This is a genomic window from Streptomyces sp. AK010 (genome assembly GCF_014207295.1).
Classification (GTDB): domain Bacteria; phylum Actinomycetota; class Actinomycetes; order Streptomycetales; family Streptomycetaceae; genus Streptomyces; species Streptomyces massasporeus.
This window is the reverse complement of record NZ_JACHCX010000023.1, coordinates 1-49,939: the sequence shown is the minus strand read 5'-3', so window position 1 is coordinate 49,939 and position 49,939 is coordinate 1. Positions and strand designations below refer to the sequence as shown.

Annotated in this window: 43 protein-coding genes; 13 read left to right on the top strand and 30 right to left on the bottom strand. The window is 71.5% G+C overall.

Annotated elements, in window-relative coordinates; all coding sequences use genetic code 11:
- Window positions 1-386: 386 nt before the first annotated feature.
- The 7 genes from HDC93_RS32235 to clpS form a co-directional block, all read right to left on the bottom strand.
- A complete protein-coding gene (locus HDC93_RS32235; protein WP_185014372.1) occupies window positions 387-1,337 on the bottom strand; it encodes a PLP-dependent cysteine synthase family protein in 951 nt (316 codons plus the stop codon).
- 6 nt (window positions 1,338-1,343) lie between these two features.
- Complete coding sequence (locus HDC93_RS32230) at window positions 1,344-1,622, bottom strand: MoaD/ThiS family protein (protein ID WP_185014371.1); 279 nt, start codon at window positions 1,620-1,622, stop codon at window positions 1,344-1,346.
- Window positions 1,623-1,737: 115 nt separating this feature from the next.
- The gene (locus HDC93_RS39455; protein WP_311688247.1) at window positions 1,738-1,833 is read right to left on the bottom strand and encodes a putative leader peptide; all 96 of its coding nucleotides are present in this window, start codon (window positions 1,831-1,833) and stop codon (window positions 1,738-1,740) included.
- Between the two features lie 98 nt (window positions 1,834-1,931).
- Entirely contained in the window at window positions 1,932-2,354 is a 423-nt protein-coding gene (locus HDC93_RS32225; protein WP_185014370.1) for a Mov34/MPN/PAD-1 family protein, read from the bottom strand.
- 133 nt (window positions 2,355-2,487) lie between these two features.
- Window positions 2,488-3,915: an amino acid permease gene (locus HDC93_RS32220; protein WP_185014369.1), complete on the bottom strand. Its 1,428-nt coding sequence runs from the start codon at window positions 3,913-3,915 to the stop codon at window positions 2,488-2,490.
- Between the two features lie 365 nt (window positions 3,916-4,280).
- Window positions 4,281-4,889, bottom strand: coding sequence for a DUF2017 domain-containing protein (locus tag HDC93_RS32215; RefSeq protein WP_185014368.1), 609 nt, complete (start codon window positions 4,887-4,889; stop codon window positions 4,281-4,283).
- A gap of 32 nt (window positions 4,890-4,921) precedes the next feature.
- The gene (clpS, locus tag HDC93_RS32210) at window positions 4,922-5,239 is read right to left on the bottom strand and encodes an ATP-dependent Clp protease adapter ClpS (protein ID WP_030837810.1); all 318 of its coding nucleotides are present in this window, start codon (window positions 5,237-5,239) and stop codon (window positions 4,922-4,924) included.
- Between the two features lie 184 nt (window positions 5,240-5,423).
- Between clpS and HDC93_RS32205 the strand changes: the two genes are divergently transcribed.
- Both HDC93_RS32205 and HDC93_RS32200 read left to right on the top strand, forming a co-directional pair.
- Window positions 5,424-6,770: a nicotinate phosphoribosyltransferase gene (locus tag HDC93_RS32205; RefSeq protein WP_185014367.1), complete on the top strand. Its 1,347-nt coding sequence runs from the start codon at window positions 5,424-5,426 to the stop codon at window positions 6,768-6,770.
- Window positions 6,771-7,068: 298 nt separating this feature from the next.
- Window positions 7,069-7,659: a nicotinamidase gene (locus HDC93_RS32200; RefSeq protein ID WP_185014366.1), complete on the top strand. Its 591-nt coding sequence runs from the start codon at window positions 7,069-7,071 to the stop codon at window positions 7,657-7,659.
- Between the two features lie 30 nt (window positions 7,660-7,689).
- Here the strand turns inward: HDC93_RS32200 and HDC93_RS32195 are convergent, their stop codons facing one another.
- The gene (locus HDC93_RS32195; RefSeq protein WP_185014365.1) at window positions 7,690-8,034 is read right to left on the bottom strand and encodes a hypothetical protein; all 345 of its coding nucleotides are present in this window, start codon (window positions 8,032-8,034) and stop codon (window positions 7,690-7,692) included.
- Between the two features lie 122 nt (window positions 8,035-8,156).
- Window positions 8,157-10,502 (bottom strand): immune inhibitor A domain-containing protein, encoded by a 2,346-nt coding sequence (locus HDC93_RS32190; RefSeq protein ID WP_185014364.1) that lies wholly within the window; start codon window positions 10,500-10,502, stop codon window positions 8,157-8,159.
- A 422-nt stretch (window positions 10,503-10,924) separates the two neighbouring features.
- Between HDC93_RS32190 and HDC93_RS32185 the strand changes: the two genes are divergently transcribed.
- Complete coding sequence (locus tag HDC93_RS32185; RefSeq protein WP_185014363.1) at window positions 10,925-11,197, top strand: hypothetical protein; 273 nt, start codon at window positions 10,925-10,927, stop codon at window positions 11,195-11,197.
- Window positions 11,198-11,231: 34 nt separating this feature from the next.
- Here the strand turns inward: HDC93_RS32185 and HDC93_RS32180 are convergent, their stop codons facing one another.
- A complete protein-coding gene (locus tag HDC93_RS32180) occupies window positions 11,232-11,927 on the bottom strand; it encodes an RDD family protein (RefSeq protein ID WP_185014362.1) in 696 nt (231 codons plus the stop codon).
- 137 nt (window positions 11,928-12,064) lie between these two features.
- Complete coding sequence (locus HDC93_RS32175) at window positions 12,065-14,035, bottom strand: RDD family protein (protein ID WP_185014361.1); 1,971 nt, start codon at window positions 14,033-14,035, stop codon at window positions 12,065-12,067.
- Between the two features lie 245 nt (window positions 14,036-14,280).
- Between HDC93_RS32175 and HDC93_RS32170 the strand changes: the two genes are divergently transcribed.
- Window positions 14,281-14,691, top strand: coding sequence for an SsgA family sporulation/cell division regulator (locus HDC93_RS32170; RefSeq protein ID WP_185014360.1), 411 nt, complete (start codon window positions 14,281-14,283; stop codon window positions 14,689-14,691).
- Window positions 14,692-14,702: 11 nt separating this feature from the next.
- On the opposite strand, the gene HDC93_RS32165 is transcribed toward HDC93_RS32170, so the two are convergent.
- Entirely contained in the window at window positions 14,703-16,118 is a 1,416-nt protein-coding gene (locus HDC93_RS32165) for an FAD-binding oxidoreductase (RefSeq protein ID WP_185014359.1), read from the bottom strand.
- Between the two features lie 92 nt (window positions 16,119-16,210).
- Here HDC93_RS32165 and HDC93_RS39450 point away from each other — a divergent pair, with 92 nt between their 5' ends.
- The gene (locus HDC93_RS39450; RefSeq protein ID WP_185014358.1) at window positions 16,211-17,647 is read left to right on the top strand and encodes a tetratricopeptide repeat protein; all 1,437 of its coding nucleotides are present in this window, start codon (window positions 16,211-16,213) and stop codon (window positions 17,645-17,647) included.
- A gap of 448 nt (window positions 17,648-18,095) precedes the next feature.
- On the opposite strand, the gene hppD is transcribed toward HDC93_RS39450, so the two are convergent.
- The gene (gene hppD, locus HDC93_RS32155) at window positions 18,096-19,241 is read right to left on the bottom strand and encodes a 4-hydroxyphenylpyruvate dioxygenase (RefSeq protein WP_185014357.1); all 1,146 of its coding nucleotides are present in this window, start codon (window positions 19,239-19,241) and stop codon (window positions 18,096-18,098) included.
- 123 nt (window positions 19,242-19,364) lie between these two features.
- On the opposite strand from hppD, the gene HDC93_RS32150 reads away from it, so the two are divergent.
- From HDC93_RS32150 to HDC93_RS32120, 7 genes are read left to right on the top strand one after another with little or no spacing between them, the layout of a single operon-like run.
- Window positions 19,365-19,835 (top strand): Lrp/AsnC family transcriptional regulator, encoded by a 471-nt coding sequence (locus HDC93_RS32150; protein WP_185014356.1) that lies wholly within the window; start codon window positions 19,365-19,367, stop codon window positions 19,833-19,835.
- Window positions 19,836-19,854: 19 nt separating this feature from the next.
- Complete coding sequence (locus HDC93_RS32145) at window positions 19,855-20,502, top strand: ABC transporter permease (protein WP_185014355.1); 648 nt, start codon at window positions 19,855-19,857, stop codon at window positions 20,500-20,502.
- Window positions 20,495-21,754, top strand: coding sequence for a betaine/proline/choline family ABC transporter ATP-binding protein (locus HDC93_RS32140; RefSeq protein WP_185014354.1), 1,260 nt, complete (start codon window positions 20,495-20,497; stop codon window positions 21,752-21,754). Before HDC93_RS32145 ends, HDC93_RS32140 begins: the two co-directional genes overlap by 8 nt.
- Complete coding sequence (locus tag HDC93_RS32135; RefSeq protein WP_185014353.1) at window positions 21,751-22,557, top strand: ABC transporter permease; 807 nt, start codon at window positions 21,751-21,753, stop codon at window positions 22,555-22,557. The genes HDC93_RS32140 and HDC93_RS32135 overlap by 4 nt, the downstream gene beginning before the upstream one ends.
- Entirely contained in the window at window positions 22,554-23,516 is a 963-nt protein-coding gene (locus tag HDC93_RS32130) for a glycine betaine ABC transporter substrate-binding protein (protein WP_185014352.1), read from the top strand. The genes HDC93_RS32135 and HDC93_RS32130 overlap by 4 nt, the downstream gene beginning before the upstream one ends.
- 51 nt (window positions 23,517-23,567) lie before the next feature.
- Window positions 23,568-24,143, top strand: a complete 576-nt coding sequence (locus HDC93_RS32125; protein ID WP_185014351.1) for a transcriptional regulator — start codon at window positions 23,568-23,570, stop codon at window positions 24,141-24,143.
- 13 nt (window positions 24,144-24,156) lie between these two features.
- Entirely contained in the window at window positions 24,157-24,327 is a 171-nt protein-coding gene (locus tag HDC93_RS32120) for a hypothetical protein (RefSeq protein ID WP_185014350.1), read from the top strand.
- Here the strand turns inward: HDC93_RS32120 and HDC93_RS32115 are convergent.
- From HDC93_RS32115 to HDC93_RS32050, 14 genes are all read right to left on the bottom strand, one after another.
- Window positions 24,324-25,115 carry a S16 family serine protease gene (locus HDC93_RS32115; RefSeq protein ID WP_185014349.1) on the bottom strand — a complete coding sequence of 264 codons (792 nt, stop codon included), beginning with the start codon at window positions 25,113-25,115 and terminating at the stop codon, window positions 24,324-24,326. The two genes, HDC93_RS32120 and HDC93_RS32115, sit on opposite strands and share 4 nt — an antisense overlap.
- A 76-nt stretch (window positions 25,116-25,191) precedes the next feature.
- Complete coding sequence (locus tag HDC93_RS32110; protein WP_185014348.1) at window positions 25,192-25,833, bottom strand: IclR family transcriptional regulator; 642 nt, start codon at window positions 25,831-25,833, stop codon at window positions 25,192-25,194.
- Window positions 25,834-26,191: 358 nt separating this feature from the next.
- Window positions 26,192-27,991 carry a DEAD/DEAH box helicase gene (locus HDC93_RS32105; RefSeq protein ID WP_185014347.1) on the bottom strand — a complete coding sequence of 600 codons (1,800 nt, stop codon included), beginning with the start codon at window positions 27,989-27,991 and terminating at the stop codon, window positions 26,192-26,194.
- 178 nt (window positions 27,992-28,169) lie between these two features.
- Window positions 28,170-29,771, bottom strand: coding sequence for an MFS transporter (locus HDC93_RS32100; RefSeq protein ID WP_185014346.1), 1,602 nt, complete (start codon window positions 29,769-29,771; stop codon window positions 28,170-28,172).
- A 282-nt stretch (window positions 29,772-30,053) separates the two neighbouring features.
- A complete protein-coding gene (locus HDC93_RS32095; protein WP_185014345.1) occupies window positions 30,054-31,220 on the bottom strand; it encodes an SUKH-4 family immunity protein in 1,167 nt (388 codons plus the stop codon).
- A gap of 292 nt (window positions 31,221-31,512) precedes the next feature.
- On the bottom strand, window positions 31,513-33,831 hold the full coding sequence (locus HDC93_RS32090; RefSeq protein ID WP_185014344.1) for a molybdopterin cofactor-binding domain-containing protein: 2,319 nt from the start codon (window positions 33,829-33,831) through the stop codon (window positions 31,513-31,515).
- Window positions 33,828-36,200 carry a 2Fe-2S iron-sulfur cluster-binding protein gene (locus HDC93_RS32085; RefSeq protein ID WP_185014343.1) on the bottom strand — a complete coding sequence of 791 codons (2,373 nt, stop codon included), beginning with the start codon at window positions 36,198-36,200 and terminating at the stop codon, window positions 33,828-33,830. Before HDC93_RS32085 ends, HDC93_RS32090 begins: the two co-directional genes overlap by 4 nt.
- Window positions 36,197-37,090 (bottom strand): xanthine dehydrogenase family protein subunit M, encoded by an 894-nt coding sequence (locus HDC93_RS32080; protein WP_097216932.1) that lies wholly within the window; start codon window positions 37,088-37,090, stop codon window positions 36,197-36,199. Before HDC93_RS32080 ends, HDC93_RS32085 begins: the two co-directional genes overlap by 4 nt.
- A 259-nt stretch (window positions 37,091-37,349) precedes the next feature.
- A complete protein-coding gene (locus HDC93_RS32075; RefSeq protein WP_185014342.1) occupies window positions 37,350-38,972 on the bottom strand; it encodes a beta-N-acetylhexosaminidase in 1,623 nt (540 codons plus the stop codon).
- A 1-nt stretch (window position 38,973) separates the two neighbouring features.
- Window positions 38,974-39,819 carry a carbohydrate ABC transporter permease gene (locus HDC93_RS32070; protein ID WP_185014341.1) on the bottom strand — a complete coding sequence of 282 codons (846 nt, stop codon included), beginning with the start codon at window positions 39,817-39,819 and terminating at the stop codon, window positions 38,974-38,976.
- Window positions 39,816-40,811 (bottom strand): carbohydrate ABC transporter permease, encoded by a 996-nt coding sequence (locus HDC93_RS32065; protein WP_260419881.1) that lies wholly within the window; start codon window positions 40,809-40,811, stop codon window positions 39,816-39,818. Before HDC93_RS32065 ends, HDC93_RS32070 begins: the two co-directional genes overlap by 4 nt.
- A 5-nt stretch (window positions 40,812-40,816) precedes the next feature.
- Window positions 40,817-42,115: an extracellular solute-binding protein gene (locus HDC93_RS32060; RefSeq protein WP_185014340.1), complete on the bottom strand. Its 1,299-nt coding sequence runs from the start codon at window positions 42,113-42,115 to the stop codon at window positions 40,817-40,819.
- A gap of 210 nt (window positions 42,116-42,325) precedes the next feature.
- Window positions 42,326-42,607 carry a DUF3039 domain-containing protein gene (locus HDC93_RS32055; protein ID WP_003990595.1) on the bottom strand — a complete coding sequence of 94 codons (282 nt, stop codon included), beginning with the start codon at window positions 42,605-42,607 and terminating at the stop codon, window positions 42,326-42,328.
- A gap of 29 nt (window positions 42,608-42,636) precedes the next feature.
- Window positions 42,637-43,209, bottom strand: coding sequence for a YqgE/AlgH family protein (locus HDC93_RS32050; RefSeq protein WP_185014436.1), 573 nt, complete (start codon window positions 43,207-43,209; stop codon window positions 42,637-42,639).
- A gap of 252 nt (window positions 43,210-43,461) precedes the next feature.
- Here HDC93_RS32050 and murA point away from each other — a divergent pair, with 252 nt between their 5' ends.
- A complete protein-coding gene (gene murA, locus HDC93_RS32045; RefSeq protein WP_142163576.1) occupies window positions 43,462-44,802 on the top strand; it encodes a UDP-N-acetylglucosamine 1-carboxyvinyltransferase in 1,341 nt (446 codons plus the stop codon).
- Between the two features lie 231 nt (window positions 44,803-45,033).
- On the opposite strand, the gene HDC93_RS32040 is transcribed toward murA, so the two are convergent.
- The 3 genes from HDC93_RS32040 to HDC93_RS32030 all read right to left on the bottom strand — a co-directional run bounded on the left by HDC93_RS32040 (window position 45,034) and on the right by HDC93_RS32030 (window position 49,719).
- Window positions 45,034-45,315: an HU family DNA-binding protein gene (locus HDC93_RS32040; protein WP_003990598.1), complete on the bottom strand. Its 282-nt coding sequence runs from the start codon at window positions 45,313-45,315 to the stop codon at window positions 45,034-45,036.
- A 341-nt stretch (window positions 45,316-45,656) separates the two neighbouring features.
- Window positions 45,657-47,090, bottom strand: coding sequence for an NAD-dependent malic enzyme (locus HDC93_RS32035; protein ID WP_185014339.1), 1,434 nt, complete (start codon window positions 47,088-47,090; stop codon window positions 45,657-45,659).
- A gap of 331 nt (window positions 47,091-47,421) precedes the next feature.
- A complete protein-coding gene (locus tag HDC93_RS32030) occupies window positions 47,422-49,719 on the bottom strand; it encodes a UvrD-helicase domain-containing protein (RefSeq protein ID WP_185014338.1) in 2,298 nt (765 codons plus the stop codon).
- Window positions 49,720-49,939: the final 220 nt, after the last annotated feature.

Here is a 49,939-nt window from a genome sequence, read left to right as displayed (position 1 = left end):
GAGCAAGCGCGAAGATCCGGAGCCGTCCGACCAGCTGAACACGCACGAAGACCGAGGTGCGTCCCGACGGGCCGAGCACGCACGAAGCGACGGCTGCATCCCGACGGCGGGAGCAAGCGCGAAGATCCGGAGCCGCCCGACCAGCTGAACACGCACGAAGACCGAGGTGCGTCCCGACGGGCCGAGCACGCACGAAGCGACGGCTGCGTCCCCGGCGGGCCGAGAACGGCAAGGCACCGAAGTCGTGACTCCGCACGAAGAACGACGTCGTCACTCCGCACCAAGGGCGACGTCGTGACTGCGACGAAGAACGACGTCGTGACTGCGCACGAAGGGCCGGAGTCGTCGTGACTCCGGCCCTTCGTCGTGTCGGTGTTCGGCGTCGGCTACGCCCAGAGCTGACCCTGGAGCGTGTCGATGGCCTCCTCCGTGGTGGCCGCCGTGTAGACGCCCGTCGAGAGGTACTTCCAGCCGCCGTCGGCGACGACGAAGACGATGTCGGCGGACTCCCCCGCGTTGACGGCCTTCTTGCCGACGCCGATCGCGGCGTGCAGCGCGGCGCCCGTGGAGACCCCGGCGAAGATGCCCTCCTGCTGGAGCAGCTCACGGGTGCGGGTGACCGCGTCCGCCGAGCCGACCGAGAAGCGCGTGGTGAGGACGGACGCGTCGTACAGCTCGGGGACGAAGCCCTCGTCGAGGTTGCGCAGGCCGTAGACCAGGTCGTCGTAGCGCGGCTCGGCCGCGACGATCTGGACGTCCGGCTTGTGCTCGCGCAGGAAGCGGCCCACGCCCATGAGGGTGCCGGTGGTGCCGAGGCCGGCCACGAAGTGCGTGACCGACGGCAGGTCGGCGAGGATCTCGGGGCCGGTGGTGGCGTAGTGGGCGCCCGCGTTGTCCGGGTTGCCGTACTGGTAGAGCATCACCCAGTCGGGGTGCTCGGCCGAGAGCTCCTTGGCGACGCGCACGGCGGTGTTGGAGCCGCCCGCCGCCGGGGAGGAGATGATCTCCGCACCCCACATGCCCAGCAGGTCCCGGCGTTCCTGCGAGGTGTTCTCGGGCATCACGCAGACGATGCGGTAGCCCTTGAGCTTGGCCGCCATCGCCAGGGAGATGCCGGTGTTGCCCGACGTCGGCTCGAGGATGGTGCAGCCCGGGGTCAGACGGCCGTCCTTCTCCGCCTGCTCGATCATGTGCAGGGCCGGGCGGTCCTTGACCGATCCCGTCGGGTTGCGGTCCTCCAGCTTCGCCCAGATGCGGACGTCGGCGGACGGCGACAGCCGCGGCAGGCGCACCAGTGGGGTGTTGCCGACCGCGGCCAGGGGGGAGTCGTAGCGCATGGTTGATCAGACCATGCCGCCGGCCACGGCCGGCAGGATCGTGACGTTGTCGCCGTCCGACAGCTTGGTGTTGATGCCGTCGAGGAAGCGGACGTCCTCGTCGTTCAGGTAGACGTTGACGAAGCGGCGCAGGCTGTCGCCGTCGACGATGCGGGCCTGGATGCCGGGGTGCCGGGTCTCGAGGTCGGTGAAGAGCTCGGCGAGGGTGTCTCCCTTGCCCTCCACTGCCTTCTGGCCGTCGGTGTAGGTGCGGAGGATGGTCGGGATGCGGACCTCGATGGCCATGGCTTCAGGGCTCCTGTCGGGAGTGGTCGGTCAGGGCGCGCGGCGGCGCAGGAACAGCAGGTGGTGCGTGTGTGCAGCGCCGCGGCTCACGGCCGTACGGCGGCAGGGACCGGCGTCAACAGATGGCGCTGGCGAGCCTGCACAGGTCGACGTGCAGCCGCGCCACGAGCAGATCGCCCGGCGTCTTTTCGCTCACGTCATGGAAAACCATGGGCTCATCGTATCGATTCCCGGTCCGGGTTCTGGAATGTGATCCCACATGGCGGACGTTTTCGGGCCGGGGAGTGAGACTGCCCTGTTCAGGCGTCCTCAGTAGGCCTCGACCACCTGGACTTCCTCCTCCGTGACCTCGCCCTCGACGATACGGAAGGAGCGGAACTGGAACTCGCCGGCGCCGTCGGTGTCGGCGGTGGAGACGAGGACGTAGTGGGCGCCGGGCTCGTTGGCGTAGGAGATGTCGGTGCGCGAGGGGTAGGCCTCGGTCGCGGTGTGGGAGTGGTAGATGACCACCGGCTCCTCGTCGCGGTCGTCCAACTCGCGGTAGAGCTTGAGCAGGTCGCCGGAGTCGAACTCGTAGAACGTGGGCGACATGGCCGCGTTGAGCATGGGGATGAAGCGCTCGGGGCGGTCCGAGCCCGCCGGACCGGCGACGACGCCGCACGCCTCGTCGGGGTGGTCCTTGCGCGCGTGGGCGACGATCTGGTCGACGAGGGCCTGGGTGATGGTCAGCATGCTCGCCAGGATAAGCAGAAGGGCCGTTCCGTACCGAGGAATGGTACGGAACGGCCCATATGCCGGACGCCCTGAGCGGCAGCCGCAGGGGGTGCCACGAGTACTCCCTGCGGCTGGGCGTCCCGCGGGTTGGTCAGCCCACCTTCTCGAACTCCGCGTCGCCGCGGCGCTCGGTGATCTGCGGGTTGCGGCTCTTGAGGACCCGCCAGCCGATGCCGAGGGCGACAGCCCAGCCGGCCGCGACGTACAGGCAGACCCGCGCGTCCTTGTCGTACGCGATCATGCAGGTCACGCCGATGAGGAAGAGGAGCGCGACCCAGCTGAAGAGCGCGCCGCCCGGGGCGGGGAAGGACGACGCGCGCAGCCGGCCCGCGTCGACCGCGGCGCGGTAGCGGATGTGGCTGACGAGGATCATCATCCAGGTCCAGATGCCGGCCGCGGTGGCGACGGAGGTGACGTAGAGGAACGCCTTCTCCGGGACGACGTAGTTCAGGACGACGCCGATACCCATGAGCGCGACGGAGACCGTGATGCCGACGGCGGGCGTCTTGCGGGCGTTGAGCTTGCCGAACGCCTGCGGGGCCTCGCTGTTGGCGGCCAGGTCGCGCAGCATGCGGCCGGTGGAGTACATGCCCGAGTTGCAGGACGACAGGGCCGCGGTGAGCACCACGAAGTTGACGATGCCCGCGGCGAGCGGGATGCCGATCTTGCCGAAGGCGTGGACGAAGGGGCTCTCGCCCGCGGAGAACTCGGTCCACTTCACGACGGAGAGGATCACCAGCAGGGCGCCGACGTAGAAGACGATGATGCGCCAGGGCAGGGTGTTGATGGCCTTGGGCAGGGTCTTCTCGGGGTTCTCGGACTCGCCCGCGGTGACGCCGACGAGCTCGACGGCGAGGTAGGCGAACATGACGCCCTGGAGCGTCATCAGGCTGGAGCCGATGCCGTTGGGGAAGAAGCCGTCGTGCGACCAGAGGTTGGAGACGGCGGCGGTGTCACCGGCGTCGGAGAAGCCGAGGGTGAGCACGCCGAGACCGATGACGATCATGCCGATGATGGCCGTGACCTTGATCATCGAGAACCAGAACTCGACCTCGCCGAAGATCTTGACGGAGATCAGGTTGACGCCGAAGAGCACCACCAGGAAGACCAGGGCGCTGACCCATTGCGGGATTTCCGGGAACCAGAAGTGGATGTAGATCGCGGCGGCGGTGAGCTCGGCCATGCCGGTCACCACCCACATGAGCCAGTACGTCCAGCCCGTGACGAACCCGAAGAACGGGCCGAGGAACTCGCGGGCGTACTCGGCGAAGGAGCCGGAGACGGGCCGGTAGAGGAGCAGCTCGCCCAGGGCCCGCATGATGAAGAAGATCACGACGCCGGCGAGGGCGTACATGAGGATGATGCTGGGGCCGGCCTTGGCGATGTTCGCACCGGCGCCCATGAACAGGCCGACGCCGATGGCGCCACCGATCGCGATCATCTGGACCTGGCGGCTGCCGAGTCCGCGCTCGTACCCCTCTTCGGAGACGTTTTCCGATTCGACCTGCGCAGAGGTCATGTGTGGTGCGCCTTTCTCCATGCCGACCCGGGCCTCGCGTCGGCCTCGGATCGGGTTTCGATCCCCCCGGAATGATGGAGCTGAGCGGGCCCGCGAACCCGCTCGTGCCTGGCCGGCGGTTGCCGGCTCGGTGGCGCACCCGGCCGAACATTCGGGTGGTGTTCTGCCGGGCGGTCGTGAAGATCTATCACGGCCGCACCACTGATCACAGGGGTGGGATGTGGCACACGGCACAGAAAGAAGCGGACAAAACGCTTTCGAGGGGGCCATAGAAGACGGGTGCGGTGACGCGATCGTTATCCGGATTTGAGTGTCCTCTGAGCGAACACCGATCGGTCACCCGCCGGTCACAAAACCTGCACCGATCAGGCCATAAGGGTTCCGACCAGCGTCTCCTGGAGTCCACCCAGCCAGAGGTAGGCCATCACCATCGGCTTACGGGGGTCGTCGTCCGGGAGGCGGTAGAGGAGGTCGGTGTCCTCGTCCTCGGTGATCTCCAGCCGCGATCCGATCGCGAGCCGCAGGTCGTTCAGCGCGCCGAGCCACTGCTGTGACTCCGCCGGCGACAGCTTCAGCACCGCTCCGCCCTTGCCGGCAGCGGACGAGGAGAGCGCGTCGAGGGAGCGGATCACCGCGAGGGCGCTGTCCCGCTTGCCGGCCCGCAGGTCGTTCTCGGTGTACCGCCGGAACTCCGCGGAGTGCGCCCGCTGCTCCTCGGCGTCCCGGGGCGAGGCGGGCTGCTCGGGGTCGCTGTAGGCGTCCGGGAAGAGGCGCCGCAGCACCGGATCGGTGGGCGGCTCGCTCGGGCCCTGAGCGAACAGCTCGGCGAGCGGGTCGCCGGGGGCGTCCTCGGCGGGGCCGGGGCCGATGAGCTCCAGGAGCTGGACGGCCAGCGACCGGATGATGGAGATCTCGACGTCGTCGAGGGCGACGGCCGCGCCGCCGCCGGGGAGCGGTTCGAAGGTTCCGGGCATGAACGCCTTTTCGCTGCTGGGCGGGGTGCTGGCTACTTGCGGTCCTGCTGGAGGGTGGCCCACAGGCCGTAGCCGTGCATGGCCTGCACGTCGCGCTCCATCTCCTCGCGGCTGCCGCTGGAGACGACCGCCCGGCCCTTGTGGTGGACGTCGAGCATGAGCTTGGTGGCCTTGTCCTTGGAGTAGCCGAAGTACGACTGGAAGACGTACGTCACATAGCTCATGAGGTTGACCGGGTCGTTGTGGACGATGGTGACCCACGGGAGGTCCGGCTCGGGTACGGCGAAGACCTCCTCCGCCGACTCGGTGCGTTCGATCTCCAGGGGCGCGGGTGACGTCACACTGCCCATGCTGCCACCCGAGGGGGGTGGACGCACAAACGGGCCTGGCCGCAAGGCGATCGCGTCACCCGGGACTGCAATCGTCAGGTTGACGAAATGGGGGTACGCTCCTCCTCATACTGCGGACACCGGGGGACACCCGCATGACCCCGGCCGACAGGCAACCCGGCGAGAAATGGCGAGGAGAGCTGAAGTGGACGTAGCGGACCTTGGGCTGCCGGTGGACGTTCCCTCGACGGCGCTCTTCACGGACCAGTACGAGCTGACGATGCTGCGGGCCGCCCTCGCGGCGGGCACGGCCGAGCGGCGGAGCGTGTTCGAGGTCTTCACCCGGCGGCTGCCGAACGGGCGCCGCTACGGCGTCGTGGGCGGCACCGGACGGGTGCTGGACGCGGTGGAGAACTTCCGCTTCGACACGGCCGTGCTGACCTTCCTGCGCGAGCGGGAGATCGTCGACGAGGAGACCCTGGACTGGCTGGCGGGCTACCGGTTCCGCGGCGACATCTGGGGCTATCCCGAGGGCGAGGTGTACTTCCCGGGCTCGCCGATCATGCGGGTCGAGGGCACCTTCGCCGAGTGCGTGCTGCTGGAGACCGTGATCCTTTCGATCCTCAACCACGACTCGGCGATCGCCGCGGCCGCCTCGCGCATGTCGGCGGCCGCCGGTGACCGGCCGCTGATCGAGATGGGCGCCCGGCGCACGCACGAGCTGGCGGCGGTGGCGGCCTCCCGGGCCGCGTACGTCGGCGGTTTCGCGACCACCTCGGACCTCGCGGCGGGCTTCCGCTACGGCATCCCGACCGTCGGCACCTCCGCGCACGCCTTCACCCTGCTGCACGACAGCGAGCGGGACGCCTTCCAGGCGCAGGTGAACACGCTGGGCCGGGGCACCACCCTGCTGGTGGACACCTACGACGTCGCCGAGGCGGTCCGCACGGCCGTCGAGGTCGCCGGGACCGAGCTGGGCGCGGTGCGGATCGACTCCGGCGACCTGCTGCTGGTGGCGCACCGGGTACGCCAGCAGCTCGACGAGCTGGGCGCGAGGGACACGAAGATCGTCGTGACCTCGGACCTGGACGAGTACGCGATCGCCTCGCTGGCGGCGGCGCCGGTGGACGCGTACGGCGTGGGTACGCAGCTGGTGACCGGCTCCGGCCACCCGACCTCCTCGATGGTCTACAAGCTGGTCGCGCGGGCCGAGTCCACCGACCCGAAGGCACCGCTGGTGCCGGTGGCGAAGAAGTCCACCGGCGGCAAGACGTCGGTGGGGGGACGCAAGTGGGCCGCGCGGCGGCTGGACTCCCACGGCGTCGCCGAGGCCGAGGTGCTCGGCACCGGGCCGGTGCCGGCCGCGCTCGCGGACCGGCAGCTGCTGGTGGAGCTGGTCAAGGAGGGCGAGGTGGTGGCGCGTGAGCCCCTGGACGCGGCGCGCGAGCGGCACACGAGGGCGCGCGCGGGTCTCCCGATGTCGGCCACGCAGCTCTCACGCGGGGAGCCCGTCCTTCCCACGGAGTACCTGCACGAGAGCTCGGGTAGCTAGGGGGTGTTCGGAACGTGCAGTGCGGTGCCCGCGGTGTTCGGTGCGTGCCCTCGGTGTTCGGTGCGTGCCCTCGGCGTGCCGGACGAAGGCCCTCGCAGCGGAGCTACTTGGGTGTTCGGCCGGTGCGGCGAGGGGGCGTGCCGGGCGCCGTGGGGGCTGTGCTGCACGTTCCGAACACCCTGGTTGCGGTATGCCGAGATGCGCCGACCCGTGCCCTCTCCCGTCCGCTCCCCTTTGTCATTAGGCTCGGTGGTTCACCGGCCGGGCTTGCCGACCTCATAGCCGAAGGACACCGACCATGCGCCGCGCCTTGATCGTCGTCGATGTGCAGAACGACTTCTGTGAGGGGGGCAGCCTCGCGGTGTCCGGCGGTGCCGATGTGGCCGCCGCCGTCACCGAGCTGATCGGGCAGGCGGCCGGGTCCGGCTATCAGCACGTCGTGGCCACCCGCGACCACCACATCGCCCCCGGCGGCCACTTCTCCACGAACCCGGACTACGCCCGCTCCTGGCCCGCGCACTGCGTGGCCGGCACCGAGGGCGTCGGCTTCCACCCGAACTTCGCCCCGGCCGTCGCCTCCGGCTCGGTCGACGCCGTCTTCGACAAGGGGGCGTACTCGGCGGCGTACAGCGGCTTCGAGGGCGCGGACGAGAACGGCACGCCGCTGGCCGACTGGCTGCGCTCCCGCGACGTCACCGAGGTCGACGTGGTGGGCATCGCCACGGACCACTGCGTACGCGCCACGGCGCTGGACGCCGCCCGGGAGGGTTTCCGTACGCACGTCCTGCTGGACCTGACGGCCGGGGTCGCCCAGGAGAGCACCGAGCGGGCCCTGGAGGAGCTGCGTGCGGCGGGCGTGGAGCTGTCGGGCAAGCCGGTCGTGCAGTAGCCGCGCGGCGCTCCCGGCGGGCCCCGCCGGTCAGGTCTGTGCCGTCGGGCGCCTGAGGAGGGCCCGGATCGGGCGCCACAGCTCCTGGACCAGCTCCGGGCTGGACGCGACACCGTTGTCGGGGGCCGTGCGCCATATCAGCCCGTCGGGGTGGTGCAGGACCGCGGTGATCTCGTCCGGGGTCGGCGGGGCGGCGTTGCCGCGCAGGTAGACCGACCGCAGACCGAGGTTGCGGAGCCTGGTCAGGGCCCGCGCGCGGTTCACGGAGTGGACGAGGACGCGGACGGCGCCGGGGCCGTCGGCGGCGGGGCTGGGCAGGTTCAGTGCCACCACCACCGTGCCGTTCGGCAGCTTGCAGAAGCCTCCTGCGGCCATGCGCTCATCCCCCCGTGTCGGTCGGTGTCAATAAGAGAGCCACAGGACGCACCTAAACACGGATCGGCGGTGACCCGCCAGTGGGTCACCGCCGAACACGCTCTGACCTGCAAGGATGCGGATTACCTGCCCGCGGCGCCGACCTCCAGCTCGATCGTCGAGCCGTCCTTGGCCTCCTTGAGGATCTTGATCTTCGTGTTGGTGTCAGTGATCTTGACACCCGCGGTCGGGTTCGACTCGTCGTAGTAGTCGTTCTTCCGGTCGTTGAAGACCGAGACGCCCTTCGAGCCCGGGATGTACTTCGCCACGTCCGCCTTGTGCAGCGTCATGCCGTCGGTGCGGTAGAGGCTGAACGGTGAGTCGTAGGCCTGGATGCGGTTGCGCATCAGCGTGCCGTCGGCCCACTTCAGCTGGTCCGGGTGCGAGTCGATCGGCAGGACCAGACCTGTGCCCTTGTGCTGGCTGGTGTTGTTGTCCGCCTGGGAGGTGTCCCACTTCCAGATCAGCAGGCCGTTCTGGTACGCGTAGTGCTCCACCCAGTCCGGGCGCGCCGTGAAGCCGAAGTTGTACGGGCCGGTCTTCAGCGTCTTGTCGTACGACACGTACTGGCGGTTCTCCGCGATGTAGTACTGCGCGTAGTCCTTGGTGAAGGACGCGCCCATGCGGGAGAAGCCGTTCGCCTTCCAGGCGGCGTCCGCGGACTCGGCGTCGTCGGAGAAGACGGTGGTGCCGTCGGCGGTCACAGCGATCCGGTCGGCCGCGAAGCCCTTCATAGCCAGGCCGCCGTCGGTCTGGTAGCGGAAGCGCAGGTCGAACTTCTCGCCCGCGTAGGCGTCCAGCGAGTACGCCAGCTTCTTGTAGCCGTCGACCGTGCCGCTCAGGGCCGGCTTGTCGCTGCCGTCACGCGCGATCGGCTTGCCGTCCACGGTGCCGTCCAGAGCGGTCCAGTTGGCGCCGCCGTCGGTCGAGGCCTCAGCGTAGAGGAAGTCGTAGTTGGCCTCAATGTCGTACCAGCCATCGAGGGTCAGCGACGCCGACTTCTTCCCGGTCAGGTCGACGGAACGGGTCAGCGTGTTCTTCAGGTCGTTGCCGCTGCCGCTCCACCACTGGGTGTCGCCCTGGGCCGGGGTCACGAGCTCGGTGGTGACGGCCTTCTTCGGCAACTCCACCACGAGCGCCTGCTTGTGCTTGGTGTTGTACGCGGCGAGGCCCAGCTTGTGCCAGGAGTTCACGCCGGCCTTGGCCTTGTCGTAGTTCAGCCAGCCGAGCTGCATCTTGTCCCAGGCGGTCATGTCGCCGGGCAGGTCGCCGATCTCGTTCTTGCCCTTGCCGAGCCAGGAGCCGGAGGACATCAGGGTCCAGAATCCGGTGGAGTTCTCGCCGCCGGAGGTGTCGTAATGGTCCGGCAGGCCGAGGTCGTGGCCGTACTCGTGGGCGTAGACGCCGAGTCCGCCGTTCTCCGGCTGGACGGTGTAGTCGCCGACCCAGATGCCGGTGTCGCCGATCTTCGCGCCGCCGAGCCTGTTGTTCTCGGGGCCGGTGGCGCCGGCGTCGGTGCCGAAGGCGTACCAGCGGTGGGCCCAGATCGCGTCCTCGCCCTGGGCGCCGCCGCCCGCCGACTCGTCCTCACCGGCGTGCACGACCTGGAAGTGGTCGATGTAGCCGTCGGACTCGTTGAAGTCGCCGTCGCCGTCGAAGTCGTAGCGGTCCCACTGGTCGTACTGCTTGACGTCGGCCTTGATCTGGGCGTCGGTCTTCCCGGCCTTCTTCTGCTCGGCGACCCAGGCGTCGAGACCGTCCTTGACGACGTTCCACACGCTCGGGCAGTTCTTGTCACCGCAGGCGTTGTTGCCGTAGCGCGCCTCGTTGTAGGGGACCTTGACCCAGTCCGAGACCTTGCCCTCGACCGAGTACCGGCCGGAGGACTGCTTCTCGTAGTACGTCTTGACCGAGTCGACGCCCTTGCCGGCGCCGAAGTAGAGGTCCTGGAAGTACTTCTGGTCGTAGTCCGCGCGCCAGGCCGTGGAGTTGTCCTTCTTGCGGTCCGGCTTCGCTATCCGGTTGTGCAGCGGGCCGGGCGTGCCGCCGAACTCGCTGATCCGGTCGCCGAACTCGACCAGGATCGTGAAGATCTTGTCGGTCTTCTCGCGGCCCAGCTCGACGTACTTGGCGTCGCCCTTCTTGCTCTTGAGCTGGACGACCTTCGAGCCCTCGCGGTTCTTGACCTTGCTCTTGCCCGATATGACCTGCTGCAGGGCTTCCTGGCGCTGAGCGTCCTGCGTCTTGCTCAGCGGGCCTTCGAGATCGTGCTCGTCGTGGTGACGATCCGCCGGGTCATGCCGGTCCACGGTGGTGGACCGGGGGGCCGAGGCGTCGTCGGCCACCGCGTACGTCGAGGCGGTGGCGGTGGCCGCCGCGAGCGCCACGCTTATGGCGGCCGCTCTGAACGTCCAGGGTCTACTGGTCACTTGAGATCCTCCCCCGCGTTCGGGCGCGCGGCAGGCAGGGTCCCGGTCATGGAAATCCGCGCGCGCGTGATCAACGCGTGTAGTCAAGTGACGACATTTGACTAGAGGTTTAGAAGAAAAGACAGACCTTGACTTGGACAAGTCAAGTGCACTATGCGGAGGCAACGTTCGTTTTACGGACAACCAAACGGTTGTCCCCCGGCCCTCCCCACCGGCCGTGCGGGCGCGTGCACCTGTCCACCAGGTGGACGTCATGACTCCGTGCGCCCCCTGTGCACCGCCCTTGTTGATTAGGTCACGCTTACCGCCGGTTCCGGTCGGGCACCCTGGCGGTGAGAATGTCGGTTGGCGGAACGCCCGGAAGCCGGCGTGAAGCCGGGCCGACACCCCCGTGGACCCCCACTTTCGAGGACATGATGGCCATGCCCCGTCCGACTGCCGCACAGTTCGCCTACGGTTCGTGCACCGTGATCTTCTCGACCCTCGCCATGCTGCTGCTGTCTCAGACGAGTTCGGGTGCGGGGATCGCGGTCATCTGCGCCGCGGCGCTCGCCCTCGGACTGCTGGTCGCCATGACGGTGCCGCTGCCCGGGAAGCGCCCGGCCGCGGTGGAACAGCCCGCGCCCCAGGCGCCGCTGCGGGCCTCGGTCCCGGCACCGGCCCCGGCCCCGGTACGCGAACGGGCGGCCTCCTGACCGCCCGTCGCGCTCCAGTCGATTCTTCCGCGCCTCACTGCTTCGTGCTGACCACCACCGTTTTCGCCGCCTTGTCGTGCAGGCCCTGCTTGTAGGGCCGGTCGAAGTAGCTCCAGCCGCCGCAGATCGCGGTCCAGACACAGGCGCAGCAGAAGGCGAACGGGATCCACAGCACCGCGGCGCGCGCCAGCGCGTTCTGCACGGAGGGCGTCGCCCCGTTGTCCAGGTTGGCCACCCGCATGTGCAGCAGTTTCTTGCCGAGGGTCTGGCCGGTCCGCGCGGTCAGGACGGTGTCGTAGGCGATGTAGAGGACGGCGGCGACCGCCGCCTGCCAGAACGACTTGCTGATCTCGATGCGGTCGCTGTCCACGTCGTACTCGTTGACGCCGAAGCCCCACGTGATCAGCCAGACGACGGCGCCCACCAGGATCATGTCGATGATGCGCGCGAGCGTGCGCATGGCACTGTCGCCGAGCGGGGGCATACCGGCGAGCGGGTCGGTGGGGTAGGGGCCGCCGCCGTACGGGTCACCGCCGTAGGGGCCACCGCCGGGACCGCCCGGGCCGTTCGGACCGCCCGGACCACCCGCGCCGCCGCCCCCGTACGGCGGGGGCTCGCTGCCGGGGGGCGGGCCCGTGCCCTCTGCGGGCGGCTCGTCCGGGGGGCGCTTCCGGAACGGGTCGTCGTCCGGTGGCTGCTGACCGGAGCCGGGGGGCGGTTCACTGCTCATGGCCCGAGTCGACCGCGAACCACCGGTCTCCGCACCCGGCGGACAGCCGTCCGAGGGAGCCCGGCCCGCTCAGTCGGCTCAGCCCGTCAGCCCGTCAGCCCGCTCAGCCCGTCAGCCCGCTCAGCCCCTCCGCCCGTTCAGCCCGCGACGAAGGTGTGGGCCGCCTTGTCGTGCCAGCACTGGCGCCACGGCCGGTCGAACAGGCACCAGGCGACGCCGACGATCCCGACGACGAGGAGCCCGGGCACGCTGTAGACCAGCCAGCGGCGCAGGGCCGCGCCGAACTCCGGTGAGTCGTGGGCCTCGATGTCGCGCACTTCGAGGCCCATCAGCTTCTTGCCGAGGGTGCGGCCCCACTTGGCGGTGGGCAGCACCTCGCACAGGATCCCGGCGAGCAGCAGGACGGCCAGGATGATGCCGAGGTAGATCGAGGTCGTGCCGTCGAGCAGCCAGACCGTGACGGTCTCGCCGGAGAGCTTGGCCGCGTCGATCTTCTCGTTGACGTGGTCGATCGCCTTGGTGCCGAGCGGCACGGCTGCCGCGGCGGTGAGGGCGGCGAGGACGACGGTGTCCAGCAGCCGGGCGGCCAGCCGCTTGCCCAGTCCCGCGGGGCGGGCCTCGGCCTGGCGCCGGGCGGCCGCCTGGAACACGTCCTCGACCGGCGGCTTCCAGGGTGCGACGGGCTGCTCGTCACCTCCACCGGCTCCGGCGAGCCGGTGCACCTGCTGCGCCCAGGAGGACTGACCGCCGCCCGGGCCCGCGCTGAGGGGAGCGCCGGAGGCGGCGGCACCGGGCTGGGCGCTGCCGGGTCCGGCGGACTGCGGAGGGACGGTGGGAGCCGCCTGGGGGCCGGACAGCGCGCTCGGGGCGGCGCCGGAGGCCTGTGCGGCGGCGCTCCCGGCTCCCGCCTGCGCGCCGGAGGCCCGGGCGGCGGCCGCCTTCCCGGCGCCGAAGCCGGGTCCCGCGGAGCCGCTTCCGGAACCGGTCGGCCCGGCCTGCGGGCCGAAGGCGGGTCCTGACGCGGCCGGGCCGAAGGCGGACGCCGCCGCCCCGCCGCCCGAGCCCGCCGGCCCGAAGCCCGAACCGGCCGCGCCGGCCGCCGCCCCGCCGCCCGAGCCCGCCGGCCCGAAGCCCGAACCGGCCGCGCCGGCCGCCGCCCCGCCGCCCGAGCCCGCCGGCCCGAAGCCGGAACCGGCCGCGCCGCCTTGCCCGCCGCCGAAGGGGGACGCCGTCGAGTCGCCGCCGGACCCTGCCGGTCCGAAGCCGGAGCCAGCGGCCCCGCCTTGCACCCCCTGCACCCCCTGCACCCCCTGAGCGCCTTGCACCCCCTGCGCGCCCTGCACCCCCTGCGCGCCTTGCACGCCGTAACCGGAGGCCGCCGGCCCGCTGCCCGAGCCGCCCGAGCCCGCCGGGCCGAAGCCGGAACCGCCGGCGTTGCCGCCGGAGCCACCGGAGTTGCCGCCCGGGCCCGTGCGCGGGGACACCGCGCGGAACGTCATCGTGCCGTCGTCGGGAGCGTCGGCGGCGGCCCCTCCCCCGGCCTGCCCCGTCGGACGGCGGAACACGAACGTGCCGCCCCCCGCCGCGGCGTTCGCCTCCTGGCCGGCCGGCGCGCTGTTCGCCGCGCCGTCCGTACGGGCGGACTCGCCCTCGGACCGCTGGTCGGCGCGCGCCACCCTCGGGTCACCGCTCTGCGCGCCCTGCGGGGCCGCGCCCTGTGCCCCCTGCGGCGCGCCCCACGAGACCCGGCGGTCCTGGTCGCCGCCGAAGCCGGACTGGCGGGAGCGGTCGGCGCCCCAGGCGGAGGCCGGTTCGGGACGGCTGCCGTGCTGCGCGTCGGCGGCGGACGGCGGCTCGGACGGCTCCTCGACCGGGTCCTCGTCGAAGAAGTGCGGCCCGGTCTCCTCGACCGAGGCGGCCGCGCCGGACTGCCCCGCCCCCGCTCCGGGCGGCGGCGCGAGCGCCTCGCCGTCCTTGGGCGCCGGACGGCTGGTGCCCGGCACCCAGGATGCGCCGTTCCAGTACCGGACATATCCAGGAATGGACGGGTCCGGGTAATACCCTTCGCGGGGCCTGTCGTCACCGGGGGCCGGGGTTGGGGCGCTCATGTCCGTCGTCCCGTATCTGCTCGGGGGCCAAATGGGGGCCTCCACATCTATCAGACGAGCGCAAGCCCCACGGCCGCTCCCACCGGACCCGCCCCTTTCGAGCACCGATGTGCTACGCACCGCACCGTTCCGGTGGATCCCCCTGCGAAAAAACTTCCGGCAAGCCGCGTAATGCCACGGCCGCCGCCCGCTCTCTCCTTCCGACCGGCCCTCGCGGGCAGCCGTCTGGAGAAGGGAACACCGCCATGCACACCGTGGTGGAGCGGGAACTGGAGCTGAAACTCGTCCTGTCGCCGGAGCGCAGGATCCCGGTGCCGGCCCGGCTCGGGTACCTCACCGACGACCCCTACGCCGTCCACGTCACCTTCCATGTCGACACCGAGCACCCCGTGTACTGGACGTTCGCCCGGGACCTGCTGGTGGAGGGCGTGTTCCGGCCGTGCGGACAGGGGGACGTGCGGGTGTGGCCGACGAAGACCGAGGGGCGCAGCGTGGTGCTGATGGCGCTGAGTTCACCCGACGGGGACGCCCTGCTGGAGGCCCCGGCGGCGGCGGTGTCGGCCTGGCTGGAGCGGACGCTGAGGGTGGTGCCGCCGGGGACGGAGGGCGAACAGCTGGGCCTCGACGACGAACTGGCCCAGTTGCTCGCCCAGTGAGGGCCCGGGGGTCAGAAGAGCTTGCCCGGGTTCAGGATGTTCAGCGGGTCGAAGGCCTGCTTGACGGCCCGCTGCATCTCCATGCCCACGGGGCCGATCTCGCGCGCCAGCCACTCCTTCTTCAGGACGCCGACGCCGTGTTCGCCGGTGATGGTGCCGCCGAGTTCCAGGCCGAGGGCCATGATCTCGTCGAAGGACTCGCGGGCGCGCCGGGACTCGTCGGGGTCCGCCGGGTCGAAACAGACCGTCGGGTGGGTGTTGCCGTCGCCCGCGTGGGCGACGACACCGATGGTGAGCTGGTACTTCTCGGCGATCCGGTCGACCCCGTCGAGCATCTCGGCGAGCCGGGAGCGGGGCACGCACACGTCGTCGATCATCGTCACGCCCTTGACCGCCTCCAGCGCGGTGAGCGACAACCGCCGCGCCTGAAGGAGCAGTTCGGATTCCGCCACGTCATCGGCGGGGACGACCTGGGTGGCCCCGGACGCCTCGCACAGGGCGCCGACGGCTGCGAGGTCGGCGGCGGGGGCGGTGGTGTCGAACGCGGCCAGGAGCAGCGCCTCGGTGCTCTCGGGGAGGCCCATCTGCGCCATGTCGTTGACGGCCGTGACCGTCGTACGGTCCATGAGTTCGAGGAGTGACGGCACATGGCCGCCCTCCATGATCCGGCACACGGCGTCGCAGGCCGCGGCGGCGGAGGCGAACTCGGCGGCCAGCACCAGCTGCTCGGGCGGCTTGGGGCGCAGCCCGAGGACGGCCCGTACGACGATGCCGAGCGAGCCTTCGGAGCCGACGAACAGCCGGGTCAGGTCGTAGCCGGCGACGCCCTTGGCGGTGCGGCGGCCGGTGGACATGAGGCGCCCGTCGGCGAGCACCACGTCCAGTCCGAGAACGTACTCGGCGGTGACCCCGTACTTCACGCAGCACAGGCCGCCGGAGGCCGTGCCGATGTTGCCGCCGATGGTGCACATCTCCCAGCTGGAGGGGTCCGGCGGGTAGTACAGGCCGTGCTCGCCGACGGCCCGGGACAGGGCGGCGTTGATCACGCCGGGTTCGCAGACGGCGATGCGGTCGACCGGGTTGATCTCCAGGATCCGGTCCATCTTCGTCAGGGACAGCACGATGCAGCCCTCGGAGGCGTTGGCGGCGCCGGACAGTCCGGTGCGGGCGCCCTGCGGCACGACGGGGACGCGCAGGGCGGTGGCGGTGCGCATCACGTGCTGGACCTGTTCGGTCGTGCGGGGCAGCACGACCACGGCGGGGGCGCCGGCCGGGCAGAAGCTCGCCATGTCGTTGGCGTAGGAGGCCGTGACGTCGGGGTCGGTGAGGACCGCTTCGGCCGGCAGGCCGCTGAGCAGCAGGTCCACGAGGTCGCCGGTCGCTGCGGTGTCCTCGGAGCTGGGCGCTTCGATACGGCTCATGATCACAGGTTCGCACCCGGGGCCATCGGTGTGAACCCCGTCGGCGGCACCCTTCGCCTGCCCGGGTGGGGTCGTCGTACTGACGCACAGTGAGCGCCATGGAGAACCAGCAGGAGGGTCCGGTGCGGCGGGAGAGCGGTTCGAAGCGCCGGGTGCGCGTCCGGCCGGTGCTGATCGCCTCCGTCGTGGGGTGTGCCGTGCTGGGCGGGGTGCTGGTGCTGCTGTCGCGGGAGCGGTCCGCCGAGCCCGCTGCGCCGTCGCCGGGGGCGCTGGCCATGGAGGCGGTCGCCGGTGGGGTGCCGGCCACGCTGCCCGGCCTGGCGGAGCTGATCGAGGAGCGGCGCGAGGCCGTGCGGACGCGCCCGCGGGACGCGACGTCCTGGGCGGTGCTCGGGGCGGCCTACGTGGAGCGGGGGCGGCGTCTGGCGGACCCGGCGTACTACCCGCGGGCGGAGAAGGCGCTGCGGACGTCGCTGTCGGTGGGGCCGAAGCGCAACACCCGGGCCCTGGAGGGTCTTGCCGCGCTGTCGAACGCCCGCCGGGACTTCCCCGCGGCGCGCCGGTGGGGTGAGGCGGCGCTGAAGTTGGAGCCGCGGCGGTGGACGACGTATCCGCTGCTCATCGACGCCTACACCGGGCTCGGTGAGTACAAGGCGGCCAAGCGGACGCTGGACCGGCTGACCGGGCTGCGCTCCGGGCCCGCCGTGCTGGCGCGGGCCGCGGCCGTGTACCGGGACCGGGGCTGGCGGGAGGACGCGGCGGCCTCGCTGGCGGACGCGGCGGCGGGCGCTCGGGCCCCGGCCGAACGGGCCGCCTATCTGGAGCGGGCCGGGCAGCTGGCGTTCGAACGCGGGGACCTGGACGTCGCGCTGCGGCACTTCCGGGAGGCGGTCCGCCTCGACCCCGACCAGTGGGCCGCGCGGGCCGGGCAGGGCCGGACCCTGGCGGCCCTCGGCCGGACGACGGGGGCCCTGAACGCCTACCGGGCGGCCCTCGCCGGGCAGCCGTGTCCGCAGTACGCCCTGGAGCTGGGCGAGTTGTACGAGTCGCTGGGCATGCCGGAGGCGGCCCGGGTGCGGTACGGCCTGCTGCGGGAGCGGGTGCGGCGCGCTGCCGCGGGCGGGGCCGACGAGGAACTGGTGCTGGGCCGTTTCGAGGCCGACCACGGCGATCCGAAGGCGGCGGTGCGGCGGTTGCGGGCGGAGTGGAAACGCCAGCCGGGGCCGGAGGTCGCCGACGCGCTGGGCTGGGCCCTGTACCGGGCCGGGGAGTCGGAGAAGGCCCTGCGGTTCGCGCTGACGGCGACGGCCCCCGAGCCCGGGGGCGGGGCGCTCGACGCGGCGTCCATGTACCACCGCGGCATGATCGAGCAGAAGCTGAACCGCCACGGCGCGGCCCGCCGACACCTCACGGAGGCCCTGCGCATCAACCCCCACTTCTCCCCACTGCACGCACCTGCGGCACGGGCGGCGATCGAGGCGCTGGGAGAACCGTCGGACGAGGGGGTGCCGGGGATGGACGGCGGGGCGGGGTAGCCGGACACGGCCGGGGTCCGCCACGGGCCGGGCACCGCCGGGGTCCGCCACAGGCCGGGCACCGCCGGGGTCCGCCACGAGCCGGACACGGCCGGGATCCGCCACGAGCCGGACACGGCCGGGATCCGCCACGAGCCGGACACGGCCGGGATCCGCCACGAGCCGGGCACCACCGGGCACGCCACAGGCCGGGCACCGCCGGGGCACGCCACAGGCCGGGCACCGCCGGGGCACGCCACGAGCCGGGCACCGCCGGGGTGCGCCACGAGCCGGGCACCGCCGGGGTGCGCCACGAGCCGGGCACCGCCGGGGTGCGCCACGAGCCGGGCACCGCCGGGGTGCGCCGCATGGTCACGCGCCTCACGGCGGCCGGGAAGACTGCTGCCGGTCGATGCGCGTGGGCGTGCGGGTGCCCCGTGACACCCGCACGCCCGCCGATCGCCGGCGGCTACAGGTTGCCGCGGCGCTCCTGCTCGCGCTCGATCGCCTCGAAGAGGGCCTTGAAGTTGCCCTTGCCGAAGCCCATCGAGCCGTGGCGCTCGATGATCTCGAAGAAGACGGTCGGACGGTCCTGGACCGGCTTGGTGAAGATCTGCAGCAGGTAGCCGTCCTCGTCGCGGTCGGCGAGGATCTTCAGTTCGCGCAGGGTGTCGATCGGAACGCGGGTCTCGCCGACCCACTCCCCCAGCGTGTCGTAATAGGAGTCGGGCGTGTTGAGGAACTCGACACCGGCCGCGCGCATCGTGCGGACCGTCTGGACGATGTCGCCCGTGTTGAGGGCGATGTGCTGCACGCCCGCGCCGCCGTAGAACTCCAGGTACTCGTCGATCTGGGACTTCTTCTTGGCGATGGCCGGCTCGTTGATCGGGAACTTGACCTTGAGCGTGCCGTCGGCGACGACCTTGGACATCAGCGCGCTGTACTCGGTGGCGATGTCGTCGCCCACGAACTCCTTCATGTTCGTGAAGCCCATGACCTTGTTGTAGAAGCCCACCCACTCGTTCATCCTGCCGAGCTCGACGTTGCCGACGCAGTGGTCGATCGCCTGGAAGGTGCGCTGCGCGGGCGGCTCGACCATCGGCTGGGCCGCGACGAAGCCGGGCAGGTACGGGCCGTCGTAGCCGGAGCGCTCGACGAGGGTGTGGCGGGTCTCGCCGTAGGTGGCGATGGCGGCCAGGACGACCGTGCCGTGCTCGTCCTTGAGCTCGTACGGCTCGGTGACCGAGCGGGCGCCGTGCTCCAGGGCGTAGGCGTAGGCGGCACGCGCGTCCGGGACCTCGATGGCGAGGTCGACCACACCGTCGCCGTGCTCGGCCACGTGCGTCGCGAGGAAGTGGCCCCAGTCGGTGGTGGGCTTGATGACCGAGGTGAGGACGAAGCGGGCGGAGCCGTTCTCCAGGACGTAGGCGGCGGTCTCGCGGCTGCCGTTCTCCGGTCCGGAGTAGGCGACCAGCTTCATGCCGAAGGCGGTGGAGTAGTAGTGCGCCGCCTGCTTGGCGTTGCCCACGGCGAAGACGACCGCGTCCATTCCCTTGACCGGGAAGGGGTCGGCCTGCCGGGCGGTGTCGGGAGTGTGGTGTGTGGTCTGCGTCATAGCGGCAGGGTCTCCCCGCTCGGCAAGGTGCGCAATAGTTTCTGTTTGGGCTGGGCAATCTGTTCAGCGATACGGCCGCATCCTCGGCCTTTATGTACAGGATGACCATGCCGGGAGGCTGCTGTGGCGATCGATCGTCTGGACGGCCGGATCATTCTGCTGCTGGCCCGCGAGCCGCGGATCGGGGTGCTGGAGATGTCCCGAAGGCTGGGGGTGGCCCGGGGCACCGCGCAGGCGCGACTGGACCGGCTTCAGTCGAACGGAGTCATCCGCGGGTTTGGTCCCGAGGTCGATCCGGCCGCGCTCGGCTACCCCGTCACGGCGTTCGCCACGCTGCAGATCCGGCAGGGTCAAGGGCCGGACGTACGGGCCCACTTGGCGACCGTGCCGGAGGTGCTGGAGCTGCACACCACCACCGGCACCGGCGACATGATGTGCCGCCTCGTGGCCCGCTCCAACGCCGATCTCCAGCGTGTGATCGACCGGGTCGTCGGTTTTGATGGCATCGTCCGGGCCTCGACGGCGATCGTCATGGAAAACCCCGTTCCGCTGCGGATCATCCCGCTCGTGGAGCAGGCCGCGGAGGAGACCTGACGTGTAGGGGTGAGCGCGTGTGAACTTCTGGGAGTACCTGGTCAACCGGCACCAGCAGCTGCTCACGGACGCCTACCAGCACGCGAGCGTGGTCTTCCAGTGCATGGTCGTGGCGACCGCGCTCGGGGTGCTGATCGCCGTCGCCAGCTACCGCAGCGAGTGGGCCGGGAACCTCGCGACCACGACCACCGCCACCATCCTGACCGTCCCGGCGCTCGCCCTGATCGGTCTGCTCATCCCCATCGTGGGCCTCGGCGTACCGCCCACGGTCGTCGCGCTGACGCTGTACGGGCTGCTGCCGGTGGTGCGCAACGCGATCGTCGGGCTGCGCGGCGTCGACCCGGCGCTGGTGGACGCGGCCACCGGCATCGGGATGTCCGGGCCGGCCCGGCTGCTGAGGATCGAGCTGCCGCTGGCCTGGCCCCCGATCCTCACCGGGATCCGGGTCTCCACCCAGATGCTGATGGGCATCGCGGCCATCGCCGCGTACGCCTCGGGCCCCGGGCTCGGCAACGTCATCTTCCGCGGCCTGGCCTCGCTCGGCAGCTCCAACGCACTCAACCAGGTCCTCGCGGGCACGCTCGGCATCATCATCCTGGCCCTGCTGTTCGACGCCGCGTACGTCCTGATCGGACGGCTGACCATCCCCAGGGGGATCCGTGCCTGAGACCGGTGACCACGGCGCCTCCATCGAGCTGGAGAGCCTGACCAAGCGCTACCCCGGCAGTGCGCAGCCGGCGGTGGACAACGTGAGCATGGAGATCAAGCCGGGCGAGGTCGTCGTCTTCGTCGGCCCCTCGGGCTGCGGGAAGTCGACCACGCTCAAAATGATCAACCGGCTGATCGAGCCGACCGGCGGCCGCATCCGCATCGGCGGCGAGGACGTCACCGACATGGACCCGGTCAAGCTGCGCCGCAAGGTCGGCTACGCCATCCAGTCCGCCGGACTCTTCCCGCACATGACGGTCGCGCAGAACATCGGGATCGTCCCGAAGATGATCGGCTGGTCGAAGCCGCGGATCAGGGAGCGCACCGAGGAGCTCCTCGACCTGGTCGGCCTCGACGCCGCGGAGTTCCGCGGCCGCTATCCGCGCCAGCTCTCCGGCGGGCAGCAGCAGCGCGTGGGCGTGGCCCGTGCCCTGGCCGCCGATCCGCCGGTGCTGCTGATGGACGAGCCGTTCGGGGCGGTGGACCCGATCACCCGGGACCACCTCCAGGACGAGCTGATCCGCCTCCAGCACGAGCTGCACAAGACGATCGTCTTCGTCACCCACGACTTCGACGAGGCGATCAAGATCGGCGACCGGATCGCCGTGCTGCGCGAGCGTTCGCACATCGCGCAGTTCGACACCCCCGAGGCGATCCTCACCAACCCGGCGGACGACTTCGTGTCCGGCTTCGTCGGCGCCGGCGCGGCGCTGAAGCGGCTGAACCTCACCCGCGTACGGGATGTGGAGATCACCGACTATCCGACGGTCACGGTCGACGACCCGCTGCAGCAGATCTTCAACCAGCTGCGGACCAGCGGCAGCAACGAGATCCTGCTGCTCGACCGGCGCCGCCGCCCCTACAAGTGGCTGCGGCGCGGCGATCTGATGCGCGCCCGGGGCTCGCTGGCCCGCGCCGGGACGCTGGTGAGCGACACGGTCACCCGGGACGCGACCCTGCGGGACGCACTGGAGGCGGTGCTCACCGACAACGCGGGGCGGGTGGCGGTGACCGGGCGGCGCGGGGAGTACACGGGCGTCGTCGACATGGAGACCCTCATGAACTCCGTGCACGAGATGCTGGAGGCCGACCGGCTCGACGCGATGGAACACCAGCACGAACTGGAGTCGCTGCGCGCCTCGCAGACGCACGCGGAGCAGGAGGGCGCCGCGGGTCCGGCGGGCGTGGGCGGGCCGGGAGGGGAGCGGTGACGGCCACGGAGGCCGAGGAGACCTCCGAGCCTCTGGAGGAGACCGAGGCGCCCCCACCCCAGGCCCGGCCGTCCCGCCTCACCTGGCAGAAGCTGACGTTCCTGCCGGTGGCCCTGATCGTCGTGCTGCTCGCCACCTGGCTGTGGTTCCAGCAGGCCGACCTGGACGCGCTCACCCGCAACGCCCTGTCGGGCGGCCAGGTCACCAAGGCGCTGTGGCAGCACATCCAGTTGACCGTGATCTCCACGTTCTTCGTGCTGATCATCGCGATCCCGCTGGGCATCCTGCTGACCCGCGGAGTGATGAGCCGGGCCACGCCGGTGGCGATGGCGTTCGCCAACATGGGTCAGGCGACCCCGGCGATCGGTCTGCTCGCGCTCCTGGTGATCTGGCTGGGCATCGGCCGCAGGGCCGCGCTGATCGGCATCATCATCTACGCCATCCTGCCGGTGCTCTCCAACACGATCACGGGCCTGAAGGCGAACGACCCGACCCTGCTGGAGGCGGCCCGCGGCATCGGCATGTCCCCCAGGGGGGTCCTGACCCGGGTCGAACTCCCCCTCGCGGTCCCGCTGATCCTGGCGGGCGTGCGCACCGCCCTCGTCCTGAACGTCGGTACGGCGACCCTGGCGGTCTTCGGCGGGGGCGGCGGCCTCGGCGTGCTGATCACGACCGGCATCACCAATCAGCGGATGCCGGTGCTGGTGCTGGGGTCGATCCTCACGGTGGTGCTGGCGCTGCTGGTGGACTGGCTGGCGTCGCTCGCCGAACTGCTGCTGCGGCCGCGCGGGTTGCAGCCATGAGGCGGCGTAGGTACCTGGCGGCGGCGGGCCTGCTGGTCGCGGCGGCCGGCTGCGGCCTGAACAGCGGCTCCCCGCTGACCGACGACGTGGAGCCGGGGTCGATCGGACAGGGTGAGCCGCTCAAGGGCGCGCATCTGACGGTGACGTCGAAGTCGTTCACCGAGCAGCTCATCCTCGGCTCGATCATGGGCATCGCGTTCGAGGCGGCCGGGGCGGACGTCATCGACCGCACCGGCATCCAGGGCTCCATCGGCAGCCGCGAGGCGGTCCGCAAGGGCGACGCGGACGCCGGGTACGAGTACACGGGCACGGCCTGGATCACGTACCTCGGGCACAGCAAGCCGATCACCGATCCGCAGGAGCAGTGGGAGGCGGTGAAGAAGGAGGACGCGGACAACGGGCTGGTCTGGCTGCCGCCGTCGAAGCTCGACAACACGTACGCCCTGGCGATGAACCAGGAGAACGCGAAGAAGTACGGCACGAAGACGATGTCGGACGTGGCGAAGCTGGCGAAGTCCGACCCGGGGGCCGTGAAGCTGTGCGTGGAGGTCGAGTTCGCGAACCGGGCGGACGGGCTGCCGGGCATGCAGAAGGCCTACGGCATGAACGTGCCGGCGCAGAACATCACGCAGATGGACACCGGGATCATCTACACGCAGACCGCGAAGGGCAACTGCACGTACGGGGAGGTGTTCACCACCGACGGGCGGATCAAGTCCATGAACCTGGTGGTGATGGACGACGACAAGAAGTTCTTCCCCAACTACAACGTCGCGCCGATGATCAACGCGAAATCCCTGAAGGAGTGGCCGGCGATCGCCGACGTCCTCAACCCGATCACGGCGAAGCTGAACAACTCCGTGGCGCAGACGCTGAACGCGAAGGTGGACGTCGACGGCGAGGATCCCCACCAGGTGGCGCTGGACTGGCTGGTGCAGGAGGGGTTCGTCAAGGAGTGAGTCACAAAGAAGGCGTTGCAAAGGAGGCTTTGCAACGCTACCTTTGCATGCATGCCCGACGAACCAGCTCCTCGCCTGCTCGACGCCCGCTCCCTGCGCGGCCTGGCTCACCCCCTGCGGATGCAGCTGCTGGTCGCACTGCGACACGGCGGACCTGCCACCGCATCCCAACTGGCGGAGAAACTGGGCGAGTCCAGCGGCGCGACCAGCTACCACCTACGGCAACTCGCCGCACACGGCTTCGTCGCCGACGACCCGGAGCGCGGCAAGGGGCGGGAGCGCTGGTGGAAGGCGGTGGACCAGGGCATCCGGACCGACGAGACCCTGATCAAGGACCCGGATCCGACCGTGCGGGGAGCCGTCGCCCTGCTCCGGTACGAGGTGGCCAATGTGCACACCCGGGAGCTCGCGACCTGGCTCGGCACCACCGGCGACTGGGGCGAGGAATGGGACGGCGCCACGGACCTCAGCGACTTCGCCCTGCGGCTCACTCCCGAGCTCGCCCGTGAGCTGGTCGGCAAGATGCACGAGCTCATCCAGAGCTACCGCCCCCTGCCCGAAGACACCCCGGGCGCCGAGACGGTACGCGTCCACACGCACGTCTTCCCCAGCCGTATGACGCCGTGAGAGGCCAACACCCATGCACCCGGACATCCACCTCGCCCTGCACCACGCCCGCGCCGCCGAACTCCGCGCCGAGACCGGGCCCCGTCCGGCACCCCGGCGGGACCTCCGGGTGCGAGTGGGCTGGACCCTCATAGAAGTCGGGCTGAAGCTCGCCACCCGGCCCGGGCCGGCCCCCGCCCACTAGCAGCTGGGGACGGAGCCCTTCCCCGTCTCCAGGGCCACCAGTGAACTCACCGTGCTCTTCAGCGTGGTCACCGGAATGAGCCGCAGGCCCTTCGGCAGCTCGGCCCGGGCGTCGGCGCACTCCGCCTTGGGGACCAGGAACACCGTCGCCCCGTCGCGCTTGGCGGCCTGGGTCTTGAGGGCGACGCCGCCCACCGCGCCGACCCGGCCGGCCGCGTCGATCGTGCCCGTACCGGCGATGACCCGGCCGCCGGTGAGGTCCCCGCCGGTGCCGTCGCCGTCGAGCTTGTCGATGATCCCGAGGGAGAAGAGCAGCCCCGCGCTGGGCCCGCCCACGTCCGCGAGCTTCAGACTGACCTCGATGTCCTTGTCGTCGAGGTCGAGGTACCCCAGGGCGGCCCGCGTCGCCGCGTCCTGGGACTCCTTCATCTGCTTCTCGTTGTGGCGCTCGATCTCCTTGACGGTGTCCCCGCTCGGGTAGACGGAGTCGCGCGGCATGACCGCCTGGTCGGTGCGGAACCAGCTGTCGATGACGTCGGGCAGCGAGACCCGGGTGTCCGGGGAGGTCGCCTCGATGGTGGTCATCCGCAGCTGACCCCGGGTGTCCCGGACCGGCGCACCCGAGATGGTGATCACCTGCGTGCCCTTGTTCTCGCCCAGCACGTTCGCCGTCAGCCCGGGCTGCGCCACCGAGAACGGCAACGGCGCCAGCACCGCCGTCGCGAGCAGGGCCACGACGGGCAGGGCGCAGACGGCGATGGCCTGGGGGCGCGTGAGGCGAGAGAACACGGGATCAATCTAACGCGGGAGGAGGACACGGCCGGGACCAGGGCGTCCGGGGCCCTTGCCTGGAGCCCGTCGGCCCTCAGCGCAGCGCCTCCGCGACCTCCCGGGCCGCGTCGACGACCCGCGGGCCCACCCGTTCCGGTACCGCCTCCGCCAGCATCACCACGCCCACGCTGCCCTCGACGCCCGTCACGCCCAGCAGCGGCGCCGCCGCCCCCCAGGCGCCCGCCTCCAGCTCCCCGTGCGTCAGCATGTATCCCGGGTCGGCCATCGGGTGCTGCCGGGCCGCGAGGATCGCCTTGCCGGCGGCGCCCCGGTCCAGGGGATGGCGGAACCCGGCCCGGTAGGCGACGTGATAGTCCGTCCAGGTCGGCTCCACGACGGCCACGGCCAGCGCGTCCGCCCCGTCGACCAGGGTCAGGTGCGCCGTCGCGCCGATGTCCTCGGCCAGTGACCGCAGCGCCGGCATCGCGGCCTCCCGTACGAGCGGGTGGACCTGCCGTCCCAGCCGCAGCACACCGAGCCCGACCCGGGCGCGTCCGCCGAGGTCACGGCGTATGAGGGCGTGCTGCTCCAGCGTGGCGAGCAACCGGTACACGACGGTCCGGTTCACGCCCAGCCGGAGGGAGAGTTCGGTCACGGTCAGTCCGTGGTCCGTGTCGGCGAGCAGCTTGAGGACACGCAGTCCCCGGTCGAGCGTCTGGGAGGTCTCCGCGGTCACGACGCCCACTCCTTAGTGGTGAGGTCGGCGGCCCCCCGGTCGGCGGATGCGTCACCGAGTCCCGTCGGTAACGCGCTTCAGAGGCCGCCGATCGGCCGGCGGCCCGGCCTGTCCGGGCCGCGTCGCTTCACGGCTGCGCTCCGCGGCGGCGCTGCCACGGGGCGTGTGCGTAGCCGGACAGTAGCGAAGCAGGTTCGCTGAGCGGAAGGCTCCGTCCAGAATCCGGGCAGTAACGGGGGTGTCACGCTGCCGTTTGCGGTGGTATGCGTCCCGTAAGGGGCGCGGGGCTGTGCCGGTGTGCGGCTCCGCCGCGTGGGCGCGACCAGCCACAGCCAACCCGCAGGCAACGAGGACCGCGTCACTTCATCCGCGTAGCCCACTCCTGCACCTTGGTGATCCGCTGCCGCAGCTGCCCCGCCGTCGCCTCCGCCGCCGGAGGCCCCCCGCACACCCGCCGCAGCTCCGTGTGGATCACCCCGTGCGGCTTGCCGCTCTGGTGGACGTACGCGCCGACCATCGTGTTGAGCTGCCGCCGCAGCTCCATCATCTCCTTGTGGGAGACCACCGGCCGCCGCTCGGCGGGCATTTCGAGCAGGTCGGCCTCCTCGTCCGGCTTCTTGCGGCTGTGCGCGATCTGCCGGGCCTGCCGCTTCTGGAGCAGCAGCTGCACCTGGTCGGGCTCGAGCAGCCCCGGGATGCCGAGGTAGTCCTGCTCCTCCTCGCTGCCCGGGTGGGCCTGCATGCCGAACTCGGCGCCGTTGTACATGACCCGGTCGAAGACGGCGTCGGACTCCAGCGCCTCGAAGGAGAACTGCTCCTGCTCACCGGTGTCCTCGTCCTGCTCCCGGTTCGCCTCGTCCATCTCCTTCTCGGACTCGGCGTAGGGGTCCTCCTCGCCCTGCTTCTTGGGCTTGTCGAGGACGTGGTCGCGCTCGCGCTCCATCTCGTTGGCGAAGGAGAGCAGGTCGGGCACGGTCGGCAGGAACACCGAGGCGGTCTCGCCGCGCCGCCGGGACCGCACGAAACGCCCGACGGCCTGGGCGAAGAAGAGGGGCGTCGAGATGGTGGTGGCGTAGACGCCCACCGCGAGCCGCGGCACGTCGACACCCTCGGACACCATGCGCACCGCGACCATCCACCGGTCGGTGCTCGCGCTGAAGTCGTCGATGTTCTTCGAGGCGCCGGTGTCGTCGGAGAGCACGACCGTGGCCTTGCTGCCGGTGATCTCGCGGATCAGCTTGGCGTACGCACGCGCGGAGTCCTGGTCCGCGGCGATGACGAGCGCACCCGCGTCCGGAATGGCCTTGCGCACCTCGGTCAGCCGCTGGTCGGCGGCGCGCAGCACGGCGGGCATCCACTCGCCGCGCGGGTCGAGGGCGGTCCGCCAGGCCTGGCTGATGGCGTCCTTGGTCATCGGCTCGCCGAGCCGGGCGGCGATCTCGTCACCGGCCTTGGTGCGCCAGCGCATGTTGCCGCTGTAGGAGAGGAAGATGACGGGCCGCACGACATTGTCGGCGAGGGCGTTGCCGTAGCCGTAGGTGTAGTCGGCGGCGGACCGCCGGATCCCGTCGTTCCCCTCCTCGTACGTCACGAAGGGGATGGGGTTGGTGTCGGACCGGAAGGGCGTACCGGTCAGGGCGAGCCGCCGGGTCGCGGGCTCGAAGGCCTCGAGGCAGGCCTCGCCCCAGGACTTGCTGTCACCGGCGTGGTGGATCTCGTCGAGGATGACGAGCGTCTTGCGCTGCTCCACGCGGTTGCGGTGCAGCATCGGCCGGACACCGACACCGGCGTACGTCACGGCGACCCCGTGGTACTCCCGGCCGAGCGGCCCGGCGCTGTACTCCGGGTCGAGCTTGATCCCTAGCCGTGCCGCGGCCTCGGCCCACTGCTTCTTCAGGTGCTCGGTCGGGGCGACGACGGTCACCTGCTGCACGACGTGGTGGTGCAGCATCCAGGAGGCCAGCGTCAGCGCGAAGGTCGTCTTGCCGGCGCCGGGGGTGGCGACCGCGAGGAAGTCCCGCGGCTGTTCCTGGATGTACTTCTCCATCGCGCCCTGCTGCCAGGCTCGCAGCTTGCTGGCGGTACCCCAGGGGGCGCGGCCGGGGAACGCCGGGGACAGGTGGTGCGAGGCAGAACTGGTGCCGGCGGTGGTAGTCACGGTCTCCGTTGGGGGTCGGGCGGCTCGTGCGAGGGAGCCTGACGGCTCGGCTACGTATGACAACCGGGCCACCCTACCGGCGCCCCGGTCCGCCCCATGCGCGGACCGGTCCGGGTCACCGGTGGGTGGGACCGACGTCACAGCCGTCGGCGGCGCCGCGTCGGCCGGCTCTGCCGCTCTACGGCCGGTGTTCCCGCAGCCGGGTCGACACCCAGGCCCCGACGAGGGCCACCGCCGCCATCGGCAGGAACACCGCGGTGAAGGCGGCCGGGTGGGAGCCGGAGGTGTGGGTGGCCGTGTGGGACACCGCGCCGCCGCCCAGCGCGGCGAAGGCGGCGCCACCGGCGGACAGCAGGACGACGTTGGAGAGGCCGTCGGAGATCTGGAGGGCGGCGGAGTTGGTGCCGGCCTCCTCGGGGGCGGAGAGCTTGAGCAGGAGCACGCTCGTGGAGGAGATCACGAGCCCCATCCCGAAGCAGCCGAAGGCCCAGGCGACGGCCAGGGTCCACACGGGCACGGACTCGATCAGCACGCTCGGCGCGGCGGCGACGGCCGCCGCCACCAGCAGCATCCCGACCGTGGTCAGCCGCTCCCGGTACGGCTCCACCCGCGACCGCGACTGCACCCAGGAGCCCAGCGCCCACGTGCCCCCGCCCGCGGCGAGCGAGAACCCGGCCAGCGTCGGACTGAGCCCGCGCTGCGTGACGAGCATCAGCGGTACGAACGACTCCGCGGCGATGAAGGACCCGGCGGCGACGCCGCGCAGCAGCACGACGGACGGCAGCCCGCGCGCGGCCCGGTACGTGCCGCGCGGGAGCAGCCCGAGCACGGCCGGCACCAGCAGGGCCACGCCGACGGCACCGGGCAGCAGCGAGAGCGGGCGCAGGTCCTGGGCGGCGTACTGGAGCAGCCCGGCACCGAGGGAGATGCCCAGGGCGAGCCGGATGCGCCGACGGTCGAAGGAGGCGGGTGCGGCGGACCGGTCGGTCGTGTCCGCGGGGTCCGGTGCGACGGGACGGTCGGTCATGTCCGCGAGGTCCGGTGCGACGGGACGGTCGGCGAGGGCGGTCCGTTCCGCGGGCACGGGGACGTCGGCACTACGCGCGGCACCGGACTCGGCAGCGGTGTGCTGCGCCGGCCCGGACGCCCGGCGCCGTATCTGCGGCAGCGCGAGCGCGAGCGGGAAGACGACGAGCACGGGTATCCCCACGAACACCCACCGCCACCCCAGCTGTTCGGTCACCGTGCCGGCGGCGAGCGGACCGACGATCGACGGAAGCACCCAGCTCGCGGCGAACGCGGCCATGATGGCGGGCCGCAACCGCTCCGGATAGGCCCGCCCGACCACGACGTACAGCGCGACGATCACCAGCCCGCCGCCGAACCCCTGCACGGCCCGGCCCAGGATGAACACCCACATCGTCCCGGCGGTCCCCGACAGCAGAAGCCCGGCCCCGAAGGAGGCGATACCCGTCGTCAACGGGCCGAGGGGGCCGCGCCGGTCCGACCACTGCCCGGAGAGCACCATCCCGAACAGACTGGTCGTGAAGTACCCGGAGAACGCGAACGCGTACAGGGACACCCCGTCCAGTTCGCGTGCGGCGACGGGCATCGCCGTCCCCACGGCTGTCGCCTCGAAGGCGATCAGCAGCACGACGGAGACGATCCCGACGCTCAACGCCCGGTGGGCCGGCCCCAGCACGCCCGTTTCCCGCTCGGCCACGGAGGGCGGACCAACGGTTTTCTCGACATCGGCAGCACGCGGCTTCGGGACGGTCATGCCGGCCAGCGTAAGGTCCACGCCGCACTTTGACCCCTGTCCGAAGACGGCCCCCCTCTCGGACCTTGGTCGTACACCCTTCTTCCCGGCCACCCCTTCATGAACGGCGTATGGCAGTCACATCGCAGCCCCCGCGATCCCCTTGAGCCCCGCCCCACCCCACCCCGTCCTACGGTCATCACACCGAGTACGAACACGGCCGTGTGATGCGGTGCTCGGTGGCGGTCTGGTCTTGCCGTACGCCGCCGCAGCGCCTCTAAGTCCGCCTGACGGCAGCCCCCGTCAGAGCACCCCGCCGGCCTCGTCCTGGAACGCGTCCGTCCAGTAGTGGCGGACCGTTCCGCCGGCCGCCACGCCCGTCGGGTCCACCGTTGACAGGACCTGGAGCATCGTCATGGCCAGCTGGTCGTAGGTGTCGGTCGTCAACTCGTGGGACGACTGGGCGTCTGTCGCGCGCTCGCGGTGCAGGAGCCAGAAGGTGAAGGCGAGGGTCGACACGTCCGTGTTGAGCGGGTACAGCGTCGCCTCGGGCTCGCTCCAGTTCAGGACCGCGCCCGTCGCGCCGTCGATGACCAGGCTGTTGCCCTCGACCAGGTGGCCGAGGCGGATCAGCCGGTGGGCCCCGGCGGGGAGCACGGCCGGGGTGTCGGTGTCGGCGTGGTACTCGGCGAGCGTCGCCAGGGGCACGTCCGTGTCCAGGCAGAAGACGTGGGCGTCCTCCGGCAGGCCCACCTCGCGCAGGAAGCGGCGGGTCGGTTCGTGCGTGAGGTTCGCGGGGAAGTCGACGTCCTCGAAGCGGACCGTCCTGCCGGGGCCGAACTCCTGGTCCAGGAGGCGGTGCGGGAGGTCCAGGGAGAGGCCGGACGCGCCGCCCCGGCCCGCCACCAGGGACAAGGGGCGGATCAGCGCCGCCATCTTCCAGAACGGGGCCGGTTCGCCGTCCGCGCCGTCGCGGAACACCGCCAGCAGGTGCTGGGATGCCTGCGCCACCGCCTTGGGACCGTAGCGGCCGGCGTAGGAGGCGAACTGGCCGCGCAGGCCGGCCAGTTCGTCCGTGGCCTCCGCGAAGCGGACCAGCGTCCGCAGGGACGGGGCCAGGGGGCGGCGGTTCATCAGGTCGGGGCGGTCGTGCAGGACGTACGTCGTCGAGATCTCGCCCGTCGCGCCGTCCAGCAGGACCGACTCCGTCTCCAGGCAGCCGGGGCCCAGCAGTCCGCCGATCACGAGCTGTTCGCGCAGTTCCGCGGAGAGACGGTCGTCCGGGTCGCCGGTCGAGTCGGCGACCGTGCGCAGGCCCTCGCGGCTCAGCTCGGCGAAGCTCAGCACGCCGCTGTCGCAGGGCAGCCCGGGGCCGGTCAGCCAGTGCCTCGTGGACGCGTGCGTCACCCACGGGTCCAGCTCGGACTCGGTCAGGGTGATCACCGCGGAACCGGTATCGGTCGTACTCATGGGCTCCCCCGCATGTGCTTGCTCACCGTCCTCTGGCGGAGCACGGCGGACCGCCCGGCGAAGCCCGGCAGCCGTTCCCCACTGCCCAGAACAGTACGTGCCACCACTGACAACGCCCCGGACCGGCGACGCGCGCCCGGCGACCACGCCACGTCACCCCGTAGGACGCTCAGAGCACTCGGGCGCGTTCCCTTTCCGCCGAAATCGCCTTCCCTTCGTGGCGCGGGTTCCACGAGGGTGGAGCGGACTCCGGTGCGCGGGGCCCGGCCGGGCCCCGCGGGAGGCGCCGGCCTCAGCCCCGTTCCGTGACCACCGCGGCCTGGGGGCGGATCGGGAGGCGGTTCACGGGACGGCCCGTCGCGGCGCGGACGGCGGACGCGACGGCCGCCGGGGACGTCACGACCGGCACCGCGCTGACGGCCTTGGCCCCGAAGGGTGCGACCACGTCGCGCTCCTCGACCAGCCGGACGATGCGGATGTCGGGCGCGTCGAGGGCGGTCGGGAGGGCGTAACCGGTCAGGTCGGGGTGGCGGACGATGCCGCGCGGCGTGCGCAGGTTCTCCGTGAGGGCGATGCCGACGCCCTGCGTCACGCCCGCCTCGATCCGGGCGGCGAGCTGGGTCGGGTTCAGGACGCGGCCCACGTCCTGGGCGACGGCCAGTTCCACGACCCGTACGGAACCGATCTCGATGTCCACGTCCACCACCGCGCGGATCGCGCAGAAGGCCATGCCCACGAACGCGTCGCCCTGGCCGGTCTCGTTCAGCGGCTCGGTCGGGTGCGGGCGGCACTGGGCGGTGGCCCACAGTTCCTTGCCGTCCAGCGCCTCGGTGACGGTCGTGGAGAGGACCCCGTCGTACGACGTGATCTTGCCGTCGGTGATCTGGAGCAGCTCCGTCGACATGCCGAACTTGTGGGCGAGCGGCTGGAGGAGCTGGGTACGGACCATCTTCGCCGCGCGCTCCACCGCACCGCCCGAGACCCAGGTGTGACGGCCGCGGCAGCCCGCGCCCGCCGGGGGCTGGTCGGTGTCGACCGGCGCCACGTGCACCTCGTCGATGCCGAGCGTCTCCTGGACGATCTGCCGGGCCAGGGTGGTGAAGCCCTGGCCGGTCTCGACGGCCGCGCACAGGACCGTCGCGACACCGTCGTGGACCTTCACGGTCGCCGTGGAGACCTCGTCCGCGCCCTCCGCGCCGAGCATGTGCACCATGCCCACGCCGTAGCCCACGCCCCGGCGCACGGCGCCCGGTTCGCCCGCGCCCTCGGGTCCGCCGGGCAGCAGCCACTCGTCCTCGGGCGTGTCCTTGGGCAGCTGCGGCAGCGGGAAGTCCCGGACGGCCTGGAGGAGTTCGGCGACCGGGGCCGGGCAGGTCACGGTCTGCCCGGTCGGCAGCACGTCGCCGGTCGCCAGGGCGTTGCGCAGCCGTACGTCGGCCGGGTCGATGCCGAGCTTCTTGGCGATCTTGTCCATCTGCGCCTCGTAGGCGGCGCAGACCTGCATGGCGCCTTCACCGCGTACGTGGCCGGACGGGGGGTTGTTGGTGCGTACGGCCCAGCCCTCGATGAAGGCGTTCGGGACGACGTAGGGGCCGCAGGCGAAGGCGACGGCGGCGGCCAGGGCTTCGGAGGAGGTGTCGGCGTAGGCACCCGCGTCGAGCAGGATCTGCGCCTCGACCTTGACGAGTCTGCCCTCGCCGTCGGCGTGGTGGCGGTAGCGCAGCAGGGTCGGGTGCCGGTGGACGTGGCCGAGGAAGGACTCCTCGCGCGTGGCGGTGAGTTTCACCGGGCAGCCGGTTTGCAGCGCGAGCAGGCCGAGCGGGAGCTGGAAGCCCTGGTCCTCGCGGTCGGCGGTGGCGCCGGGGACGCCGGTCACGACGACCTTGACGCGCTCGGGTTCCAGGCCGAACGCGGCGGCGGCCGCGTCGCGGTCGGCGTGCGGGTCGGTGGAGGCGAGGTAGAGCTCCACCCCGCCGTCCGGGCGCGGCACGGCCAGGCCGGCCTCGGCGCCGATGGGCGCGGGGTCCTGGCGCCCGATGCGGTACAGGCCCTCGACGACGATCTCGCCGGCCGCCTCCGGGTCGCCGTGGCGCAGCGGGATGTGCCGGATCAGGTTGCCGTCGGGGTGCAGCGGCTCCGCCTCGAACGCCTGCTCCGGGTCGGTGACCGGGTCCAGCACCTCGTACTCGACGATGACGGCGGCGGCCGCCATGCGCGCGGTGTCGGGGTGGTCGGCGGCGACGGCGGCGATGGGCTCGCCGTGGTGGCGCACGACCTCGGAGGCGAAGACCGGGCGGTCGGCCGTGCCGCGGCCGTGCAGCGGGCGGCCGGGGATGTCCTCGTGGGTGACGACGGCACGGACGCCGGGCATCTCGCGCGCGTGGGTGGTGTCGATGGACAGGATGCGCGCGTGCGGGTGCGCTGAGCGCAGCACGGCCGCCCACAGCAGGCCCTCGGCCCACAGGTCGGCGGCGTACGGGAAGGTGCCCTCCGTCTTGGCGCGGGCGTCGGCGGGCGGGAGCGAGGCGCCGATGCCGTGCGGAAGCGGTTCGGGGGCGGGGGCGGCCTCCGCGGCCTGTGCGGCCTGGGCGGTGGCTGCTTCGTTGCTCACGCGGGGCCTCCGTCCTGGCCGTAGGGCTGGTCGTGCGCTTCTGGGGAGTGCGGTTGCGGGGTGTGCGGTTGCGGGGTGTGCGGTTCCGGGGGCGCTCCGAAGGCCGATGCGTTCACGCCACCGGCGCCCGGGCCCGCCTGGTGCGGGATGCGGGGTTCGCCGGAGTCGCCGTCGGCGGGCGCGGAGTGGGCCTCGCGTTCGGCGACGACCTCCTTGACGGCGTCCACCACGCCCCGGTAGCCGGAGCACCGGCACAGGTTGCCGCACAGCGCCTGGCGGGTCTCCAGCTCGGTGGGCGCCGGGTTGCCCTCCAGCAGGTCGTGCACGGTCATCGCCATGCCGGGGACGCAGAAGCCGCACTGGACGGCGCCGCAGCGCGCGAGCGCCCGCTGCACGTCCGACGGCTGCCCGTCCTCGGCCAGGCCCTCGACGGTACGGACCTCGCTCCCGGCGGCGGTCACGGCCGGGACGAGACAGGACGCCACGAGCCGCCCGTCGACCTGGACGTTGCACGCGCCGCACTCGCCCTGCGAGCAGCCGTCCTTGGCGCCCGCCAGTCCGAGCCGCTCGCGCAGCACGTACAGCAGGGACTCGCCGATCCACGCGTCGCCGACGGGTCGGTCGGTGCCGTTGACGCGCAGCACGTAGGAGGCGAGGGGGTGTTCCTCCTGGGGGGCCGCGGGGGGTACGTCGTGGGGGGCGTCCGCGGACGGGGTGGTCGCGGCGTTGGCCGGGTCCTGGTCCGGGGCCGGGTCCTCGGCCGGGGTCTCGCCGTCGGCGGTCTCCGGGCCGGTGCCGGTGCCGGTGCCGGTGCCGGTGTCCGGGTCCGCGAGGGGCCCGGCAGCGGGCTCGGAGGGGCCGTCGGCGGCCTCCAGGGCCCCTGGCGTGTCCTCGGGCGACTCGGCGGGGGCATCGGCCTCACCGAGGCCGGGAGTGGCCTGTGAGGCGATCTGGGCGTCCTGCGCGTCCTGTGGAAGCGCGGCGGATTCCGGGTGCGCCTCGGGCACATGCTCCCCGGGGAACCCGTCATGGGCCTCGCCGTACGGCTGCCCGGGCGCGTGACCGACGGCGCCGGCCCCCTCGGGCCCGTGCTCGGCGAAGTCCGGGTGCTCCGGCCCGTGCTCGGCGAAGTCGGACGGCTCGGCCCCGTGGTCGGCGAAGTCGGACGGCTCGGCCCCGTGCTCGGCGAAGTCGGACGGCTCGGCCCCGTGCTCGGCGAAGTCGGACGGCTCGGCCCCGTGGTCGGCGAAGTCGGACGGCTCGGCCCCGTGGTCGGCGAAACGGGACGGGTCCACCGCGTGCCCGGCCTCCCCGGGCTCCCCCGGCGCGTACGCGGCGCTCGGCGGCGGCTGCGGCGCGTGGCCGTCACCCGGCGTCCGCGGCCCGTGGCCGGCGTTTTCGAGGGACTCCGGCCCGTGGCCGAACTCCCCGGGCCGATGCGCGTGACCGTGACCGCTGTCCTCGTGGACGCCCGGCGCGTGAACGTCCTGCGGGTGGTGCCCGGGCCCGGCCTCCGGGCCCGCCTCCTGCGGCGGCGGCCCGGCGGCCTGCTGCTCCGGCGCGTATCCGGACTCCGGGGCGTAACCGGTGACGGGGGCGGCGTCGCCCTGCTCGTGACCGTGCTCGTGGGGGAAGCCCGGCCGGGCCTCCTGCCGCTCCGCCGTGTCCTGCGGGTCCTGCCCCCACGGCCGGCCCGTGGCCTGCGTCGCCCAGGGCGCGGGCGCGCCGCCGGGCAGCGTGGCCGGCGGGGTGCCGCCCCACTGCTCGACCAGTGAGGACGTGGTGAACTCGCCCGACTCGTCCGGAAGGTCGCCCCCGGCGACGGGGATGGACCACTGCCCGGTCACGTCATGGCCGGGCGCGCCTTCGGCGGCCGCGGTCTCCTCGAAGGTCCACTGCCCGGTCGCCCCGGGGTTGTACGTGAACCGGTCGTCGCCGACGTGCGGCGGTGCCGTCGCGTCGGGGCCGTAGGGCGTGCCGGGGTCGTAGGGCGCGTCGGTGCCGCCGTAGGACTGCTCGGGCACGTCGTGGCCCTGCTGGTGGTGCGCGCCGTGCTCGTGGCCGTGCTGCCGGTGCCCGGCGTTCGGGTCGTGCCACTGCGCCCCGTCGACCGGCGCGCCCGGCACCGGCCACGCGCCCGTGGCGGCCGGGTCGGTTCCGGCGGTCGTCGCGGGGTTGACCGTTATCTGCGGCGGTACGTAGCCGTGTCCGGGCGCGGCCAGGGGGCTGTCGGCGGCCAGCAGGGCGTCGACGCCTCCCTCGGGGAGTTCGACGAAGGCCGTGGCACCGTCGTCGTACTCGCCCTGGGGCAGCGGGTCCCAGCGGCTGCCGCCCCGGGACGTGCCCTCTCCGTGCTGGTCGTCGCTCACGACAGCGCCCTCCCCAGTGCTCGTCGGGCCAGCGCGGCGACGGTGCGCCGCAGGTGCAGTACGGCGGGCGGAAGCTGTGCGACCGAGCCGTCCTCGGCCGGCGCCGCGTCGGGGATGCAGGCCGCGGCGACGTACTCGCCGAAGGCGCTCAGCGCCTCGGGGACGAGCGCGCGGTTGTTGTCCCAGTCGATGAGGCCGGCGACCCACTGCTCGGCGTCCAGGGGCCGCAGCGGCATCGGCGCTATGGCGCCCACCGCGCAGCGCACGCCCCGGCGCGCCGGGTCCAGGACCAGGGCCACGGACGCCACGGCGCGCCCCGGGCCGGTCCGGCCGGTCGCCTTGAGGAAGACCTGCGGGGCGTGCAGCAGCGGCACGCGCACGAAGCCGATGAGCTCGCCGGCGCGGAGCATGTCCATCCCGGCCAGCAGGTGCGACACGGGGATCTCCCGGCGGGCTCCGCCCGGACCCGCGACGATCAGTGTCGCCTCCAGGGCGGCCAGCACCGGCAGCGCGTCCCCGGTGGGGGCGGCCGAGGCGATGTTACCGCCCAGGGTGCCCGCGTTGCGGATGTGCGGCGGGCCGGCCGCGCGTGCGGCGGCGGCGAGCGCCGGGATCAGGGCCGCGAAGTCGGGGCGGCCCATGCGCGCGTGCGTGAGGCCCGCGCCGAGCAGCGCGTGACCGTCCAGGTACTGCCAGCCTCGGATCTCGCTGATCCGGCCGAGTCCCACCAGGGCGGCGGGCCTGAGCTGCCCGGAGTTGACGGCGGCCATCAGGTCGGTGCCGCCCGCGACGGGCACGGCGGCGGGCACGGCGGTGAGCGCCGCGACGGCCTCGTCCAGCGTCGTGGGCAGCGTGACGGCCTGCGCCGCCTGCGGTGCGTGCGTGGTCAAACCGGCTGCCCCTTCCCGCTGCCCCACCTGGTCCCACCTGTGCTGCCGTACGGTACGTGCTGACAGGGCGGACGTGGCAACTCTGGCACATCTTGGCGAGAGCCGAAGACACGGGTCCGCTAGGAGGCATTCACCCACCTCACCGGCGAGATGATCCGTTTTCTCACTGGTTCACCAGTGCATGCCGATTGGCACTTTCGGTGACCCTTGTGCGCTTTTTCTGTGGCCTGTTCGAGCTGTTCGGTCGTGACGGGTACCGCTACCGGCGGGGCGGCGGGCCGTCGATCGGGCGGCCCGGCACCCCGGGGCGCCGCTGCCAGGGCAGGGGGCCGGCGGGAGGCCGGTAGGCGACGCCCAGGGCGTCGAGCCGCCCGTAGTGCGCGGCCATACGGCTCCGGAAAGCGGCGAAGTCCCGTTCCGCCGGGGCGGGCAGTGCGCTCCAGGCGACCTCCGCGAAGGCCGCGAGACGGGGGAAGGCCTGATAGTCCACGCGCGCGTGGTCCTCCATCACCTCGGTCCACAGGTTGGCCTGGGTGCCCAGCACGTGCCGGGCCTCCTCGGGCGTCAACTCCGGTGGAACGGGCTCGAACCGGTAGACGTCCTCCAGGGTGCGCACCCACCCGATCGGTACCGGCTCCTCGGGGCCCGGGTCCTGACGGTGGTCCAGGTACACCTGCTGCTCGGGGCACATGACGACGTCGTGGCCGGCCCGGGCGGCGGCGACGCCTCCCGCGTAGCCGCGCCAGGAGGAGACGGCGGCGCCCTCGGCGAGCCCGCCCTCCAGGATCTCGTCCCAGCCGATCAGCCGGCGCCCGCGCGCGGAGAGCCACGCGTCGAAGTGCTTGATGAACCAGGACTGGAGCTCGTCCTCGTCCGCGAGCCCGAGTTCCCTGATCCGCGCCTGGGCCGTCTCCGACCGCCGCCACTGGTCCTTGGGGCATTCGTCGCCGCCGACGTGGACGAACTGCGAGGGGAACAGCTCGAGCACTTCCTCGAAGACGCCCTCGTAGAAGCGCAGGGTGTTGTCAGTGGGGGCGAGTACGTTCGGGTTGATTCCCCAGGTGTCCCAGACGGAGAGGGATGTGGTGTCGATGACGTCGGTGTTGCCGAGTTCCGGGTACGCGGCGATGGCGGCCTGCGAGTGGCCCGGCACGTCGATTTCGGGGACGACGGTGATATGCCGCTCGGCGGCGTAGGCGACGATCTCGCGGATGTCGTCCCGGGTGTAGTAGCCGCCGTGCGGCTTGTCCTCCCACAACGGCGAGGCGCGGTGGCCGGTTTTCGTACGGGCGCGCCAGGAGCCGATCTCGGTCAGCCGGGGATGCCGCTCGATCTCGATGCGCCAGCCCTGGTCGTCCGTCAGATGGAAGTGGAAGACGTTGAGTTTGTGCGCCGCCATCAGATCGAGGTAGCGCAGCACGCCTTCCTTGGGCATGAAGTGCCGTGCGACGTCGAGCATCAGGCCGCGCCAGCGGAATCGGGGAGCGTCCTCGATCGTCAGACGCGGCACGCTCCAGGCGCGGTCGCGATCGAGCGGGGCCCTGCGGTACGCGTCGGGGCCGAGGAGCTGCCGCAGGGTCTGGGCGCCCCAGAAGACACCGGCCGCGCTGCCGCCCTCGACGAGGACGCCGGAGCCGTCGCTGACGAGGCGGTACTCCTCGGGGCCGAGACCGGGGGCGAGTCGCAGTTCGATGCCGCCCTCGGCGTCGTCGGGCTCCCGCGCCTCGCGCAGCGGCAGCCCGGTGGTCTGCCGCAGGGCGGCGCCCAGCCAGTGGGCGACGCCCTGCGTCGCGGTGTCGGCGCGGAGCCGGGAGCGGTGCGTCAGCCGCACCTCGCCGGATCCGGCGGTGGCGCTGCGGGGCGCCGGGATCAGTTCGGTCACGTCAGTCCTTCACCGCTCCGCCCAGTCCGGAGACCAGGCGCCGCTGTACGAGTACGAAGAAGACCAGGACCGGGATCGTCATGACCGTGGAGGCGGCCATGACTCCGCCCCAGTCCGGATCGTCGGGCTTGTAGAAGACGAGGAGGGCCATCGGCAGCGTCGACTGCGCGGTGTCGCTGATGATGAACGACTTGGCGAACAGGAAGTCGTTCCAGGCGGAGATGAACGAAAACACGCTGGTGGCCACGAGACCCGGCAGGACGAGGGGGAAAAGGATCTGCCAGAGGAATCGCGCGCGGCTCGCCCCGTCGATGTAGGCGGCCTCCTCCAGCGCCTCCGGAACGGCTTTCACGAACCCCCGCAGCATCCAGATCGCGAAGGGCAGCGAGAAGGCGATGTGGGGCAGGATCAGCGAGCCCAGCGTGTTCAGCCGGCCGGCGTCCCGCATGAGGAAGAACAAGGGGATCGTGAGGGCTTCCACGGGCACCATCTGGGCCACCAGAAACATGATCAGAAGGGTGGTCCGCAGGCGGAACCGGAATCGCGTGACGGCGGTCGCGGCGAGAAACGCGATCAACCCGGAGGCGATCACGACGCAGCTCGCGACGACGAGGCTGTTGAGGAAGTAGCGGCCGAATTCCTGCTGCCCGAAGACACGCCGGAAGGAATCCAGGGAGGGCGCGAGGGTCCACGGCCTGGGTTCGCCGGACTCGATCTCCCCGGCCGGTTTGAAGGCGCTGAGCACCATCCAGTACAGGGGGAAGGCCACGACGATCGCGATCAGCAGGGCGGAGGCCTCGGCGGCCAGCCTGCCCGGGCGGCGCACTCGGGCGCGTGGAAGGTTCACAGTTCCTCCCCCTGACGGCGCAGCAGCCGCAGGTAGACCAGCGTGACGGCGAGCAGGATCAGCAGCGTCACGATGCCGATCGCGGAGCCCAGGCCGTACTGCGAGGACGCGAAGGCCTGCTGGTAGGCGTAGACGTTGAGCACGAGGTTCTGGCCGGCGATGCCGCCGCCGCCGGTCATGACGTAGATCTGCGTGAAGACCTTGAAGTCCCAGATGACCGACTGGATGGTGACGACGACCAGGATCGGCCGGAGCATCGGGGCGAGTACGGAACGCCAGATGCGCCACTGCGAGGCGCCGTCGAGGGAGGCGGCCTCCAGCACTTCACCGGGTACGGCGCGGATCCCCGCGTACACGGTCACCATGACGAACGGGAAGGAGCACCACACCACTTCGAGCAGCACGAGGAAGAAGGCGCTGAGACGGCCATAGGTCCACGAGTGGTCGCCGAGGCCCAGCATGCGGTTGACCGGGCCGAAGTCGGGGTCGAAGAGGAACAGCCACACCGTGGAGCCGGTCACGGCCGGGGTCGCCCAGGCGCCCAGCGCGGCCAGCATCAGCGCGAGCCGCGGTACGGCCCGGACGCGGGTGAGGAGCACGGCCAGGGCGCAGCCGACGGCGAGCGTGGAGACGACACAGGCCGCCGCGAACAGCACGGTGGCGAGCAGCACCTGCCAGAACTGCGGGTCCCCGAACAGCGCGGCGTAGTTCCCGAACCCCTCGAAGGTGGCCGGTTCCCCGCCGCTGACCTGCGCCTGCGTGTACTGGAAGAAGGAGATCAGACCGAGTTGGTAGATCGGGTAGACGAGCAGCCCGCCCAGCACGACGAGCGCGGGCGCGAGGTACAGCCAGGGCGTGAAGCCGCCGGTGCGGCGGGCGGCCCCGCGTGCGGTGCGGCGGCCCCGTGCGCCGGCGGCTTCACGCGGGGGCCGGGGGGCCGCCACGGTCGGCGCCGCGGCCACGGGGATTTTCACGCAACCGCGGTCGTTCATCGGCTTCACCCGGCGGAGCCGAACGCGTCGTTCATCTTCTTCGCGGCGTCGTCGGAGGCCTTCGCGACGTCCTTCTTGCCGCTGATGACCTCCTGGAACATCGTCGGCAGGACGAGGGAGGAGTCGATCTGGGCCCAGGCGGGCGACGCGGGGACGAACTTGGTGCCGGCGGACAGGGTCCGCACGAAGGGCTTCACGAACGGCTCCTGCTGCGCGACCTGCTGGCGGACGTCGGTGAAGGTCGGCAGGAAGCCCATCGCGTCGAAGAGTTCGCCCTGCGTCTTCTTCGAGGCGAACTGCTCCATCAGCCGCACGGCGAGCGTGCGGTGGGACGTGCTCTTCAGGACGCCGATGTTGTTGCCGCCCGCGAAGGCCGGGGCGATCGAGCCGGACTTCACACCCGGCAGCGGGACGACGGCGTACTTGCCCTTGGCCTTGCCGGCCTCCACGGCGGTGTGGCTGAAGTCGCCGCCGATCGCCATGCCCGCCTTGCCCGCGGCGAACGCGGAGATCGTGTCGTTGCCGCCCATGCCCGCGCACTTGGCGGCCGGGCAGTTGTCGTCGCCGAAGAGGGACGTGTACGCCTTGATGCCCTTGCGGGCCTGAGGGCTGTCGATGCCGGACGCGTACGAGCCGCTCTTGCCGTTCGCGAGCTCACCGCCGTTGGCCCACACGAACGGCATCGCGCCGTAGGTGTAGGCGCCGCCGACCACCAGCCCGTACAGCTCGGGCCTGGCGGCGCGTATCTCGCGGGCGGTGGAGGCGAGTTCGTCCATCGTCCTCGGGACGGACAGACCGAGCTCCTTGAACACGTCCGTGCGGTAGTACAGGGCGCGGACGCCGACGTAGAAGGGGGCGCCGTAGAGCTTGCCGTCCACCGTCACCGACTGCTTCGCCGTCGGGTCGGTGTCCTTCGCCTCGGCCCAGTCGCCGAACTCCTTCGTGACGTCGAGGAGTCCGCCGTCCTTCACATAGCCGGCCGTGTCGGTGTTGCCGTACTCCATCACGTCGGGCGCGGAGGCGGGGTCGTTGAAGGCGGCCTTGACGCGCTGGGCGCGGGTGTCGATCGGGATGTACTCGACGTCGACCTTGGTGCCCTTGTGGGCCTTCTCGAAGCCGGCGACGACGGAGTCGACGACCTTCTGCTTGGGGGCGTTGCCGACCTCCTGGAAGAGCCACACGCGCAGCGTGCCGGTCTTCTCGTCCTTGTCGGAGGAGGAGTTCGAGGAGGTCTGGGGCGCGCAGGCGGTGGCCAGGAGAGCGGCGAGCGCGGTGAGCCCGGCACATCGGACGGACAGCTTCATGGAGTGCTCCTCCGAGGGAGTGTTGCAACATGCGCAATGAAGGTTTCGCTGTGCACAACACTCGGAGGCTAAGGACTGCATGAACACACCCACAAGAGGTCTCAACCACTCTGTGACCGGCAGACGCACCCCGCGCAACACCCGGACAGCACAAAAGCCTCCAGGGCACGCAAAACGCGCCCTGGAGGCCTCACGCCCCGCGGGTCGGGCCTACTTGTCGCCCTTGCCCTTGTCGTCGTCGCCGGAGCTCATGGACTCGTAGATCTCCTTGCACATGGGACACACGGGGTACTTCTTCGGGTCGCGGCCCGGCACCCACACCTTGCCGCACAGCGCCACGACGGGGGTGCCGTCGAGGGCGCTCGCCATGATCTTGTCCTTCTGGACGTAATGGGCGAAGCGCTCGTGGTCACCGTCACCATGCGAGGTCTGCGGCGTCGGCTCAACGAGGGTCCCCGTACCAGTCCCGCGCTCGGGCTCGAGAGTGCTCATAGAGCCAAGGGTACTGAAGCTCACAGGCATCAGTTGAGCGAAGGGTCCTCCGGGTACGTCGCCACCATCGCCAGTTCGCTGCGCTGGCGGCGCAGCACCTCGCGCCAGAGCCGTTCGGGGGACGGGGACGAGACGTCGCCGGGCTCCGACTCGACGACGTACCACGCGCCGTCCACCAGTTCGTCCTCCAGCTGGCCCGGGCCCCAGCCGGCGTACCCGGCGAAGATGCGCAGGGAGCCGAGGGCGGAGGCCAGCAGCTCCGGCGGGGCCTCCAGATCGACCAGCCCGATCGCGCCGTGCACCCGGCGCCAGCCCAGCGGGGCGGCCTCACCCGTCGCACCACCGGGAACGACCGCGACCCCGAGGGCGGAGTCCAGCGACACCGGGCCGCCCTGGAACACGACACCCGGTTCCACGGCGAGATCCCCCCAGCCCTCCAGGATGTCGGCCACGTCCACCGGGGTGGGGCGGTTGAGGACGACACCGAGGGAGCCCTCCTCGTCGTGGTCGAGAAGCAGCACCACCGCGCGGTCGAAGTTCGGGTCCGCCAGGGCGGGGGTGGCCACGAGCAACCGCCCTGTGAGCGAGGACACCTCGGTCATGGCAGACATGATCCCGCATTCTCCCTCCGCATGGGGAGGCAATGCGGGACAGGCAGGGAACGCAGCTCAGGGCGCACTGATGCGCCCCGTGCGCACGAAACCGGCCGTGACCCCATGTGCCCGGAACGGAACCGTTCGTGTTGTGACAGAGCTATGACGTGGCTGGGTCTCGCTCGGGCTTACAGAAGGGGGGTGGTGGGCGATTACCCTTTCCCTCCTGGCCCCTGCCCGACTCCATGGAACGCGAGATTCATGACCGTCAACGACGATGTCCTGCTTGTCCACGGCGGAACCCCGCTGGAGGGCGAGATCCGTGTCCGCGGTGCGAAGAACCTCGTACCGAAGGCCATGGTCGCAGCGCTGCTGGGCAGCGCTCCCAGCCGGCTGCGAAATGTTCCGGACATCCGCGACGTGCGAGTCGTACGGGGTCTGCTGCAGCTGCACGGTGTGACGGTCCGTCCGGGTGACGAGCCCGGCGAACTGGTGATGGATCCGACGCGCGTGGAGAGCGCCAACGTCGCTGACATCGATGCCCACGCGGGTTCGAGCCGTATCCCGATCCTGTTCTGCGGCCCGCTGCTGCACCGCCTCGGCCACGCGTTCATCCCCGGCCTCGGCGGCTGCGACATAGGCGGCCGGCCCATCGACTTCCACTTCGAGGTGCTGCGGCAGTTCGGCGCGAAGATCGAGAAGCGGGAAGACGGCCAGTACCTGGAGGCGCCCCGGCGGCTGCGCGGTACGAAGATCGCGCTGCCGTACCCGTCCGTCGGCGCCACCGAGCAGGTACTGCTGACGGCCGTCCTCGCGGAGGGCGTCACGGAGCTGTCCAACGCGGCCGTCGAGCCGGAGATCGAGGACCTCATCTGCGTGCTGCAGAAGATGGGCGCGATCATCGCGATGGACACCGACCGGACGATCCGCATCACCGGTGTGGACCAGCTCGGCGGTTACAACCACCGCGCCCTCCCGGACCGCCTGGAGGCCGCGTCCTGGGCGTCGGCGGCACTGGCGACCGAGGGCAACATCTACGTCCGCGGGGCGCAGCAGCGCTCGATGATGACGTTCCTGAACACCTACCGGAAGGTGGGCGGTGCCTTCGAGATCGACGACGAGGGCATCCGCTTCTGGCACCCCGGCGGTCAGCTGAAGTCCATCGCGCTGGAGACGGACGTGCACCCCGGCTTCCAGACGGACTGGCAGCAGCCGCTGGTCGTGGCCCTGACCCAGGCCACGGGCCTGTCCATCATCCACGAGACGGTCTACGAGTCCCGCCTCGGCTTCACGTCCGCGCTGAACCAGATGGGCGCGCACATCCAGCTCTACCGCGAGTGCCTGGGCGGCTCGAACTGCCGCTTCGGCCAGCGCAACTTCCTGCACTCGGCCGTCGTCTCGGGCCCGACGAAGCTCCAGGGCGCGGACCTGGTCATCCCCGACCTCCGCGGCGGCTTCTCGTACCTGATCGCGGCCCTGGCGGCCCAGGGGACGTCCCGCGTCCACGGCATCGGCCTCATCAACCGCGGCTACGAGAACTTCATGGAGAAGTTGATGGAGCTCGGCGCGAAGGTCGAGCTGCCGGGCAAGGCGCTCGGGTAGACCAGGTCCCAGCGGCCACACCCGTCCGGCTGGGGGTCCCGGGGGTCACCCCCCGGGCAAGCACAGCATGGAGAAGTTGATGGAGCTCGGCGCGAAGGTCGAGCTGCCGGGCAAGGCGCTCGGGTAGCACGGCAGGCAGTGACGCCAAAGGGGCGGCCACCCGGTTCGGGTGGCCGCCCCTTTGATGTCACTCACTGGGTCCGTACACCGTCGGCGTACGAACGGCAGGGTTTACTTACCCTTGGCCGCTTCCTTGAGCTTCGAGCCCGCGGAGACCTTCACGCTGTAGCCGGCGGGGATCTGGATGGGCTCGCCGGTCTGCGGGTTGCGGGCGGTGCGAGCGGCACGGTGCGTGCGCTCGAAGGTCAGGAAGCCGGGGATGGTGACCTTCTCGTCGCCCTTGGAGACGATGTCGCCGACGACGTCGGCGAACGCGGCCAGCACGGCGTCGGCGTCCTTGCGAGTCACCTCGGCGCGGTCGGCCAGCGCGGCCACCAGCTCACTGCGGTTCATGTTGTTACTCCCGTGTTCATCTTGCCGTTGAGGCGTCAGATCGAAGCCGATGCTGCCAGGGTCCTCGATGAGTCCCCGGACCCGGGTCCGTCGTCAGACCCTCGCGCCCAGGGACGCATCCTGCCCCTACCTGCGGCGGGAAAGCCAATCCGGCACCCGCTGGAGTCGTGAGAACACCCTTGGGGAGTCACACGGATAGAGGGCCTGAGCCTTACGCCACGATAGCTCCGCTGCTGACTGGGTTCTTGCGACGCGCCGGGTTCCAGGCTGCCGTGGGGTTACTCACAGTCCGGGGAGACTGCGCCGTCCGGACCCCCGCAGCGGCCCGGACGGCCTCGGCCTCAGACTCCGGACGGGCTGCCCGCCGACGCACCGACCGCCTTGGCGGCCTCCCGCACGGCACCGGCGACCGCGCCCGCGACCTTGTCGTTGAAGACGCTCGGGATGATGTAGTTCGGGTTCAGCTCGTCTTCGGTCACCACGTCCGCGAGGGCCTTCGCGGCGGCCAGCATCATCTCGGTGTTGACGGTGCGGGACTGCGCGTCCAGCAGACCGCGGAAGACACCCGGGAAGACCAGCACGTTGTTGATCTGGTTCGGGAAGTCCGAGCGGCCGGTCGCGACAACGGCCGCGGTCTGGCGGGCGATTGCCGGGTCGACCTCAGGGTCGGGGTTCGCAAGCGCGAACACGATGGCGCCCTCGGCCATGGCGGCCACGTCGTCGCCGTCGAGGACGTTGGGGGCGGAGACGCCGATGAAGACGTCGGCGCCGCGCACGGCCTCCTTGAGGGTGCCCGTGAGGCCCTCGGGGTTGGTGTTGTCGGCGATCCAGCGCAGTGCCGAGTGCGGGGCGGCGTCCACCAGGTCCTCGCGGCCGGCGTGCACGACGCCGTGGATGTCGGCGACGACGGCGTTCTTGACGCCCGCGGCGAGCAGCAGCTTCAGGATGGCCGTACCGGCCGCGCCGGCGCCGGACATGACGACGCGGATGTTCTCGATCGCCTTGCCGGTGACCCTGAGTGCGTTCGTCAGGGCGGCGAGGACGACGATCGCGGTGCCGTGCTGGTCGTCGTGGAAGACGGGGATGTCGAGGGCCTCGCGCAGCCGGGCCTCGATCTCGAAGCAGCGCGGGGCGGAGATGTCCTCGAGGTTGATACCCGCGAAGCCCGGGGCGATCGCCTTGACGATCTCGACGATCGCGTCGGTGTCCTGGGTGTCCAGGCAGATCGGCCAGGCGTCGATGCCGGCGAACCGCTTGAAGAGGGCCGCCTTGCCCTCCATGACGGGCAGCGCGGCCTTGGGGCCGATGTTGCCCAGGCCCAGCACGGCGGAACCGTCCGTCACGACCGCAACGGAGTTGCGCTTGATGGTGAGGCGGCGGGCGTCCTCGGGGTTCTCGGCGATCGCCATGCACACGCGGGCGACGCCCGGCGTGTAGACCATGGACAGGTCGTCACGGTTGCGGATGGGGTGCTTGGACGCCATCTCGATCTTGCCGCCGAGGTGCATGAGGAAGGTCCGGTCCGAGACCTTGCCCAGCGTGACGCCCTCGATGCCGCGGAGTTCCTCCACGATCTCGTCGGCGTGCGCGGTCGACGTCGCTGCGATGGTGACGTCGATACGAAGCTTCTCGTGACCGGATGCGGTGACGTCGAGGCCGGTCACCGAGCCTCCGGAGGACTCCACGGCGGTGGTGAGCTGCGAGACGGCGGTTCCGCTCGCGGGCACCTCCAGCCGGACCGTCATCGAGTAGGAGACGCTGGGCGCCGTTGCCATGGCCGACTTCCTCTGCTTTCACCTGAGCCTGAGTTGTGCCGTCCGATCGTCGCACCTACCGCTGAGTAGCAGGTAGCCGCCCTCGATTGCGAACGTTTTGTTCGCGGAACGGGGCAGCATAAAGAGACCCACGTCACGTGGACGTGGGTCTCTTCTCAAGTAGGTGGCACCGACCCGCCATGCTCGCCTCGCGGCAAGTGGTCGCTCGTAGCGACGAAGGTTGGGCCCGGGGGCTTGGATCGAGCCGGTGCCACATCCAGGCTAACAAACAGATTCCGTAAGGCCATTCCCGTACCGGTAGTTCATTTCGCCGGTAAGTGGGTATCGAGCCTCAGTCCCTGAGCAGGTCCGGAACTCCCGCCGCGTCGGGCTCGTCCCGGTCGGCCGAGACGACCGTGAGCTGCTGGGTGGCCCGGGTCAGCGCGACGTAGAGGACGCGCAGGCCGGCCGGGGACTCGTCGGCGATCTCCGCCGGGGAGACCACCACCGTCGCGTCGTACTCCAGGCCCTTGGCCTCCAGACTGCCGAGGGCCACGACCCGGTCGCCGAGACCGGCGAGCCAGCGGCGGGCCTCCTCGCGGCGCTGCATGGCGACGACCACGCCGACCGTGCCGTCGACGCGCTCCAGCAGCCGGGCCGCCTCGTCGCGGACGGTGGCGCCCAGCGTGTCCTCCACGACGGTGAAGCGGGGTTCGACGCCGGTGGAGCGGACCGCCTTCGGCGACACGGAACCGGGCATGGCGAGGGCGAGGACCTTCGAGGCCAGCTCGGCGATCTCGGCCGGGTTGCGGTAGTTCACCGTGAGCTCGAAGCGGCGGCGGGGGCGGGTGCCGAGCGCCTCGTCGCGGGCCTCGGCGGCCTCGTCCGGGTCGGACCAGGAGGACTGGGCCGGGTCGCCGACGACCGTCCAGGTGGCGTGCCGGCCGCGGCGGCCGACCATGCGCCACTGCATCGGGGTGAGGTCCTGGGCCTCGTCGACGATGACGTGGGCGTACTCGACGCGTTCCTGCGCGAGGCGTTCGGCGCGCTCGCGCTGCGACTCCTCGCGCACCGGCATCAGCTCCTCCAGGCCCGTGAGCTGGTCGAGCGGGTCGAGTTCACGCTTGCGGCGGGGGCGGGCCGGGGCGCCGAGGACGGCCTGGAGCTCGTCCAGCAGGGCGATGTCGTGCACCGTGCGGCCCTCGCGCCTGAGCGAGCGGGCGACCTTGCGGACCTCGCCTGGGTTGAGGATCCGCCGGGCCCAGCGGCCGAGGCGCCGTTCGTCGGCCATGGCGTCCAGGACGGCCGCCGGGGTCAGCTCCGGCCACCAGGCGTCGAGGAAGGCGATGAAGGCGTCCTCGGAGGTGATGTCCTCGTCGAAGGAGGAGCGCAGTTCGGCCGCGAGTTCGGGGTCGGAGTGCCGGCCGGCCGCGCCGGACTGCTCCCACAGGGCGTCCAGCAGGAGCTTGCGGGCGCGCGGGCGCAGCAGGTTCACGGGGGCGGTGCCACCGAGGGCGGAGCGGCGGATGCCGTCCAGCTCCCGGGCCTGAAGCTCCAGACGGCGTCCGAAGGCGACCACACGCAGCCGGGCCGGCGGGTCGTTCAGCTCCAGGGCGCCGCGCGCGGCCTTCCGCAGCACCTTGAGCATGCGGGAGGAGCCCTTGGCGCGGGCCACCGACGGGGAGTCGTAGAGCGTGGCCTCGCTGCCCTCGACCAGGGAGCCGATGGCGCGGATGGCGACCTGGCCCTCCTCGCCGAGGGAGGGCAGCACGCCCTCGGTGTAGGCGACGAGCAGCGGGGTGGGCGAGACGATCAGGATGCCGCCCGCGTAGCGGCGCCGGTCCTGGTAGAGGAGGTAGGCGGCGCGGTGCAGGGCGACGGCGGTCTTGCCGGTGCCCGGGCCGCCCTCGACGTACGTCACGGAGGCGGCGGGGGCGCGGATGACCAGGTCCTGCTCGGCCTGGATGGAGGCGACGATGTCGCGCATGGTGTGGCTGCGGGCCTGGCCGAGCGCGGCCATCAGGGCGCCGTCGCCGATGGCGGGCAGCTCGTCGCCGTCGAGGTACGCCGTGAGCTCGGGGCGCATCAGGTCGTCCTCGACGCCCAGCACCTGGCGGCCCTTGGAGCGGATGACGCGGCGCCGCACGACACGGCCGGGATCGACCGGGGTGGAGCGGTAGAAGGGGGCGGCGGCCGGGGCCCGCCAGTCGATGACCAGCGGCGTGTAGTCCTGGTCGAGGACACCGATACGGCCGATGTGCAGGGTCTCGGCGATGTCGGCGGTGTTGTCGGGGCGTACGGCCCCCTCCGCCGGCTCGACGGCGGTGTACGCCCCGTCGGGGCCCTTCTTGCCGTCCTTGCCGGTCAGCAGGTCGATACGGCCGAAGAGGAAGTCCTCGAACTCGTTGTTGAGCCGGTTCAGGTGAATGCCCGCGCGGAAGACCTGGGCGTCCCGTTCGGCGAGTGCGCCGGGGGTGCCGACCTGGCCGCGCCGGGCCGCGTCCTGCATGAGGAACTCCGCCTCGTGGATCTTCTCCTCGAGGCGCCGGTACACCCGGTCCAGGTGTTCCTGTTCGACGTCGATCTCCCGGTCACGAACCGAGTCGTGCACCGAATCGACCGCGCCTTGTCTCTGAGCCTGAGCGGCCACCGGGCCCCCTTCTGACGTGCTGGGCAGCCGTCAACCGTACGCGAAGGGGACCCCTGGAAGCTACGGGCCGGCGGCAGGCGCGGGAAGGGTTGCCCCAATGGCGCCTGCCGTACGGCCGAACAGTCCTAATACTCCAGTCTGACTTCGCGATCTTGAGTCGGGTCCGGCTGGGAACGGGTACGGCCACCGCGTGATCATCGGGGGTTGTGTGGACTCCTGA

Coding starts and splice junctions, on each gene's coding strand:
- HDC93_RS39455 (WP_311688247.1), bottom strand. CDS start 1,833: ATGGTTTTCCATGACGTGAGCGAAAAGACGCCGGGCGATCTGCTCGTG.
- HDC93_RS32235 (WP_185014372.1), bottom strand. CDS start 1,337: ATGCGCTACGACTCCCCCCTGGCCGCGGTCGGCAACACCCCACTGGTG.
- HDC93_RS32215 (WP_185014368.1), bottom strand. CDS start 4,889: ATGCCCGGAACCTTCGAACCGCTCCCCGGCGGCGGCGCGGCCGTCGCC.
- HDC93_RS32040 (WP_003990598.1), bottom strand. CDS start 45,315: ATGAACCGCAGTGAGCTGGTGGCCGCGCTGGCCGACCGCGCCGAGGTG.
- HDC93_RS32130 (WP_185014352.1), top strand. CDS start 22,554: ATGAGGCGGCGTAGGTACCTGGCGGCGGCGGGCCTGCTGGTCGCGGCG.
- hppD (WP_185014357.1), bottom strand. CDS start 19,241: ATGACGCAGACCACACACCACACTCCCGACACCGCCCGGCAGGCCGAC.
- HDC93_RS32125 (WP_185014351.1), top strand. CDS start 23,568: ATGCCCGACGAACCAGCTCCTCGCCTGCTCGACGCCCGCTCCCTGCGC.
- HDC93_RS32180 (WP_185014362.1), bottom strand. CDS start 11,927: ATGAGCAGTGAACCGCCCCCCGGCTCCGGTCAGCAGCCACCGGACGAC.
- HDC93_RS32060 (WP_185014340.1), bottom strand. CDS start 42,115: ATGAAGCTGTCCGTCCGATGTGCCGGGCTCACCGCGCTCGCCGCTCTC.
- HDC93_RS32195 (WP_185014365.1), bottom strand. CDS start 8,034: ATGGCCGCAGGAGGCTTCTGCAAGCTGCCGAACGGCACGGTGGTGGTG.
- HDC93_RS32175 (WP_185014361.1), bottom strand. CDS start 14,035: ATGAGCGCCCCAACCCCGGCCCCCGGTGACGACAGGCCCCGCGAAGGG.
- murA (WP_142163576.1), top strand. CDS start 43,462: ATGACCGTCAACGACGATGTCCTGCTTGTCCACGGCGGAACCCCGCTG.
- HDC93_RS32225 (WP_185014370.1), bottom strand. CDS start 2,354: ATGCTGACCATCACCCAGGCCCTCGTCGACCAGATCGTCGCCCACGCG.
- HDC93_RS32065 (WP_260419881.1), bottom strand. CDS start 40,811: ATGAACGACCGCGGTTGCGTGAAAATCCCCGTGGCCGCGGCGCCGACC.
- HDC93_RS32200 (WP_185014366.1), top strand. CDS start 7,069: ATGCGCCGCGCCTTGATCGTCGTCGATGTGCAGAACGACTTCTGTGAG.
- HDC93_RS32095 (WP_185014345.1), bottom strand. CDS start 31,220: ATGAGTACGACCGATACCGGTTCCGCGGTGATCACCCTGACCGAGTCC.
- HDC93_RS32055 (WP_003990595.1), bottom strand. CDS start 42,607: ATGAGCACTCTCGAGCCCGAGCGCGGGACTGGTACGGGGACCCTCGTT.
- HDC93_RS32100 (WP_185014346.1), bottom strand. CDS start 29,771: ATGACCGTCCCGAAGCCGCGTGCTGCCGATGTCGAGAAAACCGTTGGT.
- HDC93_RS32050 (WP_185014436.1), bottom strand. CDS start 43,209: ATGACCGAGGTGTCCTCGCTCACAGGGCGGTTGCTCGTGGCCACCCCC.
- clpS (WP_030837810.1), bottom strand. CDS start 5,239: ATGGGCAGTGTGACGTCACCCGCGCCCCTGGAGATCGAACGCACCGAG.
- HDC93_RS32220 (WP_185014369.1), bottom strand. CDS start 3,915: ATGACCTCTGCGCAGGTCGAATCGGAAAACGTCTCCGAAGAGGGGTAC.
- HDC93_RS39450 (WP_185014358.1), top strand. CDS start 16,211: ATGGAGAACCAGCAGGAGGGTCCGGTGCGGCGGGAGAGCGGTTCGAAG.
- HDC93_RS32230 (WP_185014371.1), bottom strand. CDS start 1,622: ATGGCCATCGAGGTCCGCATCCCGACCATCCTCCGCACCTACACCGAC.
- HDC93_RS32035 (WP_185014339.1), bottom strand. CDS start 47,090: ATGGCAACGGCGCCCAGCGTCTCCTACTCGATGACGGTCCGGCTGGAG.
- HDC93_RS32170 (WP_185014360.1), top strand. CDS start 14,281: ATGCACACCGTGGTGGAGCGGGAACTGGAGCTGAAACTCGTCCTGTCG.
- HDC93_RS32185 (WP_185014363.1), top strand. CDS start 10,925: ATGCCCCGTCCGACTGCCGCACAGTTCGCCTACGGTTCGTGCACCGTG.
- HDC93_RS32120 (WP_185014350.1), top strand. CDS start 24,157: ATGCACCCGGACATCCACCTCGCCCTGCACCACGCCCGCGCCGCCGAA.